This is a genomic window from Pseudomonas sp. S11P7, from assembly GCF_023195435.1.
Lineage (GTDB): Bacteria > Pseudomonadota > Gammaproteobacteria > Pseudomonadales > Pseudomonadaceae > Aquipseudomonas > Aquipseudomonas fluorescens_G.
The window spans coordinates 758,719-816,389 of record NZ_JALPKS020000002.1 but is presented as its reverse complement, the minus strand read 5'-3'; the positions used below and the strand labels follow the sequence as shown (position 1 = coordinate 816,389).

Below are 57,671 nucleotides of genomic sequence, written 5' to 3'. Positions count from 1 at the left end.
AGGGGATTGCCGCGCAGTTGATCGCGGCGGCCACTCAAGCGGTGAGCGAGCCGGTGTGGCTGTTCTGTCATCCGGATCTGCGCGGGTTCTATGAGCGGCGCGGATTCAGTTTCGACCCGTCATTGCCGCAGGCGATGGCGGAACGCTTGAGCCGCTATGCGCGGAGCAAGCCGATGATTGCCATGGGGCTCAATTCTCCAGCCTGACCACAATCCCCTGTAGGAGTGAGCCTGCTCGCGATAGCGGTGTGTCAGTCAGTGAAAATGTCACTGATACACCGCTATCGCGAGCAGGCTCACTCCTACAAGGGGAATGTGTTGGCCCCCGAGTCAGTCGTCAGCGTTGGGATCAAGATCCGGAAACATCACTTCGGTAAAACCGAACTTGCTGAAATCGGTAATGCGCGACGGGTACAGCCGGCCGATCAGATGGTCGCACTCATGCTGCACCACCCGCGCATGAAAGCCTGAAGCCACGCGCACGATCGGCTCGCCCTTCGGATCGAAACCCTCATAGCGAATCTGCTGATAGCGATCCACCGCCCCACGCAAGCCGGGCACGGACAGACAACCTTCGAAGCCCTCTTCCGTGTACGGATTCAACGGTGTGATCAGCGGGTTGATCAGGATCGTCTGCGGCACCGCTTCGGCATCCGGATAGCGCTCGCTGTGCTCGAAACCAAAGATCACCAGTTGCAGATCGACGCCGATCTGCGGCGCGGCCAGGCCGACACCGCCGACGCTTTCCATGGTCTGGAACATGTCGTCGATCAGTTGCCACAGCTCGGCGCTGTTGAACATCTCCGGCGGAACCGGCGGGGCGATGCGCAGCAGACGCTCGTCGCCCATTTTGAGAATTTCACGGATCATGGTCAGACTTCATCAGTGTCCGGCTTGAGCGAGTGATCGCGCCCCAGGCCCGAGACATGTTGTTTGGGATGTTCGTCGGGCTCGTCGGGGGCTTTCTCGCCCTTGTCCTTGCCTTCGCTGGACATGTGCTCGATCACCGCGTTCATTTCCGCGCCGAGCAGCAGCACCGCTGCGGAAATGTAGAAATACAGCAACAGCACGATGATCGCCCCGATGCTGCCATACATCGCGTTGTAGTTGGCGAAGGTTTTCACGTAGAAGGCGAACCCCAACGACGCCAGGATCCACACCACCACGGCCAGCACCGAACCTGGGGTGATGAAGCGGAACTCCTGTTTCACGTCGGGCATGACGTAGTAGATCAGGGCCACGGCGATCATCATCAAAATTACGATCACCGGCCAGCGCGCGATCGTCCACACGGTCACAATGAAGTCCTCCAGCCCCACTTGCGCGGCGATCCAGCCCATCACCTGCGGCCCAAGCACCATCAGCGCCGCCGCGACCAGCAACATGCCGGCAATGCCCACCGTGTAGACAATCGACAGCGGGAAGCGCTTCCAGATCGGCCGGCCTTCGACCACGTCGTACGCTGCGTTCATCGCGCTCATCATCAGGCGCACGCCGGCCGAAGCCGTATACAGGGCGATGACGATACCGATCGACAGCAGGCCGCCCTTGGATTGCTGCAACTGGTCGATCACCGGGTTGACCTGCTCCAGCGCCTGCGGCGGCAGCACCAGTTCCGATTGCAGGCGCAGCCAGGAAAAGAAATCCGGCAAGTGCAGGAAACCGATCAGCGCGATCAGGAACAGAATGAACGGGAACAACGAGAACAGCATCTGGTAGGCCAGTGCCGAGGCATAGGTCGACATTTCGTCGTCGACGAATTCAGTGACCGTGCGCACCATCACCCGGTGCAGGGGCAGACCTTTCATGTCCGGAAAAATCATTCGCGTCTCCTTTCGCCGCAGTACAGGTTGAAGTCGTGGCGACTCAGGGGCCGTTTTTTACATCACGTTAGCCTGTTTGGCGATCTTCGTCGGCATCCGCAGGTTTTTTGACACAAAAACGGCCATCCTTGGATGGCCGTTCGTGTGATTCGTTCAAGGTTGGATTACGCCTTGTCGACGCCTTTTTTCACCGCGTCCTTGGCGTTGCCAACCGCTTGTTGGGCTTCGCCTTTTTTCTCCTGAATCTTGCCTTCCGCATGCAGCCTGTCGTTGTCAGTAGCTTTGCCGACACCTTGCTTGATGTTGCCGACTGCTTCGTTGGCCATGCCTTTTACTTTATCGCCTGTGCTACTCATGGTGTTTCTCCGTGATGCATAAAGGGAAGAAAGTCGGTACGTAACGATTGACTGGAGCGCTTCGCTGCAAGTTTCATTTATTTGCCGCTCATTTCGTCGCGGCGCGCAGGTTGCGCTTTATGTTTGCCGACATTGCCTTGAGAATGCTCACCCATGGGCGCTGGGCGCCAGACACCGATCCGCAGGAATGTTATGAAACTCGATAAAACGCAGGCCATCGCCCGTCGCAACAAGGAACTGGGCGGCGCCGTGCTTGGCACCAACAACTGCCACTTCGCTGAACTGAACCGCAACCGCAACATCTGGTGGTTCGACCTGCCGGTGTCGCGCCTGGCGATCGGTCAGTACGAGTGGATTCACCTGCTGATGCACACCCCGGCCACCGATGAGCTGCTGCACCTGAAAGTGCCAACGGTGTTCCTGCGCGAAAAACTCGAAGGGCTGGTGATTCGCAATGAAGGCAAGCGTAAAGCGGCGTTGAGCCTGGAACTGAGTGCGGACAAGGATTCGTATCTGCAGGACATGCGGCCGGCGGGGACCAATGTGAATTTTGCGCCGTTTCGTCAGTAACAGCTTCGCGAGCAGGCTCGCTCCCACAGGGGAATGCATCTCGGGACGCTCTGCGTCCCTGCAGTGCTGGACGCAGAGCGTCCGGGGCGGCATTCCCACGCAGAGCGTGGGAACGATCAAGCCGTACCAAGCACCCACAAAAAGCCCCGCATTTGCGGGGCTTTTTATTTACGCGGCGGACTTGGCCTTGATCTTCTTCAGCTCTTCATCACGCAGTTCGCGGCGCAGGATCTTGCCGACGTTGGTGGTCGGCAGCGCATCGCGGAACTCCACCGAACGCGGCACCTTGTAGCCGGTGACGTTGGCGCGCATGTGGTCCATGACCTGCTCTTTGGTCAGGGTCACGCCCGGTTTGGCAACGATGAAAATCTTGATCGCTTCACCCGACTTTTCGTCCGGCACGCCGATGGCCGCGCATTGCAGCACGCCCGGCAAGGTTGCCAGCACGTCTTCCAGTTCGTTCGGGTAGACGTTGAAACCTGAGACCAGAATCATGTCTTTCTTGCGATCGACGATGCGCATGTAGCCGTCCGGCTGGATCAGCGCGATGTCGCCGGTCTTCAGCCAGCCATCGCTGTCGAGCATTTCATCGGTGGCTTCCTGACGCTGCCAGTAACCCTTCATCACTTGCGGACCTTTGACGCACAGTTCGCCGATTTCACCCAGCGGCTGCTCGACACCGGCATCGTCGATGACTTTGCACAGGGTCGATGGCACGGGAATGCCGATGGTGCCGATCTGAATGTGCTGGATCGGGTTGACCGTGGCCACCGGGCTGGTTTCGGTCATGCCATAGCCTTCGCAGATGGCGCAACCGGTTACCGCTTTCCAGCGTTCGGCAGCGGCCAGTTGCAGGGCCATGCCACCGGACAGGGTGACTTTCAGCGCGGAGAAATCCAGCTTGCGGAACGCTTCGTTGTTGCACAGCGCGACGAACAAGGTGTTAAGGCCGACAAAGCCGCTGAACTTCCACTTCGACAGTTCCTTGACCATCGCCGGCAAGTCGCGCGGGTTGCTGATCAGGATGTTGTGGTTGCCGATCAGCATCATCGCCATGCAATGAAAGGTGAACGCATAGATGTGGTACAGCGGCAGCGGCGTGATCAGGATCTCGCAACCTTCATTGAGGTTGGAACCCATCAGCGCCTTGCACTGCAGCATGTTGGCGACCAGGTTGCGGTGGGTCAGCATCGCGCCCTTGGCCACGCCGGTGGTGCCGCCGGTGTATTGCAGCACCGCCACATCGCCGCTGTGCGGATTGGCTTCGGCCACAGGCTGGCCGTGGCCCTTGCTCAGCACATCGTTGAACTTGACGGCTTTGGGCAAGTGATAAGCCGGCACCATCTTCTTCACGTACTTGATGACGCTGTTGATCAGCAGGCGCTTGAGCGGCGGCAACAGGTCGGCGACTTCAGTGACGATGACGTGCTTGACGCCGGTTTTCGGCACCACGGCTTCAGCCAGGTGCGCCATGTTCGCCAGGCACACCAGCGCTTTTGCGCCGGAGTCGTTGAATTGGTGTTCCATTTCCCGCGCGGTGTACAGCGGGTTGGTGTTGACCACGATCAGCCCGGCGCGAATCGCCCCGAAGACGGCGACCGGGTACTGCAGCACGTTGGGCAGTTGCACGGCGATTCGATCGCCCGGTTGCAAATCGGTATGCTGTTGCAGATACGCAGCAAACGCCCCGGACAATTCGTACAATTCACCGTAGGTGATCGTCTTGCCGAGGTTGCTGAAAGCCGGTTTGTTGGCGAAGCGCTGGCAGGATTGCTTCAACACTGCCTGAATGTTCGGATACTCGTCCGGATTGATGTCGGCAGCGATTCCAGCCGGGTATTTATCCTTCCAAAAGTCTTCGATCATGGAAGCCCACTCCTCAGCAACGCGAATTCTTCACCGCATTTGATGCGATTATTATTGGTGTGTGTTTTGTATTGGTGAATCTGGCTTTTACACAGGCCGAGAAGTCACAAAGCGCGCCGAGAGTAGCAGCTTTGCCGAGGGTCGACTAGAGCCAAAAGCGGCCCCTACAGTCATATTGATGACTCAAGACTATCTAGCAGTCATTTTAGAGCAAAAATCCTAGAAACCCGCAAAAGCCCCGGTTTTCAGGGGCGCCAAACAAAATCGCGAGCAGGCTCACTCCTACAGAGATCACTTACATCCCCTGTAGGAGTGAGCCTGCTCGCGATCCGCCCCAAGCGCGGCCATTCACCGGTCAGGCGATATCCCGCAACTCCCGCCGCAGAATTTTGCCGACAGGCGTCATCGGCAATGACTCACGCAAGACGATGTGTTTCGGCACCTTGTACGCGGTGAAATTCTCTTTGCAGTAGGCTTTCAGCTCTTCGAGGCTGACGCCGCTTTCACGCGCCACCACAAACAGCTTCACCGCCTCGCCCGAACGCTCGTCCGGCACGCCGATCACTGCGCAGTTGGCGACTTTCGGGTGAGCCATGACCACGTCTTCGATTTCGTTCGGGTACACGTTGAAGCCGGAAACGATGATCATGTCTTTCTTGCGATCGACGATGCGCACAAAACCATCGGGGTCGATCACGGCGATGTCGCCGGATTTGAACCAGCCTTCGGCATCCAGCACTTCGGCGGTGGCTTCGGGTTTGTTCCAGTAACCCTTCATGATTTGCGGACCCTTGATGCACAACTCGCCGCGCTCGCCCAAGGGCTGCTCGGCGCCGTCGTCACTGATCACTTTCAACAGCGTACCGGGCACCGGCAAACCGACCGTGCCCAGACGCGATTGATCGCCGTAGGGATTGGTGCAGGCCACCGGCGAGGTTTCGGTGAGACCGTAACCCTCGGTGATGCGGCAACCGGTGACCTGCTCCCAGCGTTCAGCCGTGGCCTTGACCAGCGCGGTGCCGCCGGAGTTGGTCAGTTTCAGGCTGGAGAAATCCAGCGTCTTGAAATCCGGATGTTCCATCAGCGCCACAAACAAGGTGTTCAAACCCAGCAGCGCCGAGAAGCGCCAGTTTTTCAGCTCCTTGATGAAGCCGGCAATGTCCCGCGGGTTGGTGATCAAGACGTTGTGGTTGCCCGAAACCATCATGCACATGCAGTTCGCGGTGAACGCATAGATGTGGTACAGCGGCAGCGGCGCCACCATCACTTCCTGGCCCTCACGCAACAGCGGTTGGCCGTCCGGACCGAGTTGCGCGAGGCAGGCGCGCACTTGCTGCATGTTGGCGACGAGATTGCCATGAGTGAGCATCGCGCCCTTGGCCAGGCCAGTGGTGCCGCCGGTGTATTGCAGCACGGCGATATCGTCGAGCGTCACCTTGAGCGGTTTGATCCCCAGGCCACGGCCCATGCGCAATGCGCTTTTGAAAGAAATCGCCTGCGGCAGCGAATAGGCCGGGACCATTTTCTTCACTTTGCTGACCACGGTGTTGACCAGCCAGCCCTTGGCGGTGGGCATCAGGTCGCCCATCTTCGCTTCGATCAGGTATTGAATGTCGGTGTCGGGCAGCACCTCCTGGACTTTCTGCCCGAACACGTTCAGGTACACCAGCGCACGGGCGCCGGAATCCTTGAACTGGTGACGCATCTCCCGCGCGGTGTACAGCGGGTTGGTGTTGACCACGATCAGACCGGCGCGCAAGGCGCCGAACACGGCGATTGGATAATGCAGGACGTTGGGCATCTGTACCGCAATGCGATCCCCCGGAACCAGATCGGTATGCGCCTGCAGATAACCGGCGAACGCGGCGCTCTGGCGTTCAAGCTCGGCGTAGGTCAGCGTGATGCCCATGTTGCTGAACGCCGGACGATCAGCGAACTTCTTGCAGGAACGCTCGAACACTTCGATTACCGACTTGAACTCAGTCATGTCGATGTCCAGCGGTACGCCGGCCGGGCGCTTGTCGTTCCAGAAATCAGGTTGCATTGTTCTTGTCCTCTTTACCTGAGCCGATCCGGGGGCCGCTTCTGTCATTTCTGAAAAAGCGGAGCTTCACGGACACTAGCAGCTATGGCCATTCAGGCAAATATGAGCAAAGCCGTCATTGATCGTGTGAATCTTCCTCCCGTGGCGTGGGCTGATCAGACGCGCTATACAATGTGCGGACTCTGAGCAAAGGAAGCGCCATGATCCACGACACCTTCTGGCTGGACGCGAGTGACCGCAGCCGGCTCTTCGTCAATCAATGGCTGCCCGCTGCACCGTTGAAAGCGCTGATTCTGGTGGCGCATGGCATGGCGGAACACAGCGGCCGCTACGCACGGATCGCTGAAACCTTTTGCGACAAAGGTTATGGCGTATACGCACCGGACTTGCGTGGCCATGGCCGAACCGCGCAGCACGGCACGCTCGGTCATTACGCCGATGCTGACGGTTGGTGCAAAGTGCTCGGCGATCTGGCCAGCCTCAACCAACACATCGGCCAGCAACACCCCGGCGTGCCGATCATTCTGCTCGGGCACAGCATGGGCAGTTACCTCGCCCAGGGTTATCTGCTGCACCACAGCGCCAGCCTGCACGGGGCGATTCTCAGCGGCTCGAATTTTCAACCGGTCGCGCTGTACCGCGCTGCGCGGCAGATTGCCCGCCTGGAAAAACTGCGTCAGGGCGGCAAAGGCCGCAGTGCGCTGATCGAGTGGCTGTCGTTCGGCTCGTTCAACAATACATTCAAACCGGTGCGCACGCCGTTCGACTGGCTTAGCCGTGATCCGGCCGAAGTCGACAAATACGCCAGCGACCCACTCTGTGGCTTTCGCTGCACCAATCAATTATGGATCGACTTGCTCGGCGGCTTGCAGCAGATCAGCAAAGCGTCCAATCTCGCCCAGATCGATCCGGGCCTGCCGCTGCTGGTCATCGGCGGCGAATGTGATCCGGTGAGTGAAGGCAAGCGTCTGACAGATCTGGCCAACGCCTTGCGCGCGGCCGGCAGCCAGCACCTGCAATTGAAGATCTATGCGCAGGCCCGGCACGAATTGTTCAACGAAACCAACCGCGACGAAGTGATTGCCGATGTGCTGGCCTGGATTGATCAGGCCTTGAGCCATCCGCGTGCGCATCGCAGCGAATAATTTTTGCGGATTGACTCAGTCCGCCACAGGAATCGACACCGATGACCCAGGTTACCAACATCCCTTACGAAGCCCTCGAAGTCGGCCAGACCGCCAGCTACAGCAAGACCGTCGAAGAGCGCGACATTCAACTGTTTGCCGCGATGTCGGGCGACCACAACCCGGTGCACCTGGACGCCGAGTTTGCCGCGGCGAGCATGTTCAAGGAGCGTATCGCCCATGGCATGTTCAGCGGCGCGCTGATCAGCGCGGCGGTAGCGTGCGAGCTGCCTGGGCCGGGGACTATTTATATCGGCCAGCAGATGAGCTTTCAGAAGCCGGTGAAGATTGGCGACACGTTGACCGTGCGCCTGGAAATTCTCGAGAAGCTGCCGAAATTTCGCGTACGCATTGCGACTCGCGTGTTCAACCAGCGTGATGAGTTGGTGGTGGATGGGGAGGCCGAGATTCTCGCGCCACGCAAACAGCAGACAGTGACGTTGCCGACGTTGCCGGCGATCAGTATTGGCTGATGGATAACGCATAACAAAAGTGGGAGCGAGCCTGCTCGCGAAGGGGTCGTGTCAGCAACAGTATCGTTGCATGACACACCGCATTCGCGAGCAGGCTCGCTCCCACACTTTGTGTCAGCAAAACCCTTACGAGTTAGCGCGAGCCTGGTTACGCAGGGCTTTCACCTGATCGTGGTTGCGTTGTACGCCGTGGTACTGACGCTCAACCACATCCTTGATGCCCACCAGGTTGTGCTTGTTGATCTTCTCGAGCGCTTCACGATAAGCCTTCAGCGCATGGTCTTCACCGCGCTCGGCTTCGTTCAGCACAGCCTCTTCGTCTTTGCCGGTGAACATGGCTTTGACGTCGACCCAGCGACGGTGCAGGTCACCGCTGACGCTGGTGGAAGTTTCCGGATCGCCGCCCAGCTTGCGGACTTCTGCTTGCAGGTCTGCTGCAGCGGTGCGGCAATCATCGGAGCGAGTTGCAAACAGCTTTTTCAGTTCTGGGTGCTTGATGTCTTCGGCGCAAGTCTTGAACCCTTCCTGACCGTCCTTGCAGGTTTCAATCAGGTCGTTGAGTACAGAAATGGCTTCTTTGTTTACGTCAGTCATTTTCCAATTCCTTGCGGTTGGTTGAAGATGCAAGGAATATTGCAGTGTGCGTGCCAGCTTCGCTTTCAAAAATAAACCGTTTATTTTCAATAAGTTATAAAACATTGAACCATCTGTATGCTGGTTTTTTGCATGATCTGTCATTTGGCCTGCATGCAGAATGCCTGTATTTTCCCCGTTAGCTTTGAAGCCAGACGAAGAACGATGAATCCCGAAAAAATCGAATTGCTGATCACCCGCGAAATGCCCTTCGGCAAATACAAGGGCCGGATCATCGCCGACCTGCCGGGGCCTTACCTGAACTGGTTCGCCCGTCAGGGTTTTCCCCACGGCGAACTCGGCGGCCTGCTCGCGCTGATGCACGAGATCGACCACAACGGCCTCTCCGATCTGCTCGAACCGCTGCGCGCCAAACATGGCAAACCCGCACCGCGCCATTGAAGCGCCCTCCTCTTTAAGAGCTCGTCGACCATGCCCGATAACACCCGCCGCGCCCGTGACGAAGACTTTTGGCGAACGTTTGCCGACCGTTATGACGTTCAGCCCGGCCCCGTGAACCTTGAGAACGGTTATTTCGGACGCATGTCGCGCACGGTGATCGAGGAATACCAGCGCAATATCGAACTAATCAACAGCAGCAACTCGGTGTATGCGCGCCAGCGTTTCGAGCAGCACGACAACCTCGAAATCCGCGCGCAACTGGCCGAGCTGATCGGCGTGCGCGCGCAAAGCCTGGCCTTCACCCGCAACGCCACCGAAGGCCTGCAATCGCTGATCCGCAACTACAACCGTTTGCAGCCTGGCGATCAGGTGCTGATCAGCGATCTGGAATACGACACGGTCAAAGGCGCCATGCGCTGGCTGGCCCGGCAGCGCGGCGCCGAGGTGATCGAGATCGCCCATGCGCACCCGGCCAGCTTCGACAGCCTGCTGGAGACCTACCGCGAAGCGTTCACTCGCCAGCCAAAACTGAAATTGATGGCGCTGACTCACGTTACCCACCGCACCGGTCTGGTCATGCCGGTGGAGGCCATCGCTGCGCTGGCGAAAGAACATGGCGTCGACATCATCCTCGATGGCGCCCACGCCCTCGGCCAGATCGATTTCGATCTCGACGCCCTCGGCATCGCGTTCGCCGGCTACAACCTGCACAAGTGGATTGGCGCCCCGCTGACGCTCGGTTTCCTTTACATCGCACCGCAACGTCTGGCCGATATCGATCCAGACATGGGCGAGATGCACTTCCCGGCCAACGACGTGCGCGCACGCACCTCGTACAGCACGCCGAACATTCCGGCGCTGATGACTTTGCCGCTGGTGTTCGAGGAACACGCTGCACTCGGTGGCGCCGCCGCCAAAGGGGCGCGCCTCAATTACCTGCGCAATCTCTGGGTCGGCGCGGTGCGGCACTTGCCGGGCATCGAAGTGATGACCCCGGACGATCCACGCTTGTATTGCGGGATCACTTCGCTGCGCTTCACCCGCCACGACGATCAACAGGCGATGGCCGAGCGACTGCTCAATGAATACAACCTGTTCACCGTGGTCCGCCATGGCGCCGCCAGCGGACCGAGCATCCGCGTCACACCGGGGCTGACCACCACTGCGGCAGACATGCAGCGGCTGGTACGTGCGCTGCAAGAGCTGCGCTAGAACGGCGAGATGGGCTGCTTGTCGTAGCCCGCCACGCCGATTTGCGATGACAAGGCAAAGGTGTCGATGCCGATTGTCAGGCTGGCGTAGTAGCCGTCATCCAGGCCATGGTCTGTGATCGGGCGCACCATCAGCCGCGCCGCATCGTCATCTACAACTGCACAATTGCAGACGCCCGGCAGATGCACGCTACCTGCCCAGGCTTCCTGATAGAGCTGCGGTTGTTGATCGTCGCTGGCGAGGGCGACACTCAGAGCGAGGCAAGCAAAGGCGCTGTGCCGATCCGGGTAAAGGCTGGTGAAACGAACAATGCCCTGACTGTCGGTCGACTGGCTACCGCACAACGTCTCGGCGCCGTTGTGCTGCTCGATCCGCACCAGCGCGCCAACGACCGGCGCGCCGGTCATGGCGTCGACCAATGCCAGCCGCAACAGCAGCGGCGGGCCTTCGAGGCCTCGGCTGATGTTGCGTACGCCTGGCGAGGTTTCGCGCTGTTTAAAACTGTGCGCGACGGGCAACTGTTGCGGGGGCAGAGATTCAATTGATAAAGCTACAGTCTGATGGTCGTCCATGAGGCGTTCTCTCTTCCGTAAGATGAACGCAGATTAGCGCCACACAAAAACGGCCGTGCGGTAACTGTGTATCGCGTGATTTCCTGGCGCTTTTTTTAGGCAAAAAAAAACGGTGCACCGACCAAGCGCACCGTAAAGCCGTAGAACACACAACGAAGTGTCAGGTAACAATTGAATCCGGCGGGATCAGTCCAGCAGCGCCAGGGCTTCGGCGGTGCACTCCTGAATACGCGCCCAGTCGCCGTTCTTGATCCATTCTGGATCGAGCATCCAGCTACCGCCGACGCACATGACGTTTTTCAGCGCCATGTAGCTCTTGATGTTGGCCGGGCCGACACCGCCGGTCGGGCAGAATTTCACTTCGCCAAACGGGCCGCCAAGGGCCTTGATTGCCGCCACGCCGCCGCTGACTTCAGCCGGGAACAGCTTGAAGCGACGATAACCCAGGCCGTAGCCTTCCATGATGCCGGACGCGTTGCTGATGCCCGGCAACAGCGGAATCGGGCTGTCGACGCTGGCTTCAAGCAGGTCACGGGTGATGCCCGGGGTGACGATGAATTGCGAACCGGCCGCTTCCGCCGCTGCGAGCATGTTGCGATCGAGCACGGTGCCGGCACCGGTCATCAATTCCGGACGCTGTTCGCGCAGGATCTGAATGGCCTTGAGGCCGAACTGCGAACGCAGGGTCACTTCCAGCGCGGTCAGGCCACCGGCAGCCAGGGCGTCGGCCAATGGCAGGACGTCCTGTTCGCGGGCGATGGTGATCACCGGCAGGATCCGCGCCTTGGCGCAGAGGCTGTCGATCAGGGCAACTTTGTCCGCCATGGAAACGGTTGGGGATGCAATTGTCATAGCGGCTGTTCCTTGGCTCATGGGCACCAGTAAATCTCTAACGTAGGTTGCAGGAATGCGCGCACCGGCATGGCCGCGACGTCATCGGATGCCAGCGCGGCATTCAGGGTGGTCAGTTTCGATTGACCGGAAATCGACAGGATCTTGTGCTTCGCCGAAGCCAGCAGCGCCCGACTCATGGTCAGACGCTGACGGGGCACACTCGGCGCCAGCATCGGCCAGCAACGGCGCGTGCCGTCGGCCTGCAACGCTTCAGTCAGATTGGGACTGTCAGGGAACAGCGACGCGGTGTGGCCGTCATCGCCCATGCCCAGCACCAGCACGTCGATCGGCGGCAGCTCGGCGAGCAAACGGTCAGCCTGCTCGGCGGCCTGCTCAACGTTGGCTGCCGCGCTGTAGAGACTGAGAAATTGCGCCTTGGCTGCCGGGCCCTTAAGCAGGTATTGCTTGAGCAGGCCGGCATTGCTGTCGGCGTGCTCGACCGGCACCCAGCGCTCGTCGGCAAGGGTCACGACGACTTTCGACCAGTCCAGATCCGCTTTCGCCAGGTGCTGGAAAAACGCCACCGGGCTACGACCGCCGGACACCACCAGCACGGCGTTGCCGCGCGCGCCAATGGCTTCGCGCAATTGCGCGGCCACGTTCAGCGCCAGACCTTCGGCCAACAACACCGGGCTGTTGAATTCGTGGGCATTTACGCCCGCAGGCAGTTGCACATCAGATATCGCCATACCACGACCTCCCGTCCCGCGTGATCAGTGCGATAGAGCTCATCGGCCCCCACGACCCGGCCGCATACGGCTTGGGCGCGTCACCGGATTTTTTCCACCCGGCGATCAGTTGGTCACACCACTTCCACGCGGCTTCGATTTCATCTTTACGGACAAACAGGTTCTGATTGCCGTTCATCACTTCCAGCAACAACCGCTCGTAGGCGTCGGGGATCCGCGCGCTACGCCAGGTGTCGGAGAAATTCAGTTGCAGCGGCCCGCTGCGCAGTTGCATGCCTTTATCCAGGCCCTGCTCTTTGGTCATCACGCGCAAGGAAATGCCTTCGTCCGGCTGCAGGCGGATGATCAGTTTGTTGCTGATCTGCAGGCGCTGCTCCGGAGCGAAGATGTAGTGCGACGGTTCCTTGAAGTGGATGACGATCTGCGACAGCTTCTGCGGCATGCGCTTGCCAGTGCGCAGGTAGAACGGCACGCCGGCCCAGCGCCAGTTGCGGATGTCGGCACGCAGGGCGACGAAGGTTTCGGTGTCGCTCTGGGTGTTGGAATTCGGTTCTTCGAGATAGCCCGGAACGGATTTGCCTTCGCTGTGGCCGGCAATGTACTGGCCGCGTACCACTTGCGTGGTCAGGCCTTCCGGACTGATCGGCGCCAGGGCCTTGAGCACTTTCACTTTCTCGTCACGGATGCTGTCGGCGGACAGGTCAGCCGGCGGGTCCATGGCGATCAGGCAAAGCAACTGCAACAGGTGATTCTGGATCATGTCGCGCAGTTGGCCGGCCTTGTCGAAGTAGCCCCAACGGCCTTCGATACCGACTTTCTCGGCCACGGTGATTTCCACGTGGGAAATGTAATTCTGGTTCCACTGGGTTTCGAACAGGCTGTTGGCGAAACGCAGGGCGATCAGGTTCTGAACGGTCTCTTTGCCCAGGTAATGGTCGATGCGGTAGGTGCGGTCTTCCGGGAAGAACTGCGCCACGGCGTCGTTGACCTTGCGCGACGATTCCAGGTCAGAGCCGATCGGTTTTTCCAGCACCACGCGGGTGTTTTCCGCTAGACCGACCTTCTCCAGGTTCTCGCAAATCGCGCCGTATACGGCTGCCGGCGTGGCGAAGTAGGCAATCATGCGCTGGCTGCTGCCGGCCATTTCTGCCAGCGCGACATAGTCTTCAGCCTTGAGGAAGTCGACATGCAGGTAGGTCAGGCGCGCGAGAAAGCGCTCGGCCACGGTTTCGTTCAGCTCTTTGCCGACGTAGCGGCGCAGTTCGGCGGCGATGAACGCCATGTGTTGCTGCTCGCTGCCGGCTTCACGGGCCAGCGCGATGATGCGCGTGTCCTCGTGCAACAGGTCAGCGCCATCGAGGTGATAAAGGGCAGGAAACAGCTTGCGCAGGGCGAGATCGCCAAGGGCGCCGAACAAGGCAAAGGTGCACGGTTCAACCGTAATCGAAGGCATGATGTTTGTTCTTTTATCAAGTTAAGCTACAAATACCTTTTTTCAAGGCATCACTCAAGGGAAAATGTAGTAATAACCACAACATTTTCGCAAAATACAGATTCCGAGTGGTGGACCCTCGGACGCATCAGTAGGATAGGCCACCGTTACGGGCCATATCAAAGGCCCAATTTGCATAGCCCGGCGCACCTTTGCGTCGGTGAATCAGGAATTCCATATGGACCGCGTGCGAAATTTACTGGAACAGATCCAGAGTCGCCTTGAAGAGCTGAACAAGGCCGAACGTAAGGTCGCCGAGGTGATTCTGCTCAACCCGCAGCAGGCCACCCGCTTCAGCATCGCCGCCCTCGCCCAGGCGGCATCGGTGAGCGAGCCGACGGTCAACCGTTTCTGCCGCTCGTTCGGTGTCAGCGGCTACCCCGAACTCAAGCTGCAACTGGCGCAGAGCCTGGCCAGCGGCGCGGCGTATGTCAGCCGCGCGGTCGAGGCCGACGACAATCCAGAGGCGTATACGCAGAAGATTTTCGGCAGTGCCATCGCCTCGCTGGACAGCGCGTGTCAGGCACTCGACCCGAACCTGATCAGCCGCGCCGTCGACCTGTTGATCCAGGCCCGGCAGATCCACTTCTTCGGCCTCGGCGCTTCAGCCCCGGTGGCGCTGGATGCGCAGCACAAGTTTTTCCGCTTCAACCTGGCGGTGACCGCGCATGCCGATGTGCTGATGCAGCGGATGATCGCTTCGGTGGCGCACACCGGCGAGCTGTTCGTGATCATTTCCTACACCGGGCGCACCCGTGAGCTGGTGGAAGTGGCGCGTATCGCCCGTGAGAACGGCGCTTCGGTATTGGGCCTGACCGCGGAGAATTCGCCGCTGGCCAAGGCCAGTACGCTGAGCCTGAACATTCCGCTGCCGGAAGACACCGACATCTATATGCCGATGACCTCGCGGATCATTCAGTTGACTGTGCTGGATGTGCTGGCGACCGGGATGACGTTACGTCGCGGGGTGGATTTCCAGCCGCATCTGCGCAAGATCAAAGAGAGCTTGAATGCGAGCCGGTATCCGGTTGGAGACGAGTTCAACTGAAGCGTTAAAAGCGAAAAGCCAACCCTCACCCCAGCCCTCTCCCAGAGGGAGAGGGGGCCGAACGAGGTGTCTTGAGTCGTACATCGACCTGAATGATCCAGTCGATTATGGATTCAGCACTGCACTTTCACGTCGGCGTAATTCTTCAGCATCCCCCATTCGGTCCCCTCTCCCTCCGGGAGAGGGCTAGGGTGAGGGTAGCGGCGTACTTGACACACTCAAGCCGCAGCCCACGCCTGCAAACTCAAATGCGCCTTCTCCCCCGGCGCCAGGTGCAGACTGTCGGTCCCGCCCGCCGCCGCTTCGACGCAGACAAACTCGGATATCTCATCCCAGCTCACCCCGAGCAACGGCCGTGCGCCCGGATGCCACACCACGGTGTCGCCGCTGTCGCCGGTATCGATGCACAACTCGCGCTGCCAGGCGTGATCCTTGAGCTGCAATTCGCCGTCATGCTGGAACACCCGCTGACAGCCGCCGTCCACGCGCAACTCGCCTTCCTGCTGGCAAACCTGGCGATTCAACTGGTCGTAACCCTGCGCGCCTTCGAGCCCAGACAGCGCTATCTCACCGACATCGCCAATACGCCAATACGCGTGCAAAGCCTGGCTCAACTGGCACGGCATGTCGTCCTGATGCTCGGTGCTCAGGCGCAATTCCATGCGTTCACCCAGATGCGCGTGCAGGTCGACCTGCCAGTCGCACAGTTGCAATTGCCAGTGCAGGCGTACGCCATCTTCGGCGCTGCTGCTGTCGAGCAGTTTCCAGTCGAGCAGTCGCGCCCAGCCATGCGACGGCCAGGCATTTTCGCTGGGATGACGGCCATACCACGGCCAGCACACCGGCACGCCACCGCGGATCGCGCCGACATGCGGCCACTTCGCCGCGCACCACAACCACGGTTTTTGCCCGCGCGGCTGAAAGTGCAGCAATTGCGCGCCCTGCCGACTGAACACCGCCTGACACAACGGATGATCGATCACCAGCACATCGCGCAGCTGATAGCGTTCCCAAGCGAACACCGGTCGCTCGCGCAGGGACTTGAAGAAGCGTTGCAGCGGATGCTCATGCATTGGCCACGGTCCTGAAATCGTTGGGCTGCGCCCTGCCCCAAAAAAAAGCGGACAGCCTAGGGGCGTTCTCAATTGTTTTTCCCACCGCGCCGGGTCTGCTGTTGTGCAGGGCAAGGCGCGAGAAGCGTAGTTTGGTCATTCCAAATAAGCTTCGAGCAACGCAGCCCTGCACAACAGCAGGCCCGGCCCTTTGTTGTGCCTTAAAGCGAGCCAGGCTGCGTTGCAGGCCTTGGAAAGGGAACAACCATTCCCATCGGCCTGCGCCTTGCCTGGCTCGCTTTAAGGCGACAACGCGGCGGGTAAAACAATTGAGAACGCCCCCTCGCTGTCCGCAAATATGCGCACATAGAGAGGAGCTTATCGCAGACGCGTTAGAACGTTGACTGAATTTTCAGGCCAGCGACCAAAGCGTTGTCCACTTCATCCACACCACCCGGATGAGTGATGTATTGCAGGTTGGGACGCACGGTCAGCCAGTTGGTGACGTGGAAGCCGTAGTTGAGCTCGTAGTTGTATTCGGTTTCACGGATCGGCGAGAACGCGGCGTTGTCGTAGTCGGATACACCGTTGGAGGCGTTCAGCAGTTCAGCGTTGCGCTTGACGTCCTTGTTGACGTGGATACGCGCTGCACCAATACCGATGTCATCTTTCGGACGGGCATCGAACGGGCCTTTGTAGACAAACATCACCGACTGATAGTTATCGATGAAGTTGGTGTCCTTGTCGTGGAAGGTCGCGTTGGCCGCGATGTTCAGGCCGCGAGTGGCGTCACCGTTGTGGCTGGTGAGTTGCTGTTGCGCGACGAACCAGTAACCGCTCTTGCTGTTGTGCGACTTGTAGGCATCGCCCGTGGTCGCTGCGTCGAAACCGTTGACGTCTTCGCGAACGTCGTCAGCATCAGCCGTGCTCTTGTAGTAACCGACGCGGTATTCGCCCGGCAGGCTGTTGACCTTCGGCGACCAGACCAGTTCGACCGGCAGAACAGTACCCTTGGTGCCGCTGCCGCTGAGTTTGAAACCGTTGCCGTGTTCCAGCTGCGACGGGTTCTGGTTGTACGCACCGATTTGCGCGTAGAGCTCGTCGTTGATGTTGTACTTCACACGAATCGCGGCCTGGCTGACCGGCCAGTTGTACCAGATGTTGGTCGCCCAGTTACCCACTTGCGAACCGCAGAACGCGAGGTTCTGGAAGTCGCACGGGAAGGTGTTGAAGTCTTCGCCTTCACCGAAGTAACCGGCCTTGACGTCGAGTTTGTTGTCGAAGAACTGGTGCTGAATCCACAACTGGGTCAGACGCACCATGTGCCCGCGACCGTAGACTTCCTGCGAGGAGCTGAGGGTGCCGGCACGCGGATCGCCAACGCGGTCGTTGGAGATGTTGTAGCCGTTACGGTTGGTCAGCTGGATCTTCGCCTGGGTGTTGTCCCAGCCCCACAGTTTCTGCAGGTCGAGCGCCACGCCGAGGCCGAACTGGTCGCTGTAGCGGCCGGTCTTGTCGTCGTCATAGCCGCCGTGCAGGTTGGCGCCCATCTCGCCAACGTAGTCGGCCTTGATGTCGATACCCTGCTCGATCAGCTTGGTCCGCTCTCCGCCCCAGTCACCGGTCATCCATTTGGAGTCGGAGCTGAACGCATCCGCCGCCATTGCATTACCGGCCAGCACCAGTGCTGCCGCCGCAGAAACCTGGCAGATCAACCGGGCATTGACGTGTTTCATTTTCATCCCTACATCCTCGTCTTTATTGTTATTAACTGTTTTTATCTAACGCGGTTTACATAAAGTGCGACGAATGACAGGCCATTCACCGCGTGCTCCTTTTCTGTGGAACCGGCCCATGTGGGAGCTGGCTTGCCAGCGATGGCATCAACCCGATTCGACGACGGACCGAGTTGCCTGCATCGCTGGCAAGCCAGCTCCCACAGGACAGCATTCCAACCATGTTCTTCAGCGGCCCTTGAACTGCGCCACATTCGCCGACCGGATTTCAGCCTGCGCCTGGCCCGCAACGCCCAGACGCTCGCCGGTTTTGGCGTCGAACAACAACACTTTCGACGGATCGAATTGCAGCGTCAGGCTTTCGCCCACCTGAGGTGCCACGTCTGGCGCCAGTCGGCAGCAGACCTTGGTGTCGTTCAAATTGACGAACACCAGAGTGTCCGGACCGGTCGGTTCGGTGACCTGCACTTCCGCGCGAATGCTCGGCAGGCCATTGCCTTCGCCGTTCGCCAGACAGATCTGCTCCGGGCGCAGGCCGAGGATCACTTCGCGGTCTTCAAGCCCGGCGTCCTGCATGCTCATCGGCAATTCGCAACGCGCCTGACCGCTGTCGAGCAGCGCCAGCAGGCGCCCATCCTTGCGCTGCAAACGCAGCGGAATGAAGTTCATCGGCGGCGAACCGATGAAGCTGGCGACGAACAGGTTGGCCGGATCGTTGTAGATATCCTTAGGGGTGCCGAACTGCTGAATGATTCCGTCTTTCATCACCGCAACTTTGTCGCCCAGAGTCATCGCTTCGATCTGGTCGTGGGTCACGTAAACCGTGGTGGTTTTCAGACGCTGGTGCATCAGCTTCATTTCGGTGCGCATCTCGACGCGCAGCTTGGCGTCAAGGTTGGACAGCGGTTCGTCGAACAGGTAGATCTTCGGTCGACGTGCCAGTGCACGACCCATCGCCACCCGCTGTTGCTGCCCGCCGGAGAGCTGGCCCGGCTTGCGATTGAGCAAGTGTTCGATCTGCAGCAGCTTGGCCACGCGCGCGACTTCTTCGTCGATCGCTGCCTGCGGCATCTTGCGGATCTTCAGGCCGAATTCGATGTTCTCGCGCACGCTCATGGTCGGGTACAGCGCGTAGGACTGGAACACCATGGCGATGTCACGATCCTTGGGGCTCATGCCGCTGACGTCCTGATCGCCGATCATGATCGCGCCGCCGGTGATGGTTTCCAGACCGGCGATGCAGTTCATCAAGGTTGATTTGCCGCAGCCCGACGGGCCGACGAGGATCAGGAATTCGCCGTCCTTGATCGACAGTTCGATGTTCTTCAGGGTGTCCGGCAGGCCGGCACCGTAAGTCTTGTTGACGTTGCGAAGTTCGAGCGTTGCCATGATTACCCCTTGACCGCGCCGGCCGTCAGCCCGCGCACGAAATACTTGCCTGCGACCACATAGACCAGCAGGGTCGGCAGGCCGGCGATCATCGCCGCTGCCATGTCCACGTTATATTCCTTGGCGCCGGTGCTGGTGTTGACCAGGTTGTTCAGCGCCACGGTGATCGGCTGCGAATCGCCGCTGGAGAACACCACACCGAAGAGGAAGTCGTTCCAGATCTGGGTGAACTGCCAGATCAGGCAGACCATGATGATCGGCGTCGACATCGGCAGGATGATCCGGCGGAAAATCGTGAAGAATCCCGCACCGTCCAGACGCGCAGCCTTGACCAGCGCATCGGGAATGCTCACGTAGTAGTTACGGAAGAACAGCGTGGTGAACGCCAGGCCGTAAACCACATGCACGAACACCAGGCCGGTGGTGGTGCTCGCCAGGCCCATCTTGCCGAGGGTGAACGAGGCCGGCAGCAGCACGGTCTGGAATGGCAGGAAGCAGCCGAACAGCAGCAGCCCGAAGAACAGCTGCGAACCACGGAAGCGCCACATCGACAGCACATAACCGTTCAACGCACCGATGGCGGTCGAGATGATCACGGCTGGCACGGTGATCTTGATCGAGTTCCAGAAGTAACCGTCAACCGTGGCCCAGGCCTTGACCCACCCGATGCCGCTGACCACGGTCGGCCAGCTCAGCAGGTTGCCGGTGCTGATGTCTTCGGGCGTTTTGAAGCTGGTCAGCAACATGACCACCAGCGGCACCAGATACAGAATCACCGCGAAAATCAGCACCGCGTAGATGGCGATGCGACTGAAGCTGATCGCAGGTTTGGCAGCGAGACTAGTCATTGCGCTTGGTCCTCAGCTCGGAATACAGGTAAGGCACGATGATCGCGAGGATCGCACCGAGCATCAGAATCGCACTGGCCGAGCCCATGCCCATCTGGCCGCGACTGAAGGTGAACGAATACATGAACATCGCTGGCAGGTCGGAGGAATAACCCGGACCGCCCGCAGTCATCGCGGCGACGAGGTCGAAACTCTTGATCGCGATGTGCGCCAGAATCATCACCGCACTGAAGAACACCGGACGCAGGCTTGGCAGCACCACTTTCCAGTAGATGCGCGGCATGCTCGCGCCGTCGATCTGCGCGGCACGAATGATCGATTGATCGACACCGCGCAGGCCGGCGAGGAACATCGCCATGATGAAGCCCGAGGCTTGCCACACAGCGGCAATCACCAGGCAGTAAACCACGCGATCCGGGTCGATCAGCCAGTCGAGACGGAAGCCTTCCCAGCCCCAGTCACGCAACAATTTGTCCAGGCCCATGCCCGGGTTGAGCAGCCATTTCCAAGCGGTACCGGTCACGATCATCGAGAGCGCCATCGGGTACAGGTAAATGGTGCGGATAAAGCCTTCGCGACGGATGCGCTGGTCGAGGAACACTGCCAGCAGCACACCGATCACCAGGGTGATGCCGATGAACATGCCGCCGAACACTGCAAGGTTCTTGCTCGCGACCCACCAGCGGTCGTTGTCGAACAACCGTGCGTATTGCGCCAGACCGGCCCACTTGTAGTTGGGCAGAAAAGTCGACGTGGTGAACGACAGAATGAACGTCCACAGGATGTAGCCATAGAAGCCCACCAGCACGATGAACATGCTCGGCGCCAGCACCAGTTTCGGTAGCCAGCGCTGCAATGCATCGAACGGCGAGGCCTTGCTGAACACAGCAACAGAACTCATGAGCAAATCCACAAAAGAAAGAGAAGAACAGCTGCAAGCTGCAAGCTACAAGACCAACAGCGCGCAAGCCTTTAACTTGCAGCTTGAAGCTTGATGCTTGCAGCTCGCCGTCAAGGCGCTTATTTGGCTGACTGAACCGCCGCGCCGAGTTTCTTCGCCGCATCGGCCGGGTCGGCTTTCGGGTCGTTGATGTAGTTGGTGACTACGTCAAAGAACGCGCCCTGCACCGCCAGCGTGGTCGCCATGTTGTGCGCCATGCTCGGTTGCAGGCCGCCGGACTTGGCGTCCGCGAGGAAATCCTTGGCAGCGGTCTGTGCGCAGGAGTCGAAGCCGAGCTTGTCCATGTTGTTCAACATGTCGTTGCGTACCGGGATCGAACCTTTGTTGATGCTGAAGACTTTCTGGAAGTTTTCACCCAGCACGACTTTGGCGATGTCCTGCTGACCGGCCGCAGTACCCGCGTCCTTCTGCTTGAACACGGCCAGCGAGTCGATGTTGTAGGTGAACGCTTTGTCGGTGCCCGGGAACGCTACGCACTCGTAGTCCTTGCCGGCGACTTTCTTGGCTGCGGTCCATTCGGACTTGGCCCAGTCACCCATGATCTGCATGCCGGCCTTGCCGTTGATGACCTTGGCCGCTTCGAGGTTCCAGTCCTGACCTTTGCCGTCAGCGTCCATGTAGGTCGCGACTTTCTTCAGCTCGGTGAGCGCCTTGACCATTTCCGGGCCGGTCAGCGCTTTGTTGTCGAGGTCGACCAGGGCTTTCTTGTAACCATCCACACCCATGACCGAGAGCACCACCGCTTCGAACACGGTGCTGTCCTGCCAAGGCTGACCACCGTGGGCAAGCGGGATGAAGCCTGCGGCTTTCAGCTTGTCGCCGGCAGCGTAGAACTCTTCGAGGGTGGTCGGGTTCTTGGTGATCCCGGCTTTCTTGAAGACTTCCGGGTTGATCCACAACCAGTTCACGCGGTGAATGTTCACCGGCACGGCCACGTAATCACCGTCGTACTTGACGGTATCGGAGACTTTCTTGTCGAGCAGGCTGTCCCACTTTTCCGACTTGGCGACGTCTTTCAAAACGTCGGTGTCGAGCAGGCCGGTTGACGCCCATTCCTGGATGTCCGGGCCTTTGATCTGGGCAACACCCGGCGGGTTGCCGGCAACGGCGCGGCTTTTCAGCACGGTCATGGCAGTCGCACCGCCACCGCCGGCGACAGCGCCGTCCTTCCAGGTGAAACCGTCTTTTTCGACTTGAGCCTTGAGCACATCGACAGCGGCTTTTTCGCCACCGGAGGTCCACCAGTGCACGACTTCGACCGAACCTTTGGATTCGGCAGCGGAAACACTGAGCGGCAGGATTGCGAGCGGGAACAGGGAGGCGACAGAAATGACAGTAGCGAGGCGAGAAATCGCATTCATTCGAGATGTACCTTTCTTGTTGTTATGCATTGCAAGTCTGGTGCTTGCGCTGCACGGAGTTTAAACAGAGCGTTTCCCTTCGCAGGTAACGAAGGGACGCGTAAATGTCACGATATGGTTACACAGGACTGCCGCAGGATAACCGCGCCAAAGCGGTGGCCATGCTCGGTGCCAGCGGCAATCGCGGAATCAAAACAGCCTGCCAGGCGTGATACAGATCGGGTTTGCCCGGCCAGATATCGGCACTTGGCTGGTTTAGCGGATTGAGTTCGTGATGCCAGCTGCCGTTGCAGCGATCGATGAAATGCAGTTCGCAGAATTCCCAGAACAGTCGGTACCAGGTCTCGTATTGCGCCTCGCCGGTGCGCTTGAGCAAGGCACTCGCGGCGGCGCTGGCTTCGGCGTGGGTCCAGTGCAAACGATGGCGAACCACCGCTTTGTTGTCCCAATCGAGGGTGTACACGATGCCCGGCGCGCCGTCGACGTTCCAGCCGTGGTGGCAGTTGTTGTCGAAGAGTTTTTGCGCGTCAGTGGCGAGCCAGCCCGGCGTCAGCATGCCGGCCTGGACCCGCGCCGCTTCGAGGTGCAGCAACAGCCGCGCCCACTCGAAGCCGTGGCCCGGCGTGGTGCCGTAAGGGCGGAAGCCGTCGGCGGGATTGTCTTGGTTGTAGTTACGCAGCGGCTGCCAGTCGCGATCGAAGTGTTCGATGACCATGTAATCGTTGGCCGCAGCGTGGCCGTGAATCACTCGCTCGACAATGCGCTGGGCGCGCACCAGCCAGCGCGGGTCTTCGGTGACATCAGCCAGCGCGAGAAACGCTTCGGTGGCGTGCATGTTGCTGTTGGCGCCGCGATAGGCTTCTTCTTCGCTCCAGTCGCGATTGAAGAATTCGCGCATGGCGCCCTCTTCTTCGCTCCAGAAATAGGTGTCGATGATATCGATCGCATCATCCAGTAAAGCCTGGGCGCCGGGGCGTTGTGCAACCACGGCGGAACTGGCGGCCAACGCGACAAAGGCATGCAGGTAGGCATTCTTGCCGGTGTTGTCGTCGCGGTGCTCGGCGACTGCGAACCAGCCGCCGTGCAGCGCATCGCGCAACGGCCCGCGCAACGCGGCGATGCCGTGGTCGATCAGGTCGGCAAACCCCGGCAGGCCCTGGATATGCGCCATGGCGAAGCTGTGGGTCATGCGTGCGGTGTTCATGGTTTCGGCTTGCGCGTTCGCCGGTAACCGGCCGCGCTCGTCGAGGTTGCCGAAACCTTGGGGAAGTCGTGCTGCCTTGGCGAAATCCAGCAGGCGCAGGCCTTCGGCGGCGAGCCATTGCTGGTGGGCAGGCGCGTTCAGCCAACTGCTCAAGCCTGGGTGAAAGGTGTCCATGGAGTGACCCTTTTTTGTTGTTAGGACTGCGGGCAGTCTAAACAACGGGCCGGGGTGGGCTTGTAACGAAGGGGACGGGGTTTGTCACTGACTTGTGACAAGACGCAGCAAAAAGCACCCTCACCCCAGCCCTCTCCCAGAGGGAGAGGGGGCCGACCGAGTTGTAATGAGCTTTCCGCCGACCTGAAATACCGAGTCGATTATGGATTCACCAACGCATTTGCAGGTCAGCGCAACTCAGCAGCATCCCCAATCGGTTCCCTCTCCCTCCGGGAGAGGGCTAGGGTGAGGGAAAGCTTTGACTCAATCTGCCGAACGCGGCAACTGCAACGTCACCCGCAACCCCCCTTCACGCAGATTCTGCAACGTCACTTCCCCGCCATGGCTGTGGGCAATATTGCGCGCAATCCCCAGCCCCAGCCCATACCCCTGCTGCTGCCCGGCCAGGCGGAAATGCGGTTCGAACACCTGCTCCAGGCGCTGCTCCGGCACGCCCGGGCCTTCATCGTCGACGTGCAGCACAAACGCACTTTCATCGTCATCAATGTGCAGATGCGCGTTCTGCCCGTACTTGAGCGCGTTGTCGATCAGGTTGCCGATGCAGCGTTTCAACGCCAGCGGCTTGCCCGGATACGCCGTCAGTGCGCGGCCGTGTTGGGTCACGCGGCCGTTGCCGTTCGGTGCCAGGTACGGCTCGACCAGGCAATCGAGCACATGATTGAGATCCACCGGTTCGATGTTCTCGTGGATGTCGGTGTCCTTGACGCATTGCAGCGCGCCTTTGACCAACAGCTCCAGCTCGTCCAGATCACGGCCGAACTTGGCTTGCAACTGTTCGTCTTCGAGCAGTTCGACGCGCAAGCGCAAACGCGTGATCGGCGTGCGCAGGTCATGGGAAATCGCGCTGAACAACTGGCTGCGCTCGGTCAGGTAACGGCTGATGCGCTCGCGCATGGTGTTGAATGCGCGGCCCACTTCGACCACTTCGCTGCCGCCGCCCTCGGCGACCGGCTCGACGTCGGCGCCCAGCGACAAATCCCGCGCCGAGCGCGCCAGACGCTTGAGCGGGCGGCTCTGCCAGTGCACCAAAAGACCAATGAACAGCAGCAGAAAACCGCTGGTGAGGACGATGAACCACACCTGCTGCGACGGCAGGCCTTGTTCTTCGAGACTGGTGTAGGGCTCGGGTAGCAATGAGGCGATGTACAACCATTCGCCCGGGGCCATTTGAATCTGCGTGACCAGCACCGGTGGATTGACCGGCTCCAGCGTCAGCGCGTAATGCGCCCACGAGCGCGGCAGCTCATCGAGCTTCAAACCGGCATTGAAGATGCGCAGGTCCTCAGGGCTGACGAAGGTCACCGAAATATCGGTGTCATGGCCCAGGGTCTGGCGCAGCACTTCATCCACCGCTTGCATCACCGCCGCTTTGCGCGGCGTGACCGGCAGCACGTCCATGCCCAGCGGTTTGTCATTCAGGGTCACGACGAAACGCGTACCGCCCATGCTGCGCAACTGGTCGAGAACCAGCGGCCGGTAGGCCACTGGCAGCGAGCGAAAGTAGCTGACGCTGGCGGTCATCGAATGGGCCAGGCTGCGGGCGCTGGTGACCAGCCCTTCGAGCTGCGTCGCGCGTAGCTGCGAGACCCAGATCACGCTCGACAGGGTCTGCGCAAACAGCACCGCGAGCAGGGTCAACAGCAGCATGCGTCCGAGCAACGAACGCGGCACCGGGACTTTTGCGGCGAGTTTGCGCAGCGACTCAGTGAGCATTGCCGGCAACCACGTTGGCTGCCAGTTGGTAGCCGCTGCCGCGCACGGTGCGGATCAGTCGCGGCGGTTTTTCGGTGTCGCGCAGACGCTGGCGCAAGCGGCTGACGGCCATGTCGACGATCCGGTCGAGCGGCATCAGGTCGCGGCCACGGGTGGCGTTGCCGATGGTGTCGCGGTCGAGGATTTCCTGTGGGTGATCGAGAAACAGTTTCAGCAGCGCGAAATCGGCACCAGAGAGAATCACCTCTTCGCCATCGGTGTGAAACAGCCGATGACTGACCATGTCCAGCCGCCACTCATCAAAAGCCAGCACTTCACTGCCGCTGCGTTCGTGGGCGAATTGCGCGCGGCGCAGCAGGGCCTTGATCCGCGCTTGCAGTTCGCGCGGGCTGAACGGTTTGCCGAGGTAATCGTCGGCGCCGAGTTCCAGACCGATCACGCGGTCGGCTTCGTCGGAACTGGCGGTCAGCATGATGATCGGCACCTGCGCCTGACGTGGATGCTGGCGCACCCAACGGCACAGGCTGAAGCCGTCTTCGTCGGGCAGCATGACGTCGAGAATCACCAGATCGCTCGGCGCCTCGTTGAGCGCCTGACGGAAACTGGCCCCGTCGGCGGTGGCGCGTACCTGAAACCCGGCGCGGGTCAGGTAGGTTTCCAGCAACTCGCGTATTTCCTGATCGTCATCGACCAACAATATCGACTTGTTGACTGAGCTCACTTCGAAGGCATCCTTGTTGTTGGAATTGGGGCGGATTATGCCTGATGAACTTTGGAAATTTGTTGTCTGTTGCTGATCGTTCCCACGCTCTGCGTGGGAATGCAGCCCGTGACGCTCCGCGTCACTGGACGCGGAGCGTCCCTTGAGGCATTCCCACGCGGAGCGTGGGAACGATCACTTAACGGGGAGGGCTTGATCCAGGGCCACGCCGGCGCCGACCAGACCGGAGTACGGCGCCGTCACCAGCCACACCGGGATGCCTTTGAAGTAATCGCTCATGCAGCCCTTGTCGGCGAAGCTGCGGGCGAAACCGCTGCTGGCGAAGAAATCGGCAAAGCGTGGAATCACCCCGCCAACGATATACACCCCACCGCGCGCGCCAGTGGTCAGCACGTTGTTGCCGGCCACGCGGCCGAGCCAGCAGCAGAACTGCTCGAGCACTTCGAGGGCAATCGGATCGCCCGCCAGACCGGCCGCGGTAATCGCTTCCGGCGTGTCGAGGGTCGGTTCATGCCCGTCGACTGCGCAGATCGCCCGGTACAGTCGCGGCAAGCCGCCGCCGCTCAATGCGGTCTCGGCGCTGACATGGCCGATCTCGTTGTAGATGTGCTGCCACAGTTGGGTTTCGCGCGGGCTGCTCAGCGGCAGGTCGACGTGACCGCCCTCGCCCGGCAATGCCGCGAAGCGGCCTTCGCCGAGGTCCAGCAGGGTGCCGACGCCCAGCCCGGTGCCCGGGCCGATCACCACTGCCGGCCGCAACGGCTCCGGCGTGCCTTCGCAGATCACCCGGAACTCGCCCGGCTGCAAGCGGGTCATGCCCAGCGCCATCGCCGAAAAATCGTTGGTCAGCAACAACTGCTCGACCTGCAAGGTCTTGCAGAACGCGCTGCGACTCAGGCGCCAGTGATTGTTGGTGAACTTGAATTCATCGCCGCTGACCGGGCCGGCGACCGACAGGCACACCGAGCCGATCGCCCCCGGCGCCAGACCGAGCCCGCTCAGATACAGGCTGATCGCCTCTTCCGGGCTGGCGAAGTCGGCCGTGGCCAGCACCTGAACCGATTGCAGTTGCTGGTTTTGCCACAACGCAAAACGTGCGTTGGTGCCTCCGATGTCACCGACCAAAGCCAGTTTCAATTAAGCGTCTCCAGGGCAGAAGTGAAGGCGCTGGCGCCCTGCTCCGCCGAGCTGAAGGCCATGCGCATGAAGCCGAACAGTTCGCGACCGCTGCCGATGTTGTTGCCCAACAGGCCTTTGGCAGGTTCGCGTGCGGCAAATTCGTCGGCGTCGACCTTCAGTTCCAAGGTGCCTTTGACGCCATCGACGCGGATGATATCGCCCTCTTGCACCCGCGCCAAAGCACCACCGACATAAGCCTCGGGGCTGACGTGAATCGCCGCCGGGATTTTCCCCGAGGCGCCGGACATGCGCCCGTCGGTCACCAATGCCACTTTGAAGCCGCGATCCTGCAGTACGCCGAGGAACGGCGTCATCTTGTGCAGCTCGGGCATGCCGTTGGAGCGCGGGCCCTGGAAGCGCATCACCGCGACAAAATCCTTCTCCAGCAGACCGGCCTTGAACGCATCGGCCAGATCCTGCTGATCCTGGAACACCATCGCCGGCGCTTCGACGATCTGGTTTTCCAGCGCCACCGCCGAGACCTTCATCACGCCGCGACCGAGGTTGCCCTCCATCACGCGCAAACCGCCCTCCGCCGAGAACGCACGGGCGACCGGGCGCAGAATGTTTTCGTCGAGGCTGTCGACCGGGCCTTCGCGCCAGACCAGCTCGCCGTTATCGAGGAACGGTTCTTTGGTGTATTGGCTCAAACCGTGGCCGAGCACGGTGTTGACGTCTTCGTGCAGCAGGCCGGCGCCGAGCAGTTCGCGGATCAGGAACGACATGCCGCCCGCTGCCTGGAAGTGGTTGATGTCGGCTTTGCCGTTGGGGTAGACGTGACTCAGGGTCGGCACGACTTCGGAGAGGTCGGCCATGTCCTGCCAGGTCAGCTGAATGCCCGCGGCCATGGCGATCGCCGGCATGTGCAAAGTGTGGTTGGTCGAGCCGCCGGTGGCGTGCAGGGCAACGATCGAGTTGACCAGCGCCTTCTCGTCGACGATTTCACCAATCGGCATGAAGTTGCCGTTCTGCTTGGTCAGGCGCGTGACCTGATGCGCGGCTTCGCGGGTCAGCGCGTCACGCAGCGGCGTGTTCGGGTTGACGAAAGACGCGCCCGGCAAGTGCAGGCCCATGACTTCCATCAGCAGCTGGTTGGTGTTAGCGGTGCCGTAAAACGTGCAGGTGCCCGGGCTGTGGTAGGACTTCATCTCCGATTCCAGCAGCTCTTCGCGGGTCGCCTTGCCTTCGGCGTACTTCTGCCGTACGTCGGCTTTTTCCTTGTTGGAAATCCCCGAGACCATCGGCCCGCCCGGGACGAAAATCGTCGGCAGATGACCGAAGCGCAGCGAGCCCATCATCAGCCCCGGCACGATCTTGTCGCAGATGCCGAGCATCAGCGCACCGTCGAACATATTGTGCGACAGCGCCACGGCGGTAGACATGGCAATCACTTCGCGGCTCGGCAGGCTCAGTTCCATGCCCGGCTCGCCCTGGGTCACGCCGTCGCACATCGCCGGGGTGCCGCCAGCGAACTGGCCGACCGAGCCGATTTCGCGCAGGGCATTCTTGATTTGCTGGGGGAACACTTCGTACGGCTGGTGCGCCGAAAGCATGTCGTTATACGAAGACACAATGGCGATGTTCGCCGAGTTCATCATCCGCAGGCTGTGCTTGTCTTCGCTGCCGCAACCGGCCACGCCGTGGGCGAAGTTGGCACATTGCAGCTTGCCGCGCATCGGCCCGTCCGTGGCGGCGCCGCGAATCAATGCAAGGTAAGCCTGACGCGTGGCGCGGCTGCGGGCGATAAGCCGTTCGGTGACCTCAAGAACGCGGGGATGCATGTGTAGAACTCCAGGCTAACAGATGTGGCGACCTGATTGTCTATGCTGATCAAAGGCCGGTGTCGGTGGAATGACAGACGGCTTTTTTGACCATTCGGACCAGTTGATTCAGGTCACTCGTTGTAGATAAAACAAAATATTGCCACTAAAAAGGCTTGTTTTCTATTTTTATGCGAATAATCTTGTAATTCCAACAACAAAACGACGGCGGCGCTGTTCAATGACTCTTCGAATCGCAATCAATGGTTTTGGCCGCATCGGCCGTAATGTCCTGCGCGCACTGTATACCCAAGGCTATCGACAGGATCTGCAGATCGTCGCCATCAACGATCTGGGCGACAGTTCGATCAATGCCCATCTGCTCAAATACGACACCGTTCACGGCACCTTCGACGCCGAAGTGGCGCACGATAACGAGAGTCTGACGGTCAACGGCGACCGCATCGCAGTCAGCGCCATTCGCAATCCGGCCGAACTGCCATGGGCGGCGGAAAAGATCGATGTGGTGTTCGAATGCACCGGTCTGTTTACCGACCGCGCCAAAGCCGCCGCGCATATTAGCGCTGGCGCACGCAAAGTGATTATTTCGGCCCCGGCCAAAGGCGCCGACGCCACCGTGGTCTACGGCGTCAACCACGACATTCTGCGCCAGTCGCACCAGATCATTTCCAACGCGTCGTGCACCACCAACTGCCTGGCGCCGGTCGCGCAGGTGCTGCACCGCGAACTGGGCATCGAAAGCGGTCTGATGACCACCATCCACGCCTACACCAACGACCAGAACCTCACCGACGTCTATCACACCGACCCGTACCGCGCGCGTTCGGCCACGCAGAACATGATCCCGAGCAAGACCGGCGCCGCCGAAGCGGTAGGCCTGGTGCTGCCGGAACTGGCCGGCAAACTGACCGGCATGGCCGTGCGTGTGCCGGTGATCAACGTGTCGCTGGTGGACCTGACCGTGCAGTTGAAGAAAGAAGCCAGCGCCGACGAAGTCAACGCCCTGCTCAAAGCCGCGAGCCAGCATTCGAAGATCCTTGGTTACAACACGCTGCCACTGGTTTCCAGCGACTTCAACCACAACCCGCTGTCGTCGATCTTCGACGCCAACCACACCAAATCCAGCGGCAAACTGCTGAAGGTGCTGGCCTGGTATGACAACGAATGGGGCTTCTCCAACCGCATGCTGGATAACTGCCTGGCGTTGTGTAACGCCGAGTAAGCGGCGACGCTTCTGTAGGAGTGAGCCTGCTCGCGATAGCTATCTGTCAGCCAACCAAAAGGGTGAATGTGATACCGCAATCGCGAGCAGGCTCACTCCTACAGGGGTCTTGTGAGGCATTTGAAATCATTGCTTGACCATTCAGCCAGATGATAAGCATTATCATTCGCTTGAAATGGATCAGGTCCTCCCGTGAGTCAATCGCGCTTCAATCATGTCTTCCTTGCCCAGCGCACGTCTCTGCTGCGCACGCTGGAGCGCATGGTCAACAATCACAGCACCGCTGAAGACCTGCTGCAGGAAACCTACCTGCGCGTCACTCGCGCCTTGAGCGAGCGGGCCATCGATCACCTCGAACCGTTTGTATTTCAGACCGCGCGCAATCTGGCGCTGGATCATCTGCGTGCGCGCAAGATCCACGCGCGAACCATGATCGATGACGTGCCGCCGGACATTGTGCACAGCGTCGCCGCCCCCGCCAGCAGCGCCGAAGACGCTGCCCACGCCGAACAGATGCTGGAGCGCCTGAACGTGAGCCTCGGTCAACTCAGCCCGCGCCAGCAGCGGATTTTCATCCTCAGCCGTTTGCACGGGAACAGCTATCAGGAAATAGCTGACGAGCTGAACGTCTCCCTCAGCACCGTACAAAAAGAACTGAAACTGATCATGTCGATCTGCATCGGCGTTGCTGAGCGCCTCGACGGCAGCGGCAAGCTATAAGCTTCAAGCGGCAAGTAAAAACGAACAGCAACAACGCATCCGGCTTTGGCTTGCAGCTTGTCGCTTGAAGCTAGAAACTGCTTCACCAGAAGCCCTGCTTCGCCAGAAGCCTGAGGAAACACCGTGACGGACACCCACCGCTCGCCTTCGCCGGATTCGGCGCAGGATGCTGCCAACGCAATGGACCAGGCACTGGACTGGCTCATCGTGCTCGGCAGCCCGGACGAGGAACAGACCCGGCAGTTCCACGCCTGGCTGGCGGCCGATCCGTTGAATGCCGAGGCGTTCGCCAAGGCCCAGGCGATCTGGGACGGTCCGCAAGTGGCGTTGTGCGCGCAAGCCCTGGCGGCGAAACCGGCGAAAGTCACCTTCCTGCAACGCGTGCGCCCGCACTGGAAACCGCTGGCCACGGCGGCGGTGCTGATCCTCGGGCTGTTCAGTTTCAGCAACCTGCCGATGCGCCTGCAGGCCGATCATCTGACCGTGGTGGGTGAACGCCAGCGCCTGCAACTGGAGGACGGCTCGAAAGTCCTGCTCAACACCAATTCGGCGTTCTCCAGCACGATCAACGATCAGCAACGTGTGGCCCGGCTGTTTCAGGGCGAGGCGTTTTTCGAGGTTGCCAGTGGCCGCGGTCAGGCGCTGGAAATCGACGCTGGCCCGGTCCGCGCCAGCGTGCGCGACACCGCATTTGCCGTGCGTTATCTCGACGGGGTCGCGCAGGTCAATGTGCAGCGTGGCGATGTCGATCTGCGCGCTACCCATAACGATGCGCGGGTGCGCCTGAGCGCCGGCGAAAGCATCCGCATCGGCCCCAACGGGTTCGATCGCCCGGCCAAGCTTGACGCCAATACCGATCTGGCGTGGGTGCAGGGCCGCCTGGTGTTCGAGAACTGCCCGCTCAATCAGGTGCTGGCCGAGCTGCGCCGCTACTATCCGGGCTGGATCATCAATACCAACGAGCAGTTGGCCGACGTCGCCGTCACCGGCAACTACCGCCTCGACCAGCCGCTCGACGTGGTCCGTTCGCTTGCGCACATCACTTCGGCGCGGCTGCAAGAATTCCCCGCCTTGGTCATCCTGAACTGAATGAGAATTATTTTTACTCGATAGCCCGCATCAGTACGTCTCGTTATAGCCAATGCAATTGATTCGCATCAAGTGATGCCAATCAGCACCTATAAAGATTCGTGCGACACGGAGCGCTATCGATGTCCTCACGCCTTACCCGCCAGACTGCTTCCCCTTCCCGCGTACTGTCGCTACTGACCGCGGCCATCCTCATGGCCGGCAGCGCACCGCTGCTGGCGGCGCCCGAGCAACCGGCGCGCAGCATGGGCGATTACGCATTTGCCATCGGCCAACAACCGTTGGTATCGGCGTTGAACGCGTTTACTGCCGTGACCGGCTGGCAGGTCAGCCTACCGGCAGAACTGGGCCAGGGCGTGGCATCGCCGGGTGCACGCGGTTCGCTGCCGCCGGAGAAAGCCCTCGAGCGGCTGTTGGTGGGGACCAACCTGAGCTTCCGCAAACTGAGCAACAACAATGTCGTACTGGAGAAGCGCAACAGCAGCGGCACGCTGAACCTGGATCAGGTAACCATCAGCGCCACCCGCCAGGAGCAGTCGGTCAACAGCGTGCCGGCCACCGTCACCGTGCAGACCCGCGAAGACCTCGATCGCCACAACGTCAACACCATCAAGGAACTGGTGCGCTACGAGCCGGGCGTTTCCGTTGGCGGCGCCGGCCAGCGTGGCGGCATCAGCGGCTACAACATCCGTGGCATCGACGGCGATCGCATCCTCACCCAGGTCGATGGCGTGGAAATACCCAACGGTTTCTTCAACGGCCCGTACGCCAAGAGCCAGCGCAACTACGTTGACCCGGAAATCGTCAAACGCGTGGAGATCCTGCGCGGCCCGGCCTCGGTGCTGTACGGCAGCAACGCCATCGGCGGCGCGGTCAGCTATTACACGCTGGATGCCGACGACATCATCAAGCCCGGCAAAGACCTGGGCGCACGCCTGAAAACCGGTTACAGCTCGGCCGACGACAGCTGGCTGAAGTCCGCCACCGTCGCCGGGCGCTCCGGCGAGTTCGACGGCTTGCTGCATTACAGCCAGCGCGACGGCCACGAAACCGAATCCTACGGCGGCAACAACGGCACCGGCCTTGCGCGCACCGCCGCCAACCCGGAAGACGTGCGCGCGAGCAACGTGCTGGCCAAGCTCGGCTGGAACTATAACGACGATTCGCGTCTGGGCCTGACCTACGAAAAGTACAAGGACGAACGCGACACCGATCAGAAAAGCGCCTACGGCGGCCCCTACTTCAACGGTGCGCCGACCATCCCCGATAGCATGCTGCCCGGCGGCATGTACCAGTGGCGCACCGGCAACGACACCATCAGCCGTGAGCGCTTTGGCCTCGAGCACACGTTCGCCCTCGACAGCCTGCTGGTCGACAATGTGAAGTGGAGCCTCAATTACCAGATCGCCAAGACTGACCAGAGCACCGCAGAGTATTACTACCCGATCACCCGCAAAGTGCTGCGCACCCGCGACACGATCTACGAAGAAAAACAGTGGGTCTTCGATGCGCAACTGGACAAGGCCTTCACCCTCGGCGCCACCGATCATATGCTGACCTATGGCACCACGATCAAGCAGCAGAAAGTCACCGGCTCGCGCAGCGGCGACGGCACCTGTCTGGCCGTGGGCCGTGGTTGCACGGCGATTGGCGCGACCAGTGCCGCGGATGTGCTGGCCAAGGCCAGCGATTTCCCTGACCCGACCATCAACACCTACAGCCTGTTCGCCCAGGACCAGATCAGCTGGCACGACTGGACCTTCCTGCCGGGCCTGCGCTACGACTACACCCAGCTCAAGCCGCACATCACTCAGGAATTCCTCAACACCGTGGCCGCCGACGGCCAAGGCACCGTCAGCGACAAGAACAAGACCTGGCACAAAGTCTCGCCGAAATTCGGCCTGACCTATGCTTTGACGGAAAACTACACCTGGTACGGCCAGTACGCTGAAGGCTTCCGCACCCCGACGGCAAAATCGCTGTACGGGCGCTTCGAGAACAACACCACCGGGTACACCGTCGCGCCGAACTCCGATCTTGAACCGGAGAAAAGCAAAAGCTTCGAAACCGGCCTGCGCGGCCATTTCGAGCACGGCTCGTTCGACGTGGCGGTGTTCTATAACAAGTACCGCGATTTCATCAACGAAGACGCGGTCAAGCCGGGCGACGATCAACTGACCTTCCAGAGCAACAACATCAAGCGCGCCACCATCAAGGGTGCCGAAGTCAAAGGCCGCTTGAATCTGGATGCGTTCGGCGCGCCGCAAGGCTTGTACACCCAAGGCTCGATCGCCTACGCCTACGGTCGCAACAATGACAGCGGCGAGCCGATCAACAGCGTCAACCCGCTGACCGGCGTGTTCGGCCTCGGTTACGACCAGGACCATTACGGTGGCTTGCTGAGCTGGACCGTGGTGAAGAAAAAGGACCGCGTCGACGACAGCAATTTCAAGTCGCCGGACGGCGTCAGCAGCCAGTTCAAGACGCCGGGCTTCGGCATTCTCGATCTGGCCGGCTATTACAAGGTCAGCGACGACGTCACCGTCAGCGGCGGCATCTACAACCTCACCGACAAGCAGTACTGGCTGTGGGATGACGTGCGCGGTTACGACAGCGTCGGTGAAGCCTCGGTAACGCAACCGGCCAACCTCGATCGCCTGACCCAGCCGGGCCGCAACTTCGCGATCAACCTGATCTGGGACATCTGATCCGGCCGAGCTCACTGCGTGTGCGCTACGCCGCAGTGAGGTTTTTTTACGCTCCGGCGCCTGCCCGTACGTCTTGTTATCAAGCGCCTCATTTATCAAGGACACCCCATGACTGCCTCGGACAAAGCCCTGCGTTCGCAACGCCTGAACCAGATCACCCATGAGCCGCACAGCAAGCTCGATGCGTTGGTGAAAGCCCACGCACCGTTCGAGACGCGCGCCAGCTTCGCCCGTTTTGTCGTTGCGCAGTACCTGTTCCAGTCGGAACTGGTCGCGCTGTACAACGATGCCGAACTGAGCGCGATCATCCCTGACCTGCCAGCCCGGTGCCGCGCCGAAGCTGCCAGGGCAGACCTGGCCGACCTCGACACCGAAATCCCGGCGCCAGTGGCCGGTGCCGTCAACAACCCGAGCAAGGCGCGCGCGCTGGGCTGGCTGTTCGTCTCTGAAGGCTCCAAGCTCGGTGCGGCGTTTCTGATCAAACGTGCGGTGGCGTTGGAGCTGAGCGAAAGCTTCGGCGCGCGTCATCTCGGCGAGCCAGAAGGCGGCCGTGCCGAAGGCTGGAAGAGCTTCGTGCGTACGCTCGATGCACTGCAATTTACGGCTGAAGAAGAAGCCGAAGCCGAGCAAGGCGCGCTCGATGCGTTCAATCGCTTCACCGTGTTGCTGGAGCAGGCTTACGCCACAGAGGCCGAACCGGCCTGACTGATACAACACAAGACCCTGTGGGAGCTGGCTTGCCAGCGATGGCGATAGATCAGTCAATACAATGTCGACTGTCCCACCGTTATCGCTGGCAAGCCAGCTCCCACAGGGATCTCTGCAAGTCTGTAGAATCTCCGTTTCGCCTTAGCTCCCACTCGCTGAGCCCATGCCCGCACCCGTCCCCTCAAAACTCGCCCGCCTGCTGTTCGGCCTGCTCGCCTATGTCAGCCTCGGCATCGGGCTGGTCGCGATTGTCGTGCCCGGGCTGCCGACCACTGAGTTCATCCTGCTCGCCGCGTGGGCCGCGACGCGCAGTTCGCCGCGCTTGAGTGCGTGGCTGGAAAACCATCGCCTGTTCGGGCCGATCCTGAGCAACTGGCGCAACGGCAAGATCATCGCGCGCAAGGCCAAGGTCAGCGCAACGTTGAGCATGCTGCTGTGCGCAACGCTGATGCTGGTGCTGCTCGAGCATGGCTGGCCGATCTATCTGGCAATCGCCGGCATGGCGCTGGGCAATCTGTGGATCTGGTCGCGCCCGGAAAACCTCCCCGCTGCACACTGAAACATCCCTGTAATTATTCTTGTTTTCGGCACAATCTCCTGCGCAAACGTTTAGCGCTGACCGTTCGTCGGCGTCCGCCTCATGCCGTCTCGTTGCTCGCCGATGAGCAGACATGGCGCTGAATGGATTTGGCGAACCGGGTAGTTCATTTGCCCGACAGTCACTTTTCTTTTCCATTTACGAGACGCCCGATGTTCGACTCACTCTCCATTCGCCTGAAAATCGTCCTGCTCAGCGGCCTGTGCCTGCTCGGTGTGGTCGCGCTGATCGTCGGCATGAACATGTACCAGACCAATCAGAACGACGAACTGGTCAGTAATTCCAGCAACCAGTTGCTCACCGCCAGCGTGCAGAATCTGCTGCAGGCCAAAGCCGCCGAACAAGCGGTGCGTGTGCAGAAAACCTTCGGCGAAAGCCTGCTGGTGATCACTGCGCTGGCCGACCAGATCAAGGACCTGCGCGTCATGGCTGCCAAGCGTTCACTCGACGCTGGTGCCCTGCGCGAAGAGTTGAACCAGAGTCTGAAAACCGCGTTCGAGCGCAACGACAAGGTGCTGGGCATCTGGCTGGCCTTCGAACCCAACGGTCTGGATGGCAAGGACAGCGAATTCGTCGACGATGCCGCGCGCCAGTCCAACGAAGCCGGGCGCTTCGCCACTTACTGGAGCCGCGCCGGCGGGGCTGCGCTGAACACGATCATGGTCGAAGAAGACCTGACCAAAACCACCCTCAGCGTCAGCGGCACACCCTACAACAGCTGGTACACCTGCCCTCGCGACAACAAACGCACCTGCCTGCTCGACCCGTACGCCGACACCGTCGGCGACAAGGAAATGCTCATGACGACCATTTCCGTGCCGCTGATCGTCGACGGCAAAGCCCTCGGCGTGGTCGGTATCGACATTGCCCTCGACGCCCTGCAAGCCGCCGCCGTCGAGTCGCAGCGCAGCCTGTTCAACAACGCCGGGCACATGCTCATCGTCTCCGGCAGCGGCGTGCTCGCGGCGGACAGCGCCGATGCGAGCAAGGTCGGCAAAAAGATCGCCGACACCCCCGGTGTCGACAGCAAGGATGTGCTGCAACTGCTGACCGCCGGCACGCCGAAGATCCTCGAACAGGGTGATTTGATTCGCGCGGTGTATCCGGTCGACCCGATCGGCAATTCGCGCGCCTGGGGTGTGGTCATCGACCTGCCCAAACACGTGCTGCTGGCCGATTCGGTGAAGCTGCAAGCAGTGCTCGACGATGCTCAGGAAACCGGCGTGATCACTGCGCTGCTGGTCGCCGTGGTGGCCGGTGTAGTCGGTCTGCTGCTGATCTGGCTCACCGCTTCGGGCGTTACCCGGCCGATCAACAGCGTCGCGGAAATGCTGAAGAACATCGCCAGCGGCGAAGGCGATCTGACCCAGCGCCTGGACTACAGCAAGAAAGATGAACTGGGCGAACTGGTGAACTGGTTCAACCGCTTCCTCGACAAGCTGCAACCGACCATCGCCCAGATCAAACAAAGCATCACCGAAGCCCGCGGCACCGCCGACCAGTCTTCGGAGATCGCCCGGCAGACCAGCGAAGGCATGCAGGTGCAGTTCCGCGAGATCGACCAGGTCGCCACGGCGTCGAACGAAATGAGCGCTACCGCCCACGACGTCGCCAACAGCGCCTCGAACGCCGCCAATGCTGCGAAAGGCGCCGATCAATCGGCCAAGGACGGTATGGCGATCATCGAGCGCAGCACCCGCGACATCAACCAGTTGGCCGACGAAGTCAGCAAAGCGGTGACTGAAGTCGAAGCGCTGGCGGTCAACAGCGAGCAGATCGGTTCGGTGCTGGAAGTGATCCGCAGCATCGCCGAGCAGACCAACCTGCTCGCCCTCAACGCCGCCATCGAAGCCGCCCGCGCCGGTGAGAGCGGCCGTGGTTTCGCCGTGGTCGCTGACGAGGTGCGCAACCTCGCCAAGCGCACTCAGGATTCGGTGGAGGAAATTCGCTTGGTGATCGAGCGCATCCAGACCGGCACCCGTGGCGTGGTCGCGACCATGCATTCGAGCCAGACCCAGGCGCACAACAACGCCGGGCAGATTCGTCAGGCGGTCGATGCGCTGGGCAAGATCAGCGACGCGGTGACAGTGATCAGCGACATGAACCTGCAGATCGCCAGCGCCGCCGAACAGCAGAGCGCCGTGGCCGAAGAGGTCAACCGCAACGTCTCGGCGATCCGCACCGTCACCGAAACCCTGACCGGGCAAGCCACTGAATCGGCCGCGATCAGCAGCCAGCTCAACAGCCTGGCGAGCCAGCAGATGAAATTGATGGATCAGTTCCGCGTGTAGTCCTCCTTTGATCGTTCCCACGCTCTGCGTGGGAATGCAGCCCGGGACGCTCTGCGTCCCGATCGAAAGCCGGAACGCGGAGCGTCCCTTGAGGCATTCCCACGCAGAGCGTGGGAACGATCTTGCGGGTGTTTTTTGCACTATCATCGCCCTCTCGCTCCGGAGGGTTTTCGATGACTGACTTGCTCACCTCCCTGCAAGCCGCGCTCGGCTTGCCACCCACGCCAATCGCATTCGAAGAGCGTGGCGCCCTGCCCTCGGCGTTTGCCGTCACCGATCTGGCCTGCGCCAGCCTCGCCGCGGCCGGTCAAGCGGTCAGCGAATTGCTCCGCCAGCAGACCGGTGAATTACCGACCGTCGCCGTCGATCGACGTCTGGCATCGTTCTGGTTCAGTTCTTCGATCCGGCCAATCGGCTGGCAAGTGCCGCCGCTGTGGGACGCGGTCGCCGGTGACTACGCCACCGCAGACGGCTGGATTCGCCTGCACACCAACGCCCCGCATCACCGCGCCGCCGCTGAGCGGGTGCTCGGTGCCTGCGCCGACCGTGCGGCGATGGCGGCCAACGTCGCAAAGTGGACCAGCACGGCACTGGAGCAAGCGGTGGTCGAAGCCAACGGTTGCGCCGCCGAAATGCGCAGCTGGGCGCAGTGGCAGCAGCATCCGCAAGGGCTGGCGGTGAATGCCGAGCCGCTGGTGCATTTTTCTGAACAGACGGATGGTAAAACCCTGGCTTGGCAGGGCTCGGCCGCACGACCGCTGGCCGGGATCAAGGTGCTGGACCTGACCCGCGTGCTGGCCGGCCCCACGGCCAGCCGTTTTCTTGCCGGGCTGGGCGCGGATGTGTTGCGCATCGACTCACCAACGTGGAACGAACCCGGCGTCGTTCCGGAAATGACCCTGGGCAAGCGCTGCGCGCGGCTGGATCTGCATGATCCAGCAGATCGCGCGCTGTTCGGGAGCTTGTTGAAAGACGCCGACCTTCTGCTGCACGGCTATCGCGCCGATGCCCTGGAACTTCTCGGCTTCGGCTTTGAACGTCGGCAACAACTGGCACCGGGGTTGATCGACGTCAGCCTGAATGCCTATGGCTGGAGCGGTCCGTGGCGCAACCGGCGCGGCTTCGACAGCCTGGTGCAGATGAGCAGCGGCATCGCCGAGGCCGGGCAACGCTGGAAGCAGGCGGATAAACCGACGCCCTTGCCGGTGCAGGCGCTGGACCATGCGACCGGGTATCTGATGGCCGCGAGTGCGCTCAGGTTGCTGACTGAACGACTGGCCCACGGACGCGGGGGTTCGGCGCGGTTGTCGCTGGCGCGTACGGCGAAGTTGTTGATCGAGCATGGGCCGGGGACGAATGAGCCGTTGCGGGCCGAAGATGCGCTGGATCAGGCTCCGGCAATTGAACACACCGCGTGGGGCCCGGCGCAGAGGTTGCGCGTGCCGGTGCAGATCAGCGGGACGGGTGTGCAGTGGGATTTGCCCGCCGCCGAATTGGGGTCACATCAAGCGCAGTGGTGATGTTGGGAGCGCTTTCGCGAGCAGGCTCGCTCCCACATGAGATGTGCGCTCCCTTGTGGGAGCGAGCCTGCTCGCGAATACGCCGGCCCTGCCAAAGCAACATTCCGATCACAAACTCAACACCCCGCTGTACAACCCATACGCCGCCAACCCCGCGCCCATCACCACACAAGCAAAAATCCCTTTCTCCACCGGAGTAAACAACGGCTCACCCGCCTCACGCTTGGCCTGGGCAAACAGAATCACCCCCGGCGCATACAGCAGCGCCGACAACAGCAGGTATTTCACCCCGCCGGCATACAACAACCACACCGCATAGACCAGGGCGATGCCGCCGATCAGCAGGTCCTTGCGGCGTTCGGCCGAGGCCTGTTCGTAGGTTTCGCCACGCCCGCTGAGCAGCACCGCGTACGCCGCCGACCACAGGTACGGCACCAGAATCATCGACGAGGCCAGGTAGATCAGGCTGGTGTAAGTGCCCGCCGAAAACAGCGTGATCAACAGGAAAATCTGGATCATCGCGTTGGTCAGCCACAGCGCGTTGACCGGCACATGGTTTTTGTTTTCCCTGGTCAGGAACGCCGGCATGGTCTTGTCTTTGGCGGTGGCGAACAGGATCTCGGCGCAGAGCAACGCCCACGACAGCAACGCCCCGAGCAGCGAAATCGCCAGGCCGACGCTGATCAGCAATGCGCCCCACGGCCCGACGATGTGCTCAAGTACGGCGGCCAGCGACGGGTTCTGCAAGTTGGCCAGTTCCGGTTGGGTCATGATGCCCAGCGACAGCACATTGACCAGCACCAGCAGCGCCAGCACGCCGATAAAACCGATCACCGTGGCGCGACCGACGTCGCTGCGTTTCTCTGCCCGCGCCGAATACACGCTGGCGCCTTCGATGCCGATGAACACAAACACGGTGACCAGCATCATGTTGCGCACCTGATCCATCACCCCGCCGAAATTCGGGTTGCCGGTGCCCCAAATGTCGCGGGTGAAGATATCCGCCTTGAACGCCACCGCCGCGATGACGATGAACATGATCAGCGGCACGACCTTGGCGACGGTGGTCAACTGGTTGATCAGCGCCGCCTCCTTGATCCCGCGCATCACCAGAAAATGCACCGCCCACAGCAGTATCGAAGCACAGCCGATGGCGATCGGCGTATTGCCTTGACCGAACACCGGGAAGAAATAGCCAAGTGTGCTGAACAGCAGCACGAAGTAACCGACATTGCCCAGCCAGGCGCTGATCCAGTATCCCCACGCCGAGGAAAACCCCATGTAGTCGCCGAACCCGGCCTTGGCGTAGGCGTACACGCCAGAGTCCAGTTCGGGTTTGCGATTGGCCAAAGTCTGGAAGACGAAAGCCAGCGTCAGCATGCCGACGGCAGTGATGCCCCAACCGATCAGAATCGCTCCGGCATCGGCGCGTGCCGCCATATTCTGCGGCAGCGAGAAAATTCCCCCGCCAATCATCGACCCCACCACCAGCGCGATCAGCGCGCCCAGTCGCAGCTTCTGTGTCGGTTGCGACATGCAAGTCTCCTTGAAAAACAGTGGCGAAGTTTATTTGTAACAACGACCGGCTAAAAATCTTAATGGTAGATGATGCTTATCAGATAAAGATTCAGCTGCCCCCTTTATATATAGCCGACAACGATAACCCGTAGCACGTCGACGCCATTCTGTGCGCTGATCCTGATAAATCAATTCTGTACTGAAAACAACGGCGGAAAATTTGCCAAACGCCAGAAAAGAACTAGCGTGATAATTCGAAAGTAATAATAGCCATTCCCAACCACTTAGCCACAAAGCCTCTAGAACGGGCCTCGCAGACGAAAGCCTTATGCCACTAGTGGATACCTAAGTCATTCATTAACAATGGAATGTGACCATGAACTGATCTACGTCAGCTGTTTGAACAGACAACAGATTTACGCTGTGATCTCTTCTCTCCTGCAATGGAGTCATGCAAATGTCTGAAGCGCCCGGAAAACTAAGACTCGGTGCACTGGTTGCACTGGTAGTCGGTTCAATGATCGGTGGCGGGATATTTTCGTTGCCACAAAACATGGCCGCCAGCGCCGACGTCGGTGCAGTGCTGATCGGCTGGGCCATCACCGCAGTCGGCATGCTCACCCTCGCTTTTGTTTTTCAGACCCTCGCCAATCGCAAGCCGGACCTGGACGGCGGTGTCTACGCCTACGCCAAGGCCGGATTCGGCGATTACATGGGTTTCTCGTCCGCCTGGGGTTACTGGATCAGCGCCTGGCTGGGCAACGTCGGTTACTTCGTGTTGCTGTTCAGCACCCTCGGTTACTTCTTTCCGATATTCGGTGAAGGCAATACCCCGGCGGCGGTGATCGGCGCCTCGGTGTTGCTGTGGGGCGTGCATTTCCTGGTGCTGCGCGGAATCAAGGAAGCGGCGTTCATCAACCTGGTGACCACCGTTGCCAAGGTCGTGCCGCTGCTGCTGTTCGTGCTGATCGCGGTCTTCGCCTTCAAACTGGACATCTTCACCGCCGACATCTGGGGCGTGAAAAATCCTGACCTGGGCAGTGTGATGAACCAGGTGCGCAACATGATGCTGGTCACCGTGTGGGTGTTCATCGGCATCGAGGGCGCGAGCATCTTCTCGGCCCGCGCAGAAAAACGTTCCGACGTCGGCAAGGCCACGGTGATCGGTTTCATCACCGTGCTGCTGTTCCTGGTGCTGGTCAATGTGCTGTCGCTGGGCATCATGACCCAGCCGGAACTGGCAAAACTGCAGAACCCGTCGATGGCTGCGGTGCTGGAGCACGTGGTCGGGCATTGGGGTGCGGTGCTGATCAGCGTCGGCCTGATCATCTCGCTGTTGGGGGCGCTGCTGTCGTGGGTGCTGCTGTGCGCGGAGATCATGTTCGCCGCCGCCAAAGACCACACCATGCCGGAGTTTCTGCGCAAGGAAAACGCCAATCACGTACCGGTCAACGCCCTGTGGCTGACCAACGCGATGGTGCAGATCTTTCTGATCATCACCCTGTTTTCAGCCAGTACCTACCTGTCGCTGATCTATCTCGCCACCTCGATGATTCTGGTGCCGTACCTGTGGTCGGCGGCTTACGCCCTGCTGCTGGCGGTGCGTGGCGAGAGTTACGAAGGCTTCGCCGCCGAGCGGCGCAAGGACCTGATCATCGGCGGCATCGCCCTGATCTATGCGGTGTGGCTGCTGTACGCCGGCGGGGTCAAGTACCTGCTGCTCTCGGCCCTGCTCTACGCACCCGGCGCGATCCTGTTCGCCAAGGCCAAGCTGGAACTCAAACAACCGGTTTTCACCAACGTCGAGAAGCTGATTTTCGCCGCAGTGGTCATAGGCGCCGTGGTGGCGGCCTACGGTCTCTACGACGGCTTCCTGACGCTGTAACCCCTGATTGAATTGTCATCTGGAGGAACACTGAAATGACCACGGAAAAAGTGAAGTACGGCGTCCACTCCGAAGCCGGGAAACTGCGTAAAGTCATGGTTTGCTCCCCAGGTCTGGCCCATCAGCGGCTGACCCCGAACAACTGCGATGAACTGCTGTTCGACGACGTGCTGTGGGTGGCGCAGGCCAAGCGCGATCACTTCGACTTCGTCACCAAGATGCGTGAGCGCGGCATCGACGTGCTGGAAATGCACAACCTGCTCACCGACATCGTCGCCATCCCCGAAGCGCTGGACTGGATTCTCGAGCGCAAGGTCACCGCCGACTCGGTGGGCCTGGGCCTGATCAACGAAGTCAAATCCTGGCTGAAAAGCCTCGAGCCACGGCACATTGCCGAGTTTCTGATTGGCGGGGTTTCCGCCGACGATCTGCCGGACAGTTTCGGTGGCAAGACCATCCAGATGTTCCGCGACTTCCTCGGCCACTCCAGCTTCATTCTGCCGCCGCTGCCGAACACCCAGTTCACCCGCGATACCACTTGCTGGATCTACGGCGGCGTGACGCTCAACCCGATGTACTGGCCGGCGCGCCGTCAGGAAACCCTGCTGACCACGGCCATCTACAAATTCCATCCTCAGTTCACCAACGCCGACTTCGAGATCTGGTACGGCGACCCTGACAAGGACCACGGCAGCTCCACGCTTGAGGGCGGCGACGTCATGCCGATCGGCAACGGTGTGGTGCTGATCGGCATGGGCGAACGTTCGTCGCGTCAGGCCATTGGCCAACTGGCGCTGAACCTGTTCAAGAACAAGGCCGTGGAAAAAGTCATCGTCGCCGGCCTGCCGAAATCCCGCGCGGCGATGCACCTGGACACCGTGTTCAGCTTCTGCGACCGCGACCTGGTGACGATCTTCCCCGAAGTGGTCAACCAGATCGTCGCCTTCACCCTGCGCCCTGACGACAGCAAACAGGGCGGCATCGATATTCGCCGCGAAGAAGGCAGCTTCCTCGACACCGTCGCCGCGGCGCTCAACCTGCCCAAGCTGCGCGTGGTGGAAACCGGTGGCAACAGCTTCGCCGCCGAACGCGAGCAGTGGGACGACGGCAACAACGTAGTGGCGGTGGAACCGGGCGTGGTCATCGGCTACGACCGCAACACCTACACCAACACCCTGCTGCGCAAGGCCGGTGTGGAAGTCATCACCATCAGCGCCGGCGAACTGGGGCGCGGCCGCGGCGGCGGCCACTGCATGACCTGCCCGATCATCCGCGACCCGATTGATTACTAAACGACCGTCTCCCCGGCCGAACTCATCCCGTAGCGGCCGGGCCGATTACCGAATCCAAGGAGAATCATCATGGCGTTTAACATTCATAACCGTAATTTGCTGAGCCTGGAACACCACACCCCTCGCGAATTGCGTTACCTGCTCGACCTGTCCCGCGATCTGAAACGCGCCAAGTACACCGGCACCGAGCAACAACACCTGAAGGGCAACAACATCGCCCTGATCTTCGAAAAAACCTCGACCCGCACCCGTTGCGCATTCGAAGTAGCGGCCTACGATCAAGGCGCTAACGTCACTTACATCGACCCGAATTCCTCGCAAATCGGCCACAAGGAAAGCATGAAAGACACCGCCCGCGTGCTCGGGCGCATGTACGACGCGATCGAATACCGTGGCTTCAAACAGGAAATCGTCGAGGAACTGGCCAAGTTCGCCGGGGTGCCGGTGTTCAACGGCCTGACCGATGAATATCACCCGACCCAGATGATCGCCGACGTGCTGACCATGCGTGAACACGCCGACAAGCCGATCCACGAAATCAGCTACGCCTACTTGGGCGATGCGCGCAACAACATGGGCAACTCGCTGCTGCTGATCGGCGCCAAACTGGGCATGGACGTGCGCATCTGCGCGCCGAAAGCCCTGTGGCCGCTGGACGATCTGGTTGAGCGTTGCCATAAATATGCGGAAGAAAGTGGCGCTCGTATCACCCTGACCGAAGATCCCAAAGAGGCAGTCAAAGGCGTCGATTTCATTCACACCGACGTCTGGGTGTCGATGGGCGAACCGGTGGAAGCCTGGGCCGAGCGTATCCAGCAACTGCTGCCGTACCAGGTCAACGCCGAACTGATGAAAGCCAGCGGCAACCCGCGCACCAAGTTCATGCACTGCCTGCCGGCCTTTCACAACAGTGATACCAAGGTCGGCAAGCAGATTGCCGAGCAGTATCCGCATCTGAAAAACGGCATCGAAGTGACCGACGACGTGTTCGAGTCGCCCGCCTGCATCGCCTTCGAGCAAGCGGAAAACCGCATGCACACGATCAAGGCGATTCTGGTTTCGACCCTGGCTGATCTCTAACTGATCGACCCGGTCCCTGTGGGAGCTGGCTTGCCAGCGATTGCGGTGTGTCAGCCGACATAGACACTGACTGATACACCGCCATCGCGGGCAAGCCCGGCTCCCACAGGGATCGCATTCGTACTGCACGAACTCACTGTTTTCTAGAAGGACATGCACCATGCGTATCGTCGTAGCTCTGGGCGGTAACGCCCTGCTCCGCCGTGGCGAGCCGATGACCGCTGACAACCAGCGCGCCAACATCCGCATCGCCACCGAGCAAATCGCCAAAATCCATCCCGGCAACCAACTGGTCATCGCCCACGGCAATGGTCCGCAAGTCGGCCTGCTGTCGCTGCAAGCGGCGGCGTACACCTCCGTCAGCCCTTATCCGCTGGACGTCCTCGGCGCCGAAACCGAGGGCATGATCGGCTACATCATCGAACAGGAACTGGGCAATCTGCTCGACTTCGAAGTGCCGTTCGCCACCCTGCTGACCCAGGTTGAAGTCGACGCCAACGACCCGGCTTTCAAGAACCCGACCAAACCCATCGGCCCGGTGTACGACAAAGCCGAAGCGGAAAAACTCGCTGCCGAGAAAGGCTGGGCGATTGCCCCGGACGGCGACAAATACCGTCGCGTGGTCGCCAGTCCACGGCCGAAACGCATCTTCGAAATCCGCCCGATCAAGTGGCTGCTCGACAAGGGCAGCATCGTCATCTGCGCCGGCGGCGGCGGGATTCCGACGATGTACGACGAGCAGCGCAACCTCAAGGGCATTGAGGCGGTGATCGACAAGGACCTGTGCTCGGCGCTGCTTGCTGAACAGCTGGAGGCTGATCTGCTGGTGATTGCCACCGACGTCAATGCGGCGTTCATCGACTACGGCAAACCGACGCAGAAAGCCATCGCCGAAGCCCACCCGGATGAACTCGAACGCCTGGGTTTCGCCGCCGGCTCCATGGGACCGAAGGTGCAGGCAGCCTGCGAATTCGCGCGCCATACTGGCAAGGTCGCGGTGATCGGCTCGCTGGCAGATATCGAAGCGATCGTGCAAGGCACCGCCGGTACCCGCGTGACCACGGCCAAGCCGGGCATCAGCTACCGATAACAATAAACGCCGGGGGCAGGCCAAAAGTCTGCCCTCCTCCCATGCCTTGAAAGGAGTAACTCAATGGCCCAATTCGAACCTGGTCATTTGCACATCGAGCGGCATGCGTTGACGGACGATGACGTCAGTTACAACGTGAGCCTGGACTACGAAGTGTTCACCGATCCGCAGAAAGGCAAAGGCATTCAGTTCACCCTGCATGGCAGCATGCAGGGCAAGGACATGAAGGAGACATTTTTCCTGCCCAAGGAAGAGGCTTACAACTTCGCCCGCGACGTGACGAGAATTGCCGAGAAATACGGGATTCCCAAGGCTCATAGCCAGATCGGTTCGGTGCACAAGCATTACGATTTGATGTTTGAAGACATTCGGCAGAAGTTGAATATGCATTCGGGGGATCCGGTGAATCCCGAACACTTCGAATGACCCCCTTCCAATGATCGTTCCCACGCTCTGCGTGGGAACGATCAGCGCAGGACACAGATTTCACCAATTCCCCGCCCCAAGGCATACTTGCGCGCTCCCGCCCTGCAGATCACTGAACCGCCCCATGCGTATCCACGTCAGTTTCATCGACCGCGTCGGCATTACCCAGGAAGTCCTGGCTATCCTCGGTGGGCGCAATCTCAATCTGGATGCGGTGGAGATGATCCCGCCGAACGTCTACATCGACGCGCCGACACTGAGCGCGCAGGTGCTCGAAGAGCTCAAGGATGCGCTGTTTCGGGTCCGTGGCGTCGAGGCGGTGACGGTGGTCGACATCCTTCCCGGCCAGCGTCGACACCTGCAACTCGATGCCCTGCTGGCGGCGATGACCGACCCGGTCCTGGCCCTCGACAGCGCCGGCAAGGTGCTGCTGGCCAACCCGGCGCTGATTGCCTTGTACGGCCGCGAACCGGCCGGGGAAAGTGTCGCGGAACTGTTCAACGACCCGGCGCTGCTCGACACTCTGCTCGAAAACGGCTTCCGCCTGCCGCTGCGCGAGATCACCGTCAACGGCCAGACCTTGTTGCTCGACGCCACGCCGATCACCGACGCCGGCGCCCTGCTCACCCTGTATCAACCGAACCGCATCGGCGAACAACTCTCGGCGCTGCACCACGACCACGCCGAAGGTTTCGATGCGCTGCTCGGCGAATCCCCGGCGATTCGCACGCTCAAGGCGCGCGCGCAACGGGTCGCCGCGCTGGACGCGCCGCTGTTGATCCAGGGCGAAACCGGCACCGGTAAAGAACTGGTCGCCCGCGCCTGCCACGCGATCAGCGCGCGCCACAGTGCGCCGTTTCTCGCCCTCAACTGCGCGGCGCTGCCGGAAAACCTCGCCGAGAGCGAACTGTTCGGCTACGCCCCCGGCGCCTTCACTGGCGCCGCGCGCGGTGGCAAACCGGGGCTGATGGAACTCGCCAACCAGGGCACGGTGTTTCTCGATGAGATCGGCGAAATGTCGCCGTACCTGCAAGCCAAGTTGCTGCGTTTTCTCAATGACGGCAGTTTCCGCCGAGTGGGCGGTGATCGCGAAGTGAAGGTCGATGTGCGCATCCTCAGCGCCACCCACCGCGATCTGGAAAAAATGGTCAGCGAAGGCCTGTTCCGCGAAGACCTGTTCTATCGCCTCAACGTACTCAACGTCGAGGTACCGCCGCTGCGTGAACGCGGCCAGGACATTCTGCTGCTGGCGCGCTATTTCATGCAGCAGGCCTGCGCGCAGATCCAGCGCCCGGTCTGCCGCCTCGCGCCGGGGACTTACCCGGCGCTGCTCGGCAACCGCTGGCCGGGCAACGTGCGCCAGCTGCAGAACGTGATCTTCCGCGCGGCGGCGATCTGTGAAAGCAGCCTGGTGGATATCGGCGATCTGGACATCGCCGGCACCTCCGTGGCGCGGCAGACCGACAGCGACGTCGACAGCCTCGAACAGGCAGTCGAAGGCTTCGAGCGCGATCTGTTGGAAAAGCTCTACGTCAGCTATCCGTCGACCCGACAACTGGCGAGCCGCTTGCAAACTTCGCACACGGCGATCGCCCATCGGCTGCGCAAGTACGGCATTCCCAACAAGCCCTGAACACACCACAAAAACCTGTGGGAGCTGGCTTGCCAGCGATGACGGCGGCACAGGCACCATTGATGGTGACTGGTCTTCCGCTATCGCTGGCAAGCCAGCTCCCACAAGGAAAGGGGCGGATTCGAAATCCGCTCAATAACGACCTCCATCTGTACTGAAACCGATACAGCGGAACGATATCGCTACACCTTCCCCTGATCACCGCTGTCCAAGGCTTTGATCCCGCTCAGCTTTTATCCTCAGCGGCGACTGTAGCGATTTCGCTACACCCGACCGTCGAATGTCGCCGTCGGAAATCACTAACTTATTGATTACAAACGTAAATATCTTGTTGGCCGCATTCTTGCTACTCATCTACTCATCATAAAGGGCACCACCGCCCACGCTTTCCACCGCGTCCACCAGACGAGTCTGGCCCTTGAGGAGTTTCCATGAGCGAGTTGCGTTTTACTGAAGATCACGAATGGCTGCGCACCGAAGCTGACGGCAGCGTTACTGTCGGCATTACCGCTTTCGCGCAGAACGCCTTGGGCGACGTGGTGTTCGTGCAACTGCCTGAGCTGCAGGCCTACGAAAAAGGCGCCGAAGCCGCCACCGTGGAATCAGTAAAAGCTGCCAGCGGCGTGTACATGCCGCTCGATGGCGACGTACTGCAAGTCAACCCGGCCCTGGAAGATGCCCCGGAGCTGGTCAACGAAGATCCGCTGGGCCAAGGCTGGTTCTTCCGCTTTCAGCCAAGCGACGCGTCCGCCGTTGCCAAACTGCTCGATCAGGACGCCTACGACCGTCTGATCAAAGCCCAAGCCGAAGCCTGAGGAGTAGCGACATGAGCCAAATCAACCTCGGCACTGCCAACGAATTCATCGCCCGTCACATCGGCCCGCGCGCCGGCGATGAGCAAGCCATGCTCAACAGCCTCGGCTTCGATTCGCTCGAAGCCCTGAGCGCCAGCGTCATCCCGGAAAGCATCAAGGGCACCAGCGTGCTCGGCATGGACGACGGCCTCAGCGAAGCCGATGCGCTGGCGATGATCAAATCCATCGCCGGCAAGAATCAGCTGTTCAAAACCTACATCGGCCAGGGCTACTACAACTGCCACACGCCGTCGCCGATCCTGCGCAACCTGCTGGAAAACCCGGCCTGGTACACCGCGTACACGCCGTACCAGCCAGAAATTTCCCAGGGCCGCCTCGAAGCGCTGCTGAATTTCCAGACCCTGATCAGCGACCTCACCGGCCTGCCGATCGCCAACGCCTCTTTGCTCGACGAAGCCACCGCCGCTGCTGAAGCCATGACCTTCTGCAAACGCCTGAGCAAGAACAAGGGCAGCCACCAGTTCTTCGCCTCGATCCACAGTCACCCACAAACCCTCGACGTGCTGCGCACCCGTGCCGAGCCGCTGGGCATTGACGTGGTCGTGGGCGACGAGCGCGAACTGACCGACGTGACGCCGTTTTTCGGCGCACTGCTGCAATACCCGGCCAGCAACGGTGACGTGTTCGACTACCGCGAACTGACCGAACGCTTCCACGCCGCCAACGCGCTGGTCGCAGTGGCCGCCGACCTGCTGGCCCTGACCCTGCTGACCGCGCCGGGCGAATTCGGCGCTGACGTCGCCATTGGTTCGGCGCAACGCTTCGGCGTACCGCTGGGCTTCGGTGGCCCGCACGCCGCGTACTTCTCTACCAAAGATGCGTTCAAGCGCGACATGCCCGGCCGTCTGGTCGGGGTTTCGGTTGACCGCTTCGGCAAGCCGGCGCTGCGTCTGGCCATGCAGACCCGCGAGCAACACATCCGCCGCGAAAAGGCCACGTCGAACATCTGCACCGCGCAGGTGCTGCTGGCCAACATCGCCAGCATGTACGCCGTGTACCACGGTCCGAAAGGCCTGACGCAGATCGCCAACCGCGTGCATCACCTGACCGCGATTCTGGCCAAGGGCCTGACCGCGCTGGGCGCCAAAGTCGAGCAAGCGAGTTTCTTCGACACCCTGACTGTGGCCACCGGGGCGAACACCGCCGCGCTGCACGACAAGGCACACGCGGCGCAGATCAACCTGCGCGTCATCGATGCCGAGCGTCTGGGCCTGTCGGTCGACGAAACCACCACGCAAGCCGATATCGAAACCCTCTGGGGCCTGTTCGCTGACGGCAAGACCCTGCCGGATTTCGCCGCGCTGGCCGCTTCGGTACAAAGCACCATTCCTGCGTCGCTGGTTCGCCAGTCGCCGATTCTCAGCCACCCGGTGTTCAACCGTTATCACTCGGAAACCGAGCTGATGCGCTACCTGCGCAAACTGGCGGACAAGGACCTGGCACTGGATCGCACGATGATCCCGCTGGGCTCGTGCACCATGAAACTCAACGCCGCGAGCGAAATGATCCCGGTGACCTGGGCCGAGTTCGGCGCCCTGCACCCGTTCGCCCCGGCCGCACAAAGCGCCGGTTACCAGCAACTGACTGACGAGCTGGAAGCGATGCTCTGCGCCGCCACCGGTTACGACTCGATCTCGCTGCAACCGAACGCCGGTTCGCAAGGTGAATACGCCGGTCTGCTGGCGATCCGCGCCTATCACCAGAGCCGTGGCGATGAGCGCCGCGACATCTGCCTGATCCCGTCGTCGGCCCACGGCACCAACCCGGCCACCGCCAACATGGCTGGCATGCGCGTAGTCGTCACCGCCTGCGACGCGCGTGGCAACGTCGATATCGAAGACCTGCGCGCCAAAGCCATCGAGCACCGCGAACACCTCGCCGCGCTGATGATCACCTACCCGTCGACCCACGGCGTGTTCGAAGAAGGCATCCGCGAAATCTGCGGGATCATTCATGACAACGGCGGCCAGGTGTACATCGACGGCGCCAACATGAACGCGATGGTCGGGCTCTGTGCACCAGGCAAGTTCGGCGGCGACGTTTCGCACCTGAACCTGCACAAGACTTTCTGCATCCCGCACGGCGGTGGCGGCCCTGGCGTTGGCCCGATTGGCGTGAAGTCGCACCTGACTCCGTTCCTGCCGGGCCACGGCCAGATGGAACGCAAGGAAGGCGCGGTTTGCGCGGCACCGTTCGGCAGCGCGAGCATTTTGCCGATCACCTGGATGTACATCCGCATGATGGGCGGCGCCGGTCTGAAGCGCGCTTCGCAACTGGCGATCCTCAATGCCAACTACATTTCCCGCCGCCTCGAAGAGCACTACCCGGTGCTGTACACCGGCAGCAACGGCCTGGTGGCGCACGAGTGCATTCTCGATCTGCGCCCATTGAAAGACAGCAGCGGCATCAGCGTCGATGACGTCGCCAAGCGCCTGATCGACTTCGGCTTCCACGCCCCGACCATGTCGTTCCCGGTGGCCGGCACACTGATGATCGAGCCGACCGAAAGCGAATCCAAAGAAGAACTGGACCGCTTCTGCGACGCCATGATCCGCATCCGCGAAGAAATCCGCGCAGTGGAAAACGGCACCCTGGACAAGGACGACAACCCACTGAAAAACGCCCCGCACACCGCAGCGGAGCTGGTGGGCGAATGGACTCATCCGTACAGCCGCGAGCAAGCGGTGTACCCGGTGGCGTCGCTGGTCGAAGGCAAATACTGGCCACCGGTCGGTCGCGTCGACAACGTCTTCGGTGATCGCAACCTGGTGTGCGCCTGCCCGTCGATCGAAAGCTACGCTTAAGAGAAGCAGCTGCAAGCTTTGAGCTACAAGCTGCAAGTCAGGGCAGATCGGGTTCTGACTTGCGGCTGTCGTTTTGCAGCAAGCATTGCAGCATGAACACGAGCTGCAAGGAAAAGCCGATCCGCCTTTCACTTGCAGCTTGCAGCTAGAAGCTCCCAACTGCTCCGCAGGAGCCCCCCATGTCGTTAAGCGTGTTCGACCTGTTCAAGATTGGCATCGGCCCCTCCAGCTCCCACACCGTCGGCCCGATGCGCGCAGCCGCGCGCTTCGCTGAAGGTCTGCGCCGTGAAAACCTGCTTTCGGCCACTGCCAGCGTGCGCGTCGAGTTATATGGTTCGCTCGGTGCCACCGGCAAGGGACACGGCAGCGACAAGGCCGTGTTGCTCGGCCTCGAAGGCGAGCACCCGGACACGGTCGTCACCGAAACCGTCGCCGCGCGTCTGCACGAGATTCGTGGCAGCGGCCGGCTGAATCTGCTCGGCGAACAGAGCATTGCGTTCAACGAGAAAGAACACCTGGCGATGATTCGCAAACCGCTGGCCTATCACCCCAACGGCATGATTTTCCGCGCCTTCGATGCGGCGGGGCTGCAGATTCGCAGCCGCGAGTACTACTCGGTGGGCGGTGGTTTTGTCGTCGACGAAGATGCGGCCGGTGCCGACCGTATCGTCGAAGACGCCACACCGCTGACGTTCCCGTTCAAAAGCGCCAAGGACTTGCTCGGACATTGCAGCACCTACGGTCTGTCGATCAGCCAGGTGATGCTGACCAACGAAAGTGCCTGGCGCCCGGAAGCAGAGACCCGCGCAGGACTGCTGAGGATCTGGCAGGTCATGCAGGATTGCGTCGCGGCGGGTTGCCGCAACGAAGGCATTCTGCCCGGTGGTTTGAAGGTCAAACGCCGGGCGGCGGCGCTGCATCGGCAACTGTGCAAATACCCCGAATCAGCGCTGCGCGATCCGCTGTCGGTGCTCGACTGGGTCAACCTGTATGCGCTGGCGGTCAACGAAGAAAACGCCAACGGCGGGCGCGTGGTCACGGCGCCAACCAACGGCGCGGCGGGGATCATTCCGGCAGTGTTGCATTACTACATGCGTTTTATCCCCGGCGCGAATGACGACGGCGTCGTGCGGTTTCTGCTGACCGCTGCGGCAATCGGCATTCTCTACAAGGAAAACGCTTCGATCTCCGGCGCTGAAGTCGGTTGTCAGGGTGAAGTCGGCGTCGCCTGTTCGATGGCGGCCGGGGCGCTGTGCGAAGTGCTCGGCGGCAGCGTGCAGCAAGTCGAGAACGCCGCGGAAATCGGCATGGAACACAACCTCGGCCTGACCTGCGACCCGATTGGCGGGCTGGTGCAAGTGCCGTGCATCGAGCGCAACGCGATGGGCTCGGTGAAAGCCATCAACGCGGTGCGCATGGCCATGCGCGGCGACGGCCAGCATTTCGTCTCCCTCGACAAAGTCATCCGCACCATGCGCCAGACCGGCGCCGACATGAAAAGCAAATACAAGGAAACCGCCCGCGGCGGCCTGGCAGTCAACATTATCGAATGCTGAACGTAACTAGCCCCCTCTCCCTCCGGGAGAGGATTGGTATGAATCAAGGAGTCCCGCATGTCCACCGAACAACTCTCGAAAACCCCGCTCCACGCGCTGCACCTCGAACTCGGCGCGCGCATGGTGCCCTTCGCCGGCTACGACATGCCCGTGCAATACCCACTCGGCGTGATGAAAGAACACCAGCACACCCGCGAACAGGCCGGGCTGTTTGACGTCTCGCACATGGGCCAGATCCGCCTGACCGGCGCCAACGCCGCCAAAGCCCTGGAGACCCTGGTGCCGGTGGACATCGTCGACTTGCCGGTGGGCATGCAGCGCTACGCGATGTTCACCAATGAGAGCGGCGGCATCCTTGATGACCTGATGGTCGCCAACCTCGGCAACGACGAATTGTTCCTGGTGGTCAACGCCGCCTGCAAGGATCAGGACCTGGCGCATCTGCAACAACACATCGGCGATCAGTGCACCATTACGGCGCTCTTCGAAGAGCGCGCGCTGCTGGCATTGCAAGGCCCGGCAGCCGTAACCGTGCTGGCGCGTCTTGCGCCGGAAGTGGCGAAGATGACGTTCATGCAGTTCGCCCGCGTCAATCTGCAGGGTATCGACTGCTTTGTCAGCCGTTCGGGCTACACCGGTGAAGACGGTTTCGAAATCTCCGTTCCGGCCGCTGACGCGGAAAAACTGGCTCGCGCCCTGCTCGCCGAGCCGGAGGTCCAGGCCATCGGCCTCGGTGCCCGCGACTCGCTGCGCCTGGAAGCCGGCCTGTGCCTGTACGGCCACGACATGAACACCGAGACCACGCCGATCGAGGCCAGCCTGCTCTGGGCGATTTCCAGGGCACGTCGCGCGGACGGCGCGCGGGCCGGCGGTTTCCCCGGCGCAGAGCAGATTTTCGCGCAACAACAGAACGGTATCGCCCGCAAACGCGTCGGCCTGCTGCCGCAGGAACGTACGCCGGTGCGTGAGGGCGCAGAGATCGTCAACGAAGCCGGCGAGATCATCGGCAGCGTGTGCAGCGGTGGTTTCGGCCCGACCTTGGGCGGGCCATTGGCGATGGGGTACCTCGACAGCGCTTATGCGGCTCTTGAAACTTCGGTATGGGCCATCGTGCGTGGGAAAAAGGTGCAAATGCTTGTAAGCAAAATGCCATTTGTTCCGCAACGCTACTACCGCGGTTGATTGACTGTTTCTATAAGTAACGCGATTGCGTTATGCGTGCACTAATGTGTAACGCAATCGCCACAAAAAAGTGCATTACCCAGCCGTTGATTCGAATATGAACTTTACTTATAACCTTTGAAAACAAGCGAACAAGCCACCAGTGTAAGGTTGCACTAACAAACTGACAAAATGCCAGCAAGCGCAATAAAACCGGGGCCTTCGCGGGGCTTGTTTTTTCTCCCGTAGTTGGCGTAGAGTTCGTTCACTGTGTTTGCATGGGTCAGCTTTGAATCGTGACCTGGGCAGTAGCCTACAAGTTAGCTACATCCCGCTCGACGTCTTCTTACTCTCCTGCAACCAGCCCCAGTACTCTTTCATGAGAAAGAGACTGTCATTAATTTATTGCGTCAAAGGAAATAAGAAATGTCTACACGTCAGAGCGGTACCGTCAAGTGGTTCAACGACGAGAAAGGTTTTGGTTTTATCACTCCTGAAAGCGGTCCGGATCTGTTCGTGCATTTCCGCGCCATTCAGGGCAACGGCTTCAAGAGCCTGAAAGAAGGCCAGAAAGTGACCTTCGTTGCTGTGCAGGGCCAGAAAGGCATGCAGGCTGACGAAGTACAAGCCGAAGCCTGATTTCTGCTACGAAAAAGCCCCTGATATTGATATCAGGGGCTTTTTTGTGCGCGCGAATCCGTAAAATGCCGTTTCTCTTCGCGCTCAGAGGCTGCCATGTCGAAAAACCTGCTCACCCCACAGGGCGACTTTCCTGCCGTCGGACTTGGCCGGCGTCTGGCCGCGATGTTCTATGACTTTCTGCTGTGCACTGCGCTGCTGATCGTCACCGGCTTCGTTTACAAGCTGATTCAGGCTGCGATCATTGGCGAACAACGCCTGCGGGTGATGACGGATGCCGGGCAGCTCGATGGCGATCCGCTCTACTCGACGGTGTTGCTGTTGGTGCTGTTCGGCTTTTTCGCCAAGTTCTGGACCCATGGCGGGCAGACACTCGGTATGCAGGTGTGGGGCATTCGCGTGCAGAACGCCGACGGCACGGCGATCAGCCTGTGGCAGGCGCTGTTGCGCTTCATGGTATCGATTGCGTCGTGGCTATGCGTTGGGCTGGGGTTCTTCTGGTCGCTGTATGACAAGCAGAAGCGCACCTGGCATGACATCTATTCGGATAGCCGCGTTGTGCGGATCCCGAAGAAGACCCAATAATTTCCGAACACCCAAAACCCATGTAGGAGTGAGCCTGCTCGCGATAGCGGTGTGTCAGTCAATGTTTGAATCGACTGATACACCGCTATCGCGAGCAGGCTCACTCCTACAGGTTTGTGTGTTGCCTGAAAGACCTAAGCGTTACCGGCCAGCTTCATCCGCGCGGCCTGGGTGAAGTCCAGCATGCGCTTCAACGGCCGGATCGCCTGCGGAATCAACGCCGGATCAACGAAGATCTCGTTCGTGCCTTCCTTCAAGCTCTTGAGCGTGCGCTCAAGGGTGTTCATGGCCATCCACGGGCAATGTGCGCAACTGCGGCACGCGGCGCCGTTACCGGCGGTAGGCGCTTCGATGAAGACCTTGTCCGGGCACAACTGCTGCATTTTGTAGAAGATGCCACGGTCGGTCGCGACGATCAGGGTCTTGTTCGGCAGGCTTTGCGCGGCGGCAATCAACTGGCTGGTCGAGCCGACGGCGTCGGCCAGCTCGATCACCGACGTCGGCGACTCCGGGTGCACCAGAATCGCCGCGTCCGGGTACAGCGCTTTCATGTCTTCAAGCTGTTTGGACTTGAACTCTTCGTGAACGATGCAGGCACCGTCCCAGAGCAGCATGTCGGCGCCGGTATTGCGCTGGATGTAGGTACCGAGGTGCTTGTCCGGGCCCCAGATGATCGTCTCGCCGTTATCCATCAGGCTTTCAACGATTTCCAGCGCGCAACTGGAGGTCACCACCCAGTCGGCACGTGCCTTCACCGCTGCCGAGGTGTTGGCGTAGACCACCACGGTACGTTCCGGATGCTGATCGCAGAACGCCGAGAACTCATCGACCGGGC

General features: G+C 60.7%; 50 protein-coding genes and 1 pseudogene (2 of these 51 only partly in view). 28 read left to right on the top strand and 23 right to left on the bottom strand.

All coding sequences use genetic code 11. The features are described from left to right. Positions 1–206: the final stretch of a GNAT family N-acetyltransferase gene (locus M0746_RS03745; protein WP_258448235.1), read on the top strand. The gene continues 211 nt to the left of window position 1, outside the view; only the last 206 of its 417 coding nucleotides appear in the window; the start codon falls outside the window, past its left edge; its stop codon occupies positions 204–206. A gap of 123 nt (positions 207–329) precedes the next feature. Here M0746_RS03745 and def read toward each other — a convergent pair whose 3' ends face one another. From def to M0746_RS03730, 3 genes are all read right to left on the bottom strand, one after another. Further along, positions 330–869, bottom strand: coding sequence for a peptide deformylase (gene def / locus M0746_RS03740; RefSeq protein ID WP_090285516.1), 540 nt, complete (start codon positions 867–869; stop codon positions 330–332). Between the two features lie 2 nt (positions 870–871). After that, positions 872–1,822: a YihY/virulence factor BrkB family protein gene (locus M0746_RS03735; RefSeq protein ID WP_258448234.1), complete on the bottom strand. Its 951-nt coding sequence runs from the start codon at positions 1,820–1,822 to the stop codon at positions 872–874. Between the two features lie 164 nt (positions 1,823–1,986). Further along, the gene (locus tag M0746_RS03730) at positions 1,987–2,178 is read right to left on the bottom strand and encodes a CsbD family protein (protein WP_208940076.1); all 192 of its coding nucleotides are present in this window, start codon (positions 2,176–2,178) and stop codon (positions 1,987–1,989) included. 192 nt (positions 2,179–2,370) lie between these two features. Between M0746_RS03730 and M0746_RS03725 the strand changes: the two genes are divergently transcribed. Next, a complete protein-coding gene (locus tag M0746_RS03725) occupies positions 2,371–2,748 on the top strand; it encodes a hypothetical protein (protein WP_007917843.1) in 378 nt (125 codons plus the stop codon). A 168-nt stretch (positions 2,749–2,916) separates the two neighbouring features. Here the strand turns inward: M0746_RS03725 and fadD1 are convergent, their stop codons facing one another. Next, positions 2,917–4,614, bottom strand: coding sequence for a long-chain-fatty-acid--CoA ligase FadD1 (gene fadD1 / locus M0746_RS03720; protein WP_258448233.1), 1,698 nt, complete (start codon positions 4,612–4,614; stop codon positions 2,917–2,919). A 355-nt stretch (positions 4,615–4,969) separates the two neighbouring features. After that, a complete protein-coding gene (gene fadD2 / locus M0746_RS03715; RefSeq protein WP_258448232.1) occupies positions 4,970–6,658 on the bottom strand; it encodes a long-chain-fatty-acid--CoA ligase FadD2 in 1,689 nt (562 codons plus the stop codon). Between the two features lie 200 nt (positions 6,659–6,858). Here fadD2 and M0746_RS03710 point away from each other — a divergent pair, with 200 nt between their 5' ends. Together M0746_RS03710 and M0746_RS03705 are read left to right on the top strand one after the other, a co-directional pair. Further along, complete coding sequence (locus tag M0746_RS03710) at positions 6,859–7,803, top strand: alpha/beta hydrolase (protein WP_258448231.1); 945 nt, start codon at positions 6,859–6,861, stop codon at positions 7,801–7,803. Between the two features lie 41 nt (positions 7,804–7,844). Then, positions 7,845–8,315, top strand: coding sequence for a MaoC family dehydratase (locus M0746_RS03705; RefSeq protein ID WP_003227420.1), 471 nt, complete (start codon positions 7,845–7,847; stop codon positions 8,313–8,315). Between the two features lie 126 nt (positions 8,316–8,441). Here the strand turns inward: M0746_RS03705 and M0746_RS03700 are convergent, their stop codons facing one another. Further along, on the bottom strand, positions 8,442–8,909 hold the full coding sequence (locus M0746_RS03700; RefSeq protein ID WP_258448230.1) for a ferritin-like domain-containing protein: 468 nt from the start codon (positions 8,907–8,909) through the stop codon (positions 8,442–8,444). Between the two features lie 204 nt (positions 8,910–9,113). Here M0746_RS03700 and M0746_RS03695 point away from each other — a divergent pair, with 204 nt between their 5' ends. Together M0746_RS03695 and M0746_RS03690 are read left to right on the top strand one after the other, a co-directional pair. Beyond that, positions 9,114–9,350 (top strand): DUF3820 family protein, encoded by a 237-nt coding sequence (locus tag M0746_RS03695; RefSeq protein ID WP_208940070.1) that lies wholly within the window; start codon positions 9,114–9,116, stop codon positions 9,348–9,350. A 30-nt stretch (positions 9,351–9,380) separates the two neighbouring features. Beyond that, positions 9,381–10,562: an aminotransferase class V-fold PLP-dependent enzyme gene (locus M0746_RS03690; protein WP_208940069.1), complete on the top strand. Its 1,182-nt coding sequence runs from the start codon at positions 9,381–9,383 to the stop codon at positions 10,560–10,562. Here M0746_RS03690 and M0746_RS03685 read toward each other — a convergent pair. The 4 genes from M0746_RS03685 to zwf all read right to left on the bottom strand — a co-directional run bounded on the left by M0746_RS03685 (position 10,559) and on the right by zwf (position 14,170). Further along, positions 10,559–11,134, bottom strand: coding sequence for a hypothetical protein (locus tag M0746_RS03685; protein WP_258448229.1), 576 nt, complete (start codon positions 11,132–11,134; stop codon positions 10,559–10,561). The two genes, M0746_RS03690 and M0746_RS03685, sit on opposite strands and share 4 nt — an antisense overlap. Positions 11,135–11,320: 186 nt before the next feature. Then, on the bottom strand, positions 11,321–11,986 hold the full coding sequence (locus tag M0746_RS03680) for a bifunctional 4-hydroxy-2-oxoglutarate aldolase/2-dehydro-3-deoxy-phosphogluconate aldolase (protein WP_090285536.1): 666 nt from the start codon (positions 11,984–11,986) through the stop codon (positions 11,321–11,323). A gap of 17 nt (positions 11,987–12,003) precedes the next feature. Beyond that, a complete protein-coding gene (gene pgl / locus M0746_RS03675; protein WP_258448228.1) occupies positions 12,004–12,717 on the bottom strand; it encodes a 6-phosphogluconolactonase in 714 nt (237 codons plus the stop codon). After that, positions 12,704–14,170, bottom strand: a complete 1,467-nt coding sequence (gene zwf, locus M0746_RS03670) for a glucose-6-phosphate dehydrogenase (protein WP_093099054.1) — start codon at positions 14,168–14,170, stop codon at positions 12,704–12,706. The genes pgl and zwf overlap by 14 nt, the downstream gene beginning before the upstream one ends. A 226-nt stretch (positions 14,171–14,396) precedes the next feature. On the opposite strand from zwf, the gene M0746_RS03665 reads away from it, so the two are divergent. After that, on the top strand, positions 14,397–15,257 hold the full coding sequence (locus M0746_RS03665) for a MurR/RpiR family transcriptional regulator (protein ID WP_169842436.1): 861 nt from the start codon (positions 14,397–14,399) through the stop codon (positions 15,255–15,257). A 218-nt stretch (positions 15,258–15,475) separates the two neighbouring features. On the opposite strand, the gene M0746_RS03660 is transcribed toward M0746_RS03665, so the two are convergent. The 11 genes from M0746_RS03660 to edd form a co-directional block, all read right to left on the bottom strand. Then, a complete protein-coding gene (locus M0746_RS03660; protein ID WP_133339717.1) occupies positions 15,476–16,330 on the bottom strand; it encodes a D-hexose-6-phosphate mutarotase in 855 nt (284 codons plus the stop codon). A gap of 371 nt (positions 16,331–16,701) precedes the next feature. Further along, positions 16,702–18,051, bottom strand: coding sequence for a carbohydrate porin (locus M0746_RS03655; protein WP_208940065.1), 1,350 nt, complete (start codon positions 18,049–18,051; stop codon positions 16,702–16,704). 222 nt (positions 18,052–18,273) lie between these two features. Then, positions 18,274–19,434 (bottom strand): ABC transporter ATP-binding protein, encoded by a 1,161-nt coding sequence (locus M0746_RS03650; protein WP_258448227.1) that lies wholly within the window; start codon positions 19,432–19,434, stop codon positions 18,274–18,276. A 2-nt stretch (positions 19,435–19,436) separates the two neighbouring features. Then, positions 19,437–20,282: a carbohydrate ABC transporter permease gene (locus M0746_RS03645; protein WP_090285550.1), complete on the bottom strand. Its 846-nt coding sequence runs from the start codon at positions 20,280–20,282 to the stop codon at positions 19,437–19,439. Then, positions 20,275–21,183, bottom strand: coding sequence for a carbohydrate ABC transporter permease (locus M0746_RS03640; protein ID WP_042607263.1), 909 nt, complete (start codon positions 21,181–21,183; stop codon positions 20,275–20,277). The genes M0746_RS03645 and M0746_RS03640 overlap by 8 nt, the downstream gene beginning before the upstream one ends. A 119-nt stretch (positions 21,184–21,302) precedes the next feature. Beyond that, positions 21,303–22,604, bottom strand: coding sequence for an ABC transporter substrate-binding protein (locus tag M0746_RS03635; protein ID WP_090285552.1), 1,302 nt, complete (start codon positions 22,602–22,604; stop codon positions 21,303–21,305). 118 nt (positions 22,605–22,722) lie between these two features. Then, positions 22,723–23,982: a D-mannose isomerase gene (locus tag M0746_RS03630; RefSeq protein WP_258448226.1), complete on the bottom strand. Its 1,260-nt coding sequence runs from the start codon at positions 23,980–23,982 to the stop codon at positions 22,723–22,725. A 303-nt stretch (positions 23,983–24,285) separates the two neighbouring features. Beyond that, positions 24,286–25,755 (bottom strand): ATP-binding protein, encoded by a 1,470-nt coding sequence (locus tag M0746_RS03625; protein ID WP_208940061.1) that lies wholly within the window; start codon positions 25,753–25,755, stop codon positions 24,286–24,288. Next, positions 25,745–26,476 (bottom strand): response regulator, encoded by a 732-nt coding sequence (locus M0746_RS03620; protein WP_090285558.1) that lies wholly within the window; start codon positions 26,474–26,476, stop codon positions 25,745–25,747. Before M0746_RS03620 ends, M0746_RS03625 begins: the two co-directional genes overlap by 11 nt. 174 nt (positions 26,477–26,650) lie before the next feature. Beyond that, the gene (locus M0746_RS03615; RefSeq protein WP_258448225.1) at positions 26,651–27,613 is read right to left on the bottom strand and encodes a glucokinase; all 963 of its coding nucleotides are present in this window, start codon (positions 27,611–27,613) and stop codon (positions 26,651–26,653) included. Then, entirely contained in the window at positions 27,610–29,436 is a 1,827-nt protein-coding gene (gene edd, locus M0746_RS03610) for a phosphogluconate dehydratase (protein WP_258448224.1), read from the bottom strand. The genes M0746_RS03615 and edd overlap by 4 nt, the downstream gene beginning before the upstream one ends. Before the next feature lie 220 nt (positions 29,437–29,656). On the opposite strand from edd, the gene gap reads away from it, so the two are divergent. From gap to M0746_RS03570, 9 genes and pseudogenes are all read left to right on the top strand, one after another. Further along, entirely contained in the window at positions 29,657–30,658 is a 1,002-nt protein-coding gene (gene gap, locus M0746_RS03605) for a type I glyceraldehyde-3-phosphate dehydrogenase (protein ID WP_203419217.1), read from the top strand. A 192-nt stretch (positions 30,659–30,850) separates the two neighbouring features. After that, entirely contained in the window at positions 30,851–31,378 is a 528-nt protein-coding gene (locus tag M0746_RS03600; protein ID WP_208940059.1) for an RNA polymerase sigma factor, read from the top strand. A 123-nt stretch (positions 31,379–31,501) separates the two neighbouring features. Next, positions 31,502–32,467, top strand: coding sequence for a FecR family protein (locus tag M0746_RS03595; protein WP_258448223.1), 966 nt, complete (start codon positions 31,502–31,504; stop codon positions 32,465–32,467). 122 nt (positions 32,468–32,589) lie between these two features. Beyond that, on the top strand, positions 32,590–35,175 hold the full coding sequence (locus M0746_RS03590) for a TonB-dependent receptor (protein WP_258448222.1): 2,586 nt from the start codon (positions 32,590–32,592) through the stop codon (positions 35,173–35,175). Positions 35,176–35,283: 108 nt separating this feature from the next. After that, positions 35,284–35,880, top strand: a complete 597-nt coding sequence (locus M0746_RS03585) for a biliverdin-producing heme oxygenase (protein WP_258448221.1) — start codon at positions 35,284–35,286, stop codon at positions 35,878–35,880. 166 nt (positions 35,881–36,046) lie between these two features. Further along, positions 36,047–36,442 (top strand): YbaN family protein, encoded by a 396-nt coding sequence (locus M0746_RS03580; RefSeq protein ID WP_208940055.1) that lies wholly within the window; start codon positions 36,047–36,049, stop codon positions 36,440–36,442. Positions 36,443–36,564: 122 nt separating this feature from the next. Then, positions 36,565–37,914: pseudogene (locus tag M0746_RS29375) on the top strand (PDC sensor domain-containing protein); the annotation flags it as partial. 102 nt (positions 37,915–38,016) lie between these two features. Then, complete coding sequence (locus M0746_RS29370) at positions 38,017–38,772, top strand: methyl-accepting chemotaxis protein (protein ID WP_394598371.1); 756 nt, start codon at positions 38,017–38,019, stop codon at positions 38,770–38,772. 173 nt (positions 38,773–38,945) lie between these two features. After that, entirely contained in the window at positions 38,946–40,292 is a 1,347-nt protein-coding gene (locus M0746_RS03570; protein ID WP_258448219.1) for a CoA transferase, read from the top strand. A 108-nt stretch (positions 40,293–40,400) separates the two neighbouring features. Here the strand turns inward: M0746_RS03570 and arcD (M0746_RS03565) are convergent, their stop codons facing one another. Beyond that, the gene (gene arcD / locus M0746_RS03565) at positions 40,401–41,828 is read right to left on the bottom strand and encodes an arginine-ornithine antiporter (protein ID WP_258448218.1); all 1,428 of its coding nucleotides are present in this window, start codon (positions 41,826–41,828) and stop codon (positions 40,401–40,403) included. A gap of 439 nt (positions 41,829–42,267) precedes the next feature. On the opposite strand from arcD (M0746_RS03565), the gene arcD (M0746_RS03560) reads away from it, so the two are divergent. From arcD (M0746_RS03560) to M0746_RS03505, 12 genes are all read left to right on the top strand, one after another. Continuing rightward, positions 42,268–43,695, top strand: a complete 1,428-nt coding sequence (gene arcD / locus M0746_RS03560) for an arginine-ornithine antiporter (RefSeq protein WP_258448217.1) — start codon at positions 42,268–42,270, stop codon at positions 43,693–43,695. Positions 43,696–43,730: 35 nt separating this feature from the next. Beyond that, positions 43,731–44,987 (top strand): arginine deiminase, encoded by a 1,257-nt coding sequence (gene arcA / locus M0746_RS03555; RefSeq protein ID WP_093099008.1) that lies wholly within the window; start codon positions 43,731–43,733, stop codon positions 44,985–44,987. Between the two features lie 69 nt (positions 44,988–45,056). Beyond that, a complete protein-coding gene (locus tag M0746_RS03550; protein WP_208940050.1) occupies positions 45,057–46,067 on the top strand; it encodes an ornithine carbamoyltransferase in 1,011 nt (336 codons plus the stop codon). Between the two features lie 160 nt (positions 46,068–46,227). Beyond that, entirely contained in the window at positions 46,228–47,157 is a 930-nt protein-coding gene (gene arcC / locus M0746_RS03545) for a carbamate kinase (protein WP_258448216.1), read from the top strand. Between the two features lie 63 nt (positions 47,158–47,220). Then, positions 47,221–47,583 carry a DUF5064 family protein gene (locus M0746_RS03540; RefSeq protein ID WP_258448215.1) on the top strand — a complete coding sequence of 121 codons (363 nt, stop codon included), beginning with the start codon at positions 47,221–47,223 and terminating at the stop codon, positions 47,581–47,583. A 124-nt stretch (positions 47,584–47,707) separates the two neighbouring features. Continuing rightward, positions 47,708–49,216, top strand: coding sequence for a sigma-54-dependent transcriptional regulator (locus tag M0746_RS03535; RefSeq protein WP_258448214.1), 1,509 nt, complete (start codon positions 47,708–47,710; stop codon positions 49,214–49,216). 431 nt (positions 49,217–49,647) lie between these two features. Then, positions 49,648–50,031, top strand: coding sequence for a glycine cleavage system protein GcvH (gcvH, locus tag M0746_RS03530; protein WP_258448213.1), 384 nt, complete (start codon positions 49,648–49,650; stop codon positions 50,029–50,031). 11 nt (positions 50,032–50,042) lie between these two features. Beyond that, positions 50,043–52,895, top strand: a complete 2,853-nt coding sequence (gcvP, locus tag M0746_RS03525; RefSeq protein WP_258448212.1) for an aminomethyl-transferring glycine dehydrogenase — start codon at positions 50,043–50,045, stop codon at positions 52,893–52,895. A 179-nt stretch (positions 52,896–53,074) separates the two neighbouring features. Continuing rightward, a complete protein-coding gene (locus M0746_RS03520) occupies positions 53,075–54,451 on the top strand; it encodes an L-serine ammonia-lyase (RefSeq protein WP_258448211.1) in 1,377 nt (458 codons plus the stop codon). A 57-nt stretch (positions 54,452–54,508) separates the two neighbouring features. Beyond that, positions 54,509–55,633, top strand: coding sequence for a glycine cleavage system aminomethyltransferase GcvT (gene gcvT, locus M0746_RS03515; RefSeq protein ID WP_258448210.1), 1,125 nt, complete (start codon positions 54,509–54,511; stop codon positions 55,631–55,633). Positions 55,634–56,038: 405 nt separating this feature from the next. Continuing rightward, positions 56,039–56,251: a cold-shock protein gene (locus M0746_RS03510; RefSeq protein WP_003227496.1), complete on the top strand. Its 213-nt coding sequence runs from the start codon at positions 56,039–56,041 to the stop codon at positions 56,249–56,251. 96 nt (positions 56,252–56,347) lie between these two features. Beyond that, the gene (locus tag M0746_RS03505) at positions 56,348–56,836 is read left to right on the top strand and encodes an RDD family protein (protein ID WP_258448209.1); all 489 of its coding nucleotides are present in this window, start codon (positions 56,348–56,350) and stop codon (positions 56,834–56,836) included. Between the two features lie 134 nt (positions 56,837–56,970). On the opposite strand, the gene nadA is transcribed toward M0746_RS03505, so the two are convergent. Next, a protein-coding gene (gene nadA / locus M0746_RS03500) for a quinolinate synthase NadA (protein ID WP_258448208.1) crosses the window boundary here: on the bottom strand, positions 56,971–57,671 show its 3' portion. Its footprint extends 358 nt past the window's final position; 701 of the gene's 1,059 nt are visible here — the last part of the coding sequence; its start codon lies beyond the right edge, outside the window — the gene reads right to left on this strand; it ends in the stop codon at positions 56,971–56,973.

What these genes read in the sequence shown, in the direction of transcription:
- def (WP_090285516.1), bottom strand. Translation starts at nt 869, where the DNA reads ATGATCCGTGAAATTCTCAAAATGGGCGACGAGCGTCTGCTGCGCATC.
- M0746_RS03735 (WP_258448234.1), bottom strand. Translation starts at nt 1,822, where the DNA reads ATGATTTTTCCGGACATGAAAGGTCTGCCCCTGCACCGGGTGATGGTG.
- M0746_RS03730 (WP_208940076.1), bottom strand. Translation starts at nt 2,178, where the DNA reads ATGAGTAGCACAGGCGATAAAGTAAAAGGCATGGCCAACGAAGCAGTC.
- M0746_RS03725 (WP_007917843.1), top strand. Translation starts at nt 2,371, where the DNA reads ATGAAACTCGATAAAACGCAGGCCATCGCCCGTCGCAACAAGGAACTG.
- fadD1 (WP_258448233.1), bottom strand. Translation starts at nt 4,614, where the DNA reads ATGATCGAAGACTTTTGGAAGGATAAATACCCGGCTGGAATCGCTGCC.
- fadD2 (WP_258448232.1), bottom strand. Translation starts at nt 6,658, where the DNA reads ATGCAACCTGATTTCTGGAACGACAAGCGCCCGGCCGGCGTACCGCTG.
- M0746_RS03710 (WP_258448231.1), top strand. Translation starts at nt 6,859, where the DNA reads ATGATCCACGACACCTTCTGGCTGGACGCGAGTGACCGCAGCCGGCTC.
- M0746_RS03705 (WP_003227420.1), top strand. Translation starts at nt 7,845, where the DNA reads ATGACCCAGGTTACCAACATCCCTTACGAAGCCCTCGAAGTCGGCCAG.
- M0746_RS03700 (WP_258448230.1), bottom strand. Translation starts at nt 8,909, where the DNA reads ATGACTGACGTAAACAAAGAAGCCATTTCTGTACTCAACGACCTGATT.
- M0746_RS03695 (WP_208940070.1), top strand. Translation starts at nt 9,114, where the DNA reads ATGAATCCCGAAAAAATCGAATTGCTGATCACCCGCGAAATGCCCTTC.
- M0746_RS03690 (WP_208940069.1), top strand. Translation starts at nt 9,381, where the DNA reads ATGCCCGATAACACCCGCCGCGCCCGTGACGAAGACTTTTGGCGAACG.
- M0746_RS03685 (WP_258448229.1), bottom strand. Translation starts at nt 11,134, where the DNA reads ATGGACGACCATCAGACTGTAGCTTTATCAATTGAATCTCTGCCCCCG.
- M0746_RS03680 (WP_090285536.1), bottom strand. Translation starts at nt 11,986, where the DNA reads ATGACAATTGCATCCCCAACCGTTTCCATGGCGGACAAAGTTGCCCTG.
- pgl (WP_258448228.1), bottom strand. Translation starts at nt 12,717, where the DNA reads ATGGCGATATCTGATGTGCAACTGCCTGCGGGCGTAAATGCCCACGAA.
- zwf (WP_093099054.1), bottom strand. Translation starts at nt 14,170, where the DNA reads ATGCCTTCGATTACGGTTGAACCGTGCACCTTTGCCTTGTTCGGCGCC.
- M0746_RS03660 (WP_133339717.1), bottom strand. Translation starts at nt 16,330, where the DNA reads ATGCATGAGCATCCGCTGCAACGCTTCTTCAAGTCCCTGCGCGAGCGA.
- M0746_RS03655 (WP_208940065.1), bottom strand. Translation starts at nt 18,051, where the DNA reads ATGAAAATGAAACACGTCAATGCCCGGTTGATCTGCCAGGTTTCTGCG.
- M0746_RS03650 (WP_258448227.1), bottom strand. Translation starts at nt 19,434, where the DNA reads ATGGCAACGCTCGAACTTCGCAACGTCAACAAGACTTACGGTGCCGGC.
- M0746_RS03645 (WP_090285550.1), bottom strand. Translation starts at nt 20,282, where the DNA reads ATGACTAGTCTCGCTGCCAAACCTGCGATCAGCTTCAGTCGCATCGCC.
- M0746_RS03640 (WP_042607263.1), bottom strand. Translation starts at nt 21,183, where the DNA reads ATGAGTTCTGTTGCTGTGTTCAGCAAGGCCTCGCCGTTCGATGCATTG.
- M0746_RS03635 (WP_090285552.1), bottom strand. Translation starts at nt 22,604, where the DNA reads ATGAATGCGATTTCTCGCCTCGCTACTGTCATTTCTGTCGCCTCCCTG.
- M0746_RS03630 (WP_258448226.1), bottom strand. Translation starts at nt 23,982, where the DNA reads ATGGACACCTTTCACCCAGGCTTGAGCAGTTGGCTGAACGCGCCTGCC.
- M0746_RS03625 (WP_208940061.1), bottom strand. Translation starts at nt 25,755, where the DNA reads ATGCTCACTGAGTCGCTGCGCAAACTCGCCGCAAAAGTCCCGGTGCCG.
- edd (WP_258448224.1), bottom strand. Translation starts at nt 29,436, where the DNA reads ATGCATCCCCGCGTTCTTGAGGTCACCGAACGGCTTATCGCCCGCAGC.
- gap (WP_203419217.1), top strand. Translation starts at nt 29,657, where the DNA reads ATGACTCTTCGAATCGCAATCAATGGTTTTGGCCGCATCGGCCGTAAT.
- M0746_RS03590 (WP_258448222.1), top strand. Translation starts at nt 32,590, where the DNA reads ATGTCCTCACGCCTTACCCGCCAGACTGCTTCCCCTTCCCGCGTACTG.
- M0746_RS03585 (WP_258448221.1), top strand. Translation starts at nt 35,284, where the DNA reads ATGACTGCCTCGGACAAAGCCCTGCGTTCGCAACGCCTGAACCAGATC.
- M0746_RS03580 (WP_208940055.1), top strand. Translation starts at nt 36,047, where the DNA reads ATGCCCGCACCCGTCCCCTCAAAACTCGCCCGCCTGCTGTTCGGCCTG.
- M0746_RS29370 (WP_394598371.1), top strand. Translation starts at nt 38,017, where the DNA reads ATGCAGGTGCAGTTCCGCGAGATCGACCAGGTCGCCACGGCGTCGAAC.
- M0746_RS03570 (WP_258448219.1), top strand. Translation starts at nt 38,946, where the DNA reads ATGACTGACTTGCTCACCTCCCTGCAAGCCGCGCTCGGCTTGCCACCC.
- arcD (WP_258448218.1), bottom strand. Translation starts at nt 41,828, where the DNA reads ATGTCGCAACCGACACAGAAGCTGCGACTGGGCGCGCTGATCGCGCTG.
- arcD (WP_258448217.1), top strand. Translation starts at nt 42,268, where the DNA reads ATGTCTGAAGCGCCCGGAAAACTAAGACTCGGTGCACTGGTTGCACTG.
- arcA (WP_093099008.1), top strand. Translation starts at nt 43,731, where the DNA reads ATGACCACGGAAAAAGTGAAGTACGGCGTCCACTCCGAAGCCGGGAAA.
- M0746_RS03550 (WP_208940050.1), top strand. Translation starts at nt 45,057, where the DNA reads ATGGCGTTTAACATTCATAACCGTAATTTGCTGAGCCTGGAACACCAC.
- arcC (WP_258448216.1), top strand. Translation starts at nt 46,228, where the DNA reads ATGCGTATCGTCGTAGCTCTGGGCGGTAACGCCCTGCTCCGCCGTGGC.
- M0746_RS03540 (WP_258448215.1), top strand. Translation starts at nt 47,221, where the DNA reads ATGGCCCAATTCGAACCTGGTCATTTGCACATCGAGCGGCATGCGTTG.
- M0746_RS03535 (WP_258448214.1), top strand. Translation starts at nt 47,708, where the DNA reads ATGCGTATCCACGTCAGTTTCATCGACCGCGTCGGCATTACCCAGGAA.
- gcvH (WP_258448213.1), top strand. Translation starts at nt 49,648, where the DNA reads ATGAGCGAGTTGCGTTTTACTGAAGATCACGAATGGCTGCGCACCGAA.
- gcvP (WP_258448212.1), top strand. Translation starts at nt 50,043, where the DNA reads ATGAGCCAAATCAACCTCGGCACTGCCAACGAATTCATCGCCCGTCAC.
- M0746_RS03520 (WP_258448211.1), top strand. Translation starts at nt 53,075, where the DNA reads ATGTCGTTAAGCGTGTTCGACCTGTTCAAGATTGGCATCGGCCCCTCC.
- gcvT (WP_258448210.1), top strand. Translation starts at nt 54,509, where the DNA reads ATGTCCACCGAACAACTCTCGAAAACCCCGCTCCACGCGCTGCACCTC.
- M0746_RS03510 (WP_003227496.1), top strand. Translation starts at nt 56,039, where the DNA reads ATGTCTACACGTCAGAGCGGTACCGTCAAGTGGTTCAACGACGAGAAA.
- M0746_RS03505 (WP_258448209.1), top strand. Translation starts at nt 56,348, where the DNA reads ATGTCGAAAAACCTGCTCACCCCACAGGGCGACTTTCCTGCCGTCGGA.